Genomic DNA, 41,927 nt, shown 5'->3' on the forward strand with positions numbered 1-41,927 from the left:
GCCGTCCCCGAGGCGCCCCCCATGCACGACGCCCACGCCTTCCTCCAAGCTCTCGCCACCGTCCTCTGTGTCGCGGCGGTCACCACGGTCCTCTTCCAGCGTCTGCGCCAACCGGTGGTGCTGGGCTACATCCTCGCGGGCGTCATCATCGGGCCGCACGTGCCCATCCCGCTGGTGGCGGATCCGAACATCGTGCAGACGCTGTCGGAGCTGGGCGTCATCCTGCTGATGTTCTCGCTGGGGCTGGAGTTCAGCATCCGCCGGCTCTTCCAGGTGGGGCCCACCGCGGGGCTCACGGCCGTCATCCAGTGCAGCGTGATGGTGTGGCTGGGCTTCATCGTGGGCCGCGCGTTCGGCTGGACGATGCTGGAGAGCCTGTTCGCGGGCTGCTGCATCGCCATCTCCAGCACCACCATCATCGCGAAGGCGTTCGACGAGCAGAACATCCGGGGCGCGCTGCGCAGCATCGTCGTGGGCATCCTCATCGTGGAGGACCTCATCGGCATCCTGCTGATGGCGATGCTCACCGCCGTGTCCACCGGCTCCGGCCTGTCCGCCGGAGACCTGGCGTTGACCGTGGGCAAGCTGGCCGCGTTCCTGGTGGGGCTCGTCGGCATTGGCCTGCTGGTGGTGCCGCGGTTGATGCGCTCCATCACGAAGCTCCAGCGGCCGGAGACGACGCTCGTGACGAGCGTGGGCATCTGCTTCGCCATCGCGCTGCTCGCGCAGGCGTTCGGCTATTCGGTGGCGCTGGGCGCGTTCCTCGCGGGCTCGCTGGTGGCGGAGTCCGGCGAGGGCAAGGAGATTGAGCACCTGGTGCAGCCGGTGCGCGACCTGTTCGGCGCGGTGTTCTTCGTGTCGGTGGGCATGCTCATCGACCCGGCGCTCATCCGCGAACACTGGGCTGCCATCGCGGTGCTCACGCTGGTGGTCGTCGGCGGGAAGATCGCCAGCGTCACGCTGGGCGCGTTCTTCACCGGCAACGGCACGCGCACGTCGGTGCAGGCGGGGCTGAGCCTGTCGCAGATTGGCGAGTTCTCCTTCATCATCGCGGGGCTCGGCCTGTCGCTGAAGGCCACGGGCACGTTCCTGTACCCGGTGGCGGTCGCCGTGTCGGCCATCACCACGCTGACGACGCCGTGGCTCATCCGCGCGTCCGGGCCGTTCGCCAACTGGGTGGACCGCAAGCTGCCGGCGCCGCTGCAGACGTTCGCGTCGCTGTACGGCAGCTGGGTGGAGAACCTGCGCACGTCGCCCCGCCAGAAGACGGTGGGCGCCCGCGTGCGGCGCATGGCGCTGATGCTCCTGCTGGACGCGGCGCTCCTCACCATCATCGTCATCGGCACGTCGGTGCTGCTGCCCCGGGTGTCGGCGTACATCGAAGAGCGCCTCGCGGTCGACGTGGCGCTCACGCCGATGATCGTCATCGGCCTCGCGGTGGTGATGGCCCTGCCCTTCTGCGTGGGCATCATCCGCGTGGGACGCCGGCTGGGCGTGGTGCTGGCGGAGGGCGCGCTGCCGGCGACCACGGGGAACAAGGTGGACCTGGCGGCGGCGCCGCGCCGGATGCTGGTGGTGGCGCTGCAGCTGGCGAGCGTCTTCATGGTGGGGGTGCCGGTGGTGGCCATCACCCAGCCGTTCCTGCCCGGCTTCCCGGGCGCGGTCCTGCTGCTCATCTCGCTGGCGGTGCTGGGCGTGGCCTTCTGGCGGAGCGCCACGCACCTGCAGGGCCACATGCGCGCCGGAGCGCAGGTCATCGTGGAGGCGCTGGCGGCCCAGTCCCACGCGAAGAACGACGAAGAGCCGGCCCCGGACGTGCTGCACGGGGTGCGTCAGCTGCTGCCGGGCATCGGGGAGCCGGAGTCGGTGGCGCTCGACGCGACCAGCGCCGCGGTGGGCCGCACGCTCGCGGAGCTCAACCTGCGCGGCATGACGGGCGCCACGGTGCTGGCCATCCGCCGGGGTTCCGAGGGCGTGCTGGTGCCGTCCGCGCAGGAGGTGCTGCGCGCGGGTGACATCCTCGCGCTCGCGGGGACGCATGAAGCCATCGACGCGGCGAAGGGCGTGCTCGGCTGACGAGGGACGCCCGCGGGATGCAATGGGGGACGGGGGCCGGCCGTAGTGAGGGCATGCCGTCCCCCTTGCGTGTCCTGGAGGCTTCCACCATGCGCCGCCCACTGCTGCCCACCCTGCTCCTCGCCTGCTCGCTGGCCCTCCCCGCGCTGGCGGCGGAGCCGGCGAAGACGCCCAGGCCCGTGAAGCGCATCTGCGTCAACGTGAAGGACGGCTCGCGGTCGGTCCAGGGCACGGATCTGGTCATCGAGCCCGGGGAGAAGGTGAAGGACGCGGTCGCGGTGGACGGCAACGTCATCGTGAAGAAGGGCGCGGTCGTGGACAACGACGTGGTGGCCGTCCGGGGCCGCGTGGTCCTGGAGGCCGGTGCGCGGGTGAAGGGCGACGCGGTGGCCCTGGGTGGCGACGTGCGGGTGCCCACGGGCGCGCGCGTCGACGGGAACGCGACGGCGCTGGGCGGCAAGCTCAAGGTGGACAAGCCCGAGGACGTCGGCGGCGAGCGCGTGAACTTCTCGCTGGAGCTCAACGGCGACGACCTGGTCAAGGAGCTGCTCGGCAAGGCGCTCGAGGACGATCAGAAGTGCCACATCCTCGACGACGAGGACGACAAGGACGACAAGGACGTCTGAGGCTGCGTCACTTCCACTCGGGCGGGGGCCGCGCGTTCCCGCGGCGGGTGCGGCGGGCCATCTTCACCTCGTCGCCCCGGCAGACGCGCACGCGCAGGAAGCGCTGGAGCTGATCCAGCGCGAGGTCGTGGTCGGTGTCGCTCTCCGCGCAGCAGCAGTCGCTGAGCACGGTGATTTGATACTCGTGCATGTGCGCGTCGTGGGCGCTGAAGAAGACGCACAGGTTGGTGGCGATGCCCGCGAGCAGCAGCTTCTTCGTGCCCAGGTGCTCCAGCAGGGGCACCAGCGACGTGGCGAAGAAGGCCGAGTGCTTGGGCTTGAGGATGAAGTAGTCCTCCGGCAGCGGCTTGAGGGCCCGGGCGACGTGCCGTCCCCGGCTGCCCTTCCGGGTGCAGTGCTTGTAGACGTCCCCGAAGTTGCTGCGCCACAGGTCGAAGTTGTCGTTGACGTAGATGACCGGCACGTCCGCCTTGCGCATCCGCTGGGCGAACGGCTCCAGGCGTTCCACCATGCGCTCGGCCCAGGGCAGGACGTTCTCCCCGCCCGGGAAGTCCAGGTCATTGATGACGTCGATGATGAGCAGCGCGGTGTCGGACCGTCGCTCGTGCGTCGAGCGGGGAAGCTTCGGAGCTGCCTTGCGTGGCTTCGTCACGTCCACCTCCTGGAGCGTGGACGCTAATCACGATGCAACCCTCTCCCAAGTGCCGCGCCCGGCACCCGGAGCGGATCATCCGGGGCCCCTGCGCGCGTTGACGACGCCCCAGATCCCCACCCGGCTCTCGTCCAGGCCCCAGCTCACGAAGCGTCCATCAGGAGAGAAGGCCACGGTGCTCAGCTGCATGTCGTCCAGGTCCGAGTCGGAGTACAGCACGCGGCCGTCCTGGACGGCATGCACCTCGAAGGCGGTTGTGTCCGCGCTGACCGCCAGCAGGGAGCCCTCCCGGTTGAACTCGACGTGGATGGCGCCCGCGCCGGGCCCTTCGATGACGCGGACGACGTCGAGGTCGGGGAGGCCCAGGCAGAGGAGTTCCCCCGCGGACGTCCCGGCGACGAGCCATTCTCCGGACGGAGCGAAGGCCACGGTCCAGCTGCGGGAGGATGAGTCGAAGGAGCGGGTCGCCAGAGGCTGGCCGGTCCTCGCGTCCCAGAGACGGATCGTGGCACGGGTCCTGTCTTCCGGCTGTTCCTCTGCGGCGCCCGCGGCGGCGAACCGACCGTCGGGGGAGAGCGCGCACCCGTAGAGGTAGGCCGGGTCCTCCCGTCGCCACACGAGCCAGCTGCGTTGCAGGTCCCAGAGCAGGACGCGTCCCGCAGCGGTCAGCAGCAGCCGCGTTCCATCCACGGACAGGTGGGCACCGGTGAGCGACCTCCCGGTCTCCACCATGGACAGCAGCGAGCCGTCGGAGACCGCCCAGGTCTGCAGGGCGCCCTGGACCGTCACGGACAGGATGCGCTGCGCCCCTGGAAGGAACCACGCCGCCATCGCGCCCGGCAGGGGGAGCGTGACGAGCGGAGTGTGCTGGTCCGACTGGAGGTCCCACCAGCGAAGACACGTCCGGCCCCGTTGAAGGACCGACAGCAGGTAGCGCGACGATGCGTCCCAGCCCAGCCACTGCAATTGGTAGACGGGGGGATTCCGCTCCGGGTCGCCCAGCCGTCGCAGCAGCGCCAGGGACTTCGCGGTGTCGGGTGTCAGGAGGGCGGAAGGCATGACGGCTACCGAGCAGGAGGGATGACGGGTTGCATGAGGCCGGCCTTGGATAGCAATTCGCCCACGCGGTGGCCCAGTGCGACGTGCTCGGGGTTGCTCGCCGTCAAGCGCTCCGGGGTGAGAATGACGAGCGTGCCCCGGTCCTCGACGGGCTCGATGCGGACCGGTGCCGGTAGCGGGGGGACGGTTCCACGACGTCGAGACTGGTACATGACCCAACCCGCGAATGTGCCCGCGCTTCCTACTTCGGACATGAGGTCGCGATGATCCGACGAGGTGGCCACGGCCCAGTCCGGTTCCCACGCGAGCACCATGCTTCGCACCACGCGTGTCAGCACCGGCACGGTGAACAACCGGGTGGGCATCTTCAGCACGCAGACATTGGAAACAGCCTCGGAATAACATCCGCAGAGGACTTGCAGATCCGCGCTGTCATTGCCCCGACCGCCATTGCCGAACCAGAAGGTGAAGCCCAGGTCTTCAATCGGAGGGCCTCCCCGCTCGCGGTTGACACCTTTGCGGAACAAACCGGCGAGGGTTGCAACGTCGGGCGGCATCAACGGGTGCTTGCGCGCATCCTTGAGTGACCGAGCCGGCTTGTACCACTGGGCCAGGAAGGGGTCGCATTCGGCCAGAAGCCCCAGGAAGACCGCCGTGCGCCCGGCGCACTCCTCCGGCGTCTCCTTGCGAGGGCCCCAATAGGCACCCGCGTAGTAGGTCTCAGGATAGGGCTGGGAATCCGGCATGATGGGTCCGTTCTACTCGCCTCAGTGCGCCGGGGTGTGGATGACGGTGATCCCTGAAATGTTGTTCTCCCTGAACAGCTTTCGGATGGCATCAGCGGTTCTCTTTTCCGCGACATGCCACTCGATGGGAACGTTCAATCCTCGCACCCGATCAACTTGCCGATTGGCCTGCTTGACCATGTCGGCGGCTCCCGAACTCTTGAACCAAGCTTTGGGATCAAGGCTGTCGAGGAACTTGTTCGCATAGCCCGGCCCCTTGGCCTCCAGCAACAGCCCGTCCCTGAAGCCGTCGAACTTCACGCCTCCCTCCTTCGTGCTCTGGCCTCCGACCCAGTAGGCGTCATCCGCGGAGTGTCCCGAAATCTGCTCCTGGTAGCGCCGGGCTCGCGCGGACATCGACTCCTCGGCGGGTCCCCACTGTCCAGGCTCCTCCGCCGGAGAGGACGCGTTCGCATCAACACGCTGCAGGATGATGGCCGCGCCCGGCCCTCCGCTCAACACCGCCGCCGTGCGCCCGATGGGCACCGCGATGCGCTCCACCGCCAGCGCTCCCTCGGCGGACAGTGACAGCACCGGCACGGTGGCCTCCGCGCCCGCCATGGCGCCCCTCACCGTGCGCGTCGCGGCGGAGGCCGCGCCCCACGTGACGACCATGCCCGTCGTCAGCCGGGCGGCCTCCCGGATCTGCTCCCCCTCCGTCATGGACTGGAAGCGCTCCCAGTACGCGGGCGACGACGTGATGAGGGCCACGAGCCCCGCCGGCAGGTTCCGCAACCCCGCCAGCGTGCTCGTGGGCTGCGAGAGGAGCTGCCCCATCGCGTGGTACAGCTCCACGAAGGCGTCCTCGGCACCATCCAGCGAGCGATTGATGACATCCGCGTCGTCGTACACCTCGGCCAGCGGCGGCCCATCCACCGACCGCAGCTGCGCATCCGCGTGACGGAAGACGCCGCTCCGGCCGCTGTAGAAGCGCCCCAGCTCGAAGCGGTGCGCGCGGAAGGCTCCGTCCTTCCACTCGACGGCCGCCACCTTCTGCTGCGTGCTCCCATCCAGGGCCCACGCGAGGTAGCCGTCCGGACGCAGCACCGCCACCTGCTCCTGGGCGAAGCGCGCCACCCTGCGCACCAGCTCCTCGCGGGAGACTTCGCCGCGCTCCAGCACCTCGCGCAGCAGGAAGCCCGCGGCCATCCGGGGTGGGAAGGCGTCCAGCGTCACCGGCTTCTCCATCAGCCGCCCCAGCACCTCGACGGCGTCCTCGGGCGTGAAGGGATTGCGGCGCAGGGGCAGCTCGTCCAGGTCCTCCAGCCCGGCGCGGAACAGCAACTTCTCGAAAGCATCCACGTCCAGCAGGCCCAGCTCCACCGCCTGCCGCACCTGCTCGCCCGGACTGGAAGTGATGAGGGCCGTGCCCGTCGGCAAGCGACGTTGCCGGAGCGTCCTGGCGCCGCCTCGCCCCGAGTGCGTCTCCACCCCGGCGCAGCCCGCGACCAGGAGCAGGCACCCCACCGCGACAGCCGCGCGCATCGGGAGCAGGAGGGGGTAGGGATTGACCATGGGGCTGCAAGATACGTGGCGCGTTGCCGACCGCCTACACCCCCGCCAAGAGGGGGGCTTGAGCGGAGCGGGACGCTGAGCCTAAGACGCTCCTGGCCCCTTCCAGGGGTTCCGTTCCGAGGACACCCATGTTCAAGAAGATTGCCATTGGCCTTGCCGCCGCGCTCCTGCTGTTGCTCGGCGTCATCGCCACCCGCCCCAACACCTTCACCCTGTCGCGCACCGCCACGGTGCCGGGCACGCCCGACATCGCCTTCGCGCTGGTGAATGACTTCCACCGCTGGGGTGAGTGGTCCCCCTGGGACAAGCTGGACCCGAACATGAAGCGCGTCTACGGCGGCGCGGAGTCGGGCACCGGCGCCACCTACGCGTGGGCGGGCAACTCCGAGGCGGGCGAAGGCCGCATGACCATCGAGGAGAGCAAGGCGAACGAGTCCGTCCGCATCAAGCTGGAGTTCCTCAAGCCCTTCGCCGCCACCAACCTCACGACCTTCACGTTCAAGCCCGCGCAGGACGGCGTCGAGGTGACGTGGAGCATGTCGGGCGACAACAACTTCATCAGCAAGGCGTTCTCACTCTTCTTCGACATGGACTCGATGGTCGGCAAGGACTTCGAGAAGGGCCTCGCCAGCATGCAGACCGCCGCTACCGCGGAGGTCGCGAAGCGCGCGGAGGCCGAAGCCGCCCGGAAGCAGGCGGAAGCAAAGGCCGCCGCAGAGGCCGCCGCCGCCGCTGCTGCCGCCGCGCCCGCCGTGGCCGTGCCCACCCCCTAGTCTTCACACGCACGCCCGCGGCCCCCGGCCCCTCGTTGCCTCCGCGGCACGAGGGGCCTTCTCGTTCCACGAAGGCCCGTCTCCGCCACCCGCTGCAATTGTTTTATTCACTCGTGGTATCTGTGTCGCCTTTGCGGATGTTTCGAGGTTCGACAATGCCTGTGTCTCATGGAGCCTCGCGGCTCTCCCTGTGCCTGCTCCTGCTGCTGGTCTCCTGCGACTCCACCCCGCCCGACGAGACGCCAGGAGGAGGCAAGGACAACGACAAGGTCGTCGCGCTCCGCCTCACGCCGAACGAGGCGACGCTGCTGGTGGGCGAATCGCTGACGCTGGTCGCGCAGGCGGTCGACGACTCCGGCCAGATCCTGGAGGACGTCCAGGTGACCTGGTCGTCCTACCTGCCGCAGTACGCCACCGTCTCCAGCGGCCAGGTGGAAGGCGTGTCCGCGGGCGGCTCGGTCATCACCGCCACGGTGGGTTCGGTGAGCGCGACCCTTTCGGTGGTGGTGCTTCCCGACGACGTCTCCCGCCCGTCGAGCCACGAGGTGCTGGAGACGGCGCATGAGGCCGGCCTCATCACCGACGAGGAGCTGCTGGCCTACCAGGTGTACGCCGCCTTCAGGGATCCCCGCCTGCCCATCCAGTACAGGGCGCGCGTCGAACCCGGCTTCGACGCCACCGCGCTCGAAGCGCTGCACGCACGCTTCGACACCCTCTCCGCGCCCATGCAGGACGCGCTCGGAATGTACCTCCTGCGCCCGAACGACCCTGGCAGCTGGCTCAACGCGCCCCTCCCGTCCCCCGCGCTGCGCAGCCTGGCGCGTCCCTCCTGCCGCGCGGGCCTCAGCGGCTGGCACAGCGCGTCCAGATCCACCGCGAAGATGAAGATCTGGTTCGAGTATGGCGTCTCGGGTCAGCGCGAGAAGGCCATGCTCCTGGAAGAGGCGGTGGAGAAGGAGATCTGGCCGAAGCTGATGGCGCTGGGCCTCAAGGAGCCGCTCACCGACGAGGCCTACGCCGGCTGCAACGGGGGCAGCTCGCAGGTGGACCTCTACCTGGTCCGCAACATGACCGACCTCGGGCTGACGCTCCCAGCGGGCTACACCGACGACTCCCAGACCCCCACCTACATCATGCTGTCCGGTGGGCTCTCCATTGACGAGCTCAAGGCCGCGACCGCGCACGAGGTGATGCACGCCATCCAGTGGTCCTACAAGACGATGGCGCCGCAGCCTTCCTACGGTTGGATCCGCGATGCGACCGCGACCTGGGCCATCGACCACGTCTATGGCCAGACGTTGCAGCTCGAGCAGGACTACGCGGACTGCTTCATGAGCACCCCGGCCTACCCCCTGGAGGACCGCTCCAAGGGCAACTGCTCGTCGCCGAAGGCGGGAGATGCCAGACGCGACTACGGCGCGTATCTGTTCTTCCAATACCTGGCCAAGAAACACGGCCCCAACCTCGTGACGGCCTCGCTGGAGAAGCTGGTCACGGAGACCTCGGCCCTCAGCGCGGTGGACGCGGTCATTCCCGGCGGGTTCGAGAAGGTCTGGCCGGAGTTCGCGAAGGTGCTCTGGAATCAGGCGCCCATCGACACCCGGGCAGCGTCCTTCAAGCAGTGGGATCAGCTCTCAGAGAAGGTGCGCTCGAACGACCTCCTGGCCGACCTGGCCGGCGCGCCCGAGGCCCGGACGGACCTCCATGCCGAGCTGAACAACCTGTCGAGCCGCTACTACCACTTCACGTTCAGCGACACGGACACGCGGTCCATCCGCTTCCACAACGGCTGGTTCCAGAACATCACCCAGGCGAAGGAGCCGGTGAAGGTGTTCGCGCTCTGGAGCGACGCGAGCGGGACGTGGCACGAGGAGGACTGGAGCGACTACGAGGACGTGGGCTTCTGCCGCGACCTGAAGTCGCAGCGGGTGCAGGACCTCGTCATCATCACCACCAACGCGAAGGTCGAAGCCGGAGGCGGCGGGAAGCTCACGTCGGCGGAGGTGTCGTACCTCCAGCGCAACAACGTGGGCTGCTGGAAGTTCAAGGGCACGTCGAAGGCGGTCCAGACCGGCGGTAGCTGGACCGGCCGGGGGAAGATCCTCGACGCGAACCTGGAGTTCCAGGTGCTGGGCGCCTTCGCGGCCGCGGACTACGACCATCCGCTCCTGCCGCACACCAAGAGGCTCGGCGCCTCCCTGATCATGGCGCCCAGCGGCAAGTTCACGCTCGACATCCAGTACGTGACCGGTGGCTGCGGCTACCGGCTCGGGCCCACGGAGTACACGCTGGGGCCGGTGGGCGGTGGAGTCCTGATGGTGAATCCCTTCAAGGGCTTGAAGTCGCCGGATCCCGACGCGCACGCCTGGCTGTCGCGCGACTCGCGCTCATACACCGCCGCGCTCGCGGACGGACGCGTCGTCGACGTCATCGTCAGCGGCACGGGTTGCACGAGCCCCTTCAAGGACGCCCCCGGACACATCCTGATGACGAACGAAGATGAGGTCGTGCACTCGGGCCTACCGCCGCTCGCGAAACCGGACGGGGTGCTGTCCGAGGTGATCACCATCGAGGGCATCACCTTCAGCTGGACCCTTCAGCCCCAGCGCGAACCCTGAGTCAGGCCACTCCCGGAGGAACAGCGGGATCCGGCGGTTGACCAGCCGGTTCCCCGGATCCACCGTCACCGCCCGGACGGGCCACGGTGGAAGCGGCACGGTGGCGTGCACCGTCGCGGACGCAGGTTCGAGTCCGTAGGAGACGGTGACACGCTGCCGCTGTTCCAGCGCCTCCCCCTGGAGCTCCAGCTCCACCACGCATGGATACACACGGCCGGCGAGCGTCTGCTGCGTCACGGTCAGCACCAACGCGTCCTCCTCGCGCCACTCCACCTGGAAGTACGGCAGGTCCGGCTCCCCTGCCCCGTCCACCCAGGTCTCGAAGTAGCGCTGGAGCCCGACACCGGAAGCGCCTTCGAGCGCCGTGCGCAGGTCCTCGATGCTCCGGGCTCCCGGTTCGGCCAGGAACGTCTGGAGCGCGGAGAGCACCCGCGGCCTGCCCAACAGGGACTCCAGTTGCAGGAGGAGGATCATCGGCCCGGTGCCGTAGACATCATTCACGAAGGAGATGAACGGCGGCGCCGGCACGTCTCCCGGGCGCAGGTAGTAGGACGACGTGCGGGCCAGCCGGTCCCAGTACGCGAGCGTCCCCGCCGCCTCTCCGCTCCGGTGTTCGTCCTCATAGACATACGTGAGGTACTCCGCCACCGCCTCCTTCCACGGATAGTCCCGGGCACTGGCGAGCGTGGTCCGGTTGCCCGCCCACTGGTGCACCACCTCATGCATCAGCGTGTGCAGCGTCATGTTGGCGTAGTTCTTCGGAAGCAGCGGCAGGTTGTCACGCAGGACGATGTTGGCCGGATGCTCCATGCCCAGCCATTCGGTGGGAGCGCCCGCCACGCGCAGCTCGCGGCCGTAGGGGAGCGGACCGAAGCGGTCCGTCATCCACCGCAAGAAATCCTCCACCGCCACCGCATCGAGCGCCGGCCCCAACAGGCCCCTGGAGGAGTCGTAGAGGTCCACCCGCGCCACGTCCGAGTCCACCAGCCGCGTGCGCTTCCATCCGGGATGGGAGGCCACCATGAAGGCGGAATACGTGGGCGCGCGCGTCCCCAGGAGCTCGCAGCGCGTGTGGGTCGCATCCGGCTGCGACAGGGTGCCGGGGCACAGCACCACCTCGCCGGGAGCGTGCGTCACGTCGAACGTGAAGTACGCGAGCCGGGCGGGCGCGTCGTCACAGGGTCCGAAGTAATCGCAGGACTCCACCCAGCCCAGCAGGTAGGTGAACACGTCGCCGTGGAGGTCGGGACGCCGGGAGAGCCCCACCTGTGTGTACAGGTGCGTGGCCTCCGGGACGACGTAACGGCTGTCGATCCAGACCGGCCCCTCCAGGAGCGACCGCCCGCAGACCTCCAGCTTCCCGTCCACCGCGCGGGCGCTGGAGGCAGGCGCGCCCTGCCACCGCACGTCCGTCACCTCCGCGGGGGCCGGAATGGACACACATCCTTCGCGCGCTCCCTTCACGTCCAGCCACAACCGGGTGGTCGCCTCCCGCGTGGTCAGGTCGAAGGTGAAGTCGTAGCGGTCCACCGCGTACGCCAGCGGCGGCCCGTCCACGTTCCCGACAGGCCCTGGTGGTTCCGGAGGTGGCTCGGGAGGCAGCTCGGGGGAATCGCAGCCCATTCCCCCAAGGCCCAGCACGAGCAGGAGCGACCACAGGCGGGGAGCACGGAGCATGGACCGGATACGCACCGGGGCATGCTGTCAGGTCGTCGGAACGAAGAAAGGGGCGACCGTCTCCGGCCGCCCCTCCCCTTCAATCCCAGCCCTCCGCCACCTACTTCGTGAAGCTGATGGGACCCGTGGACAGCGTGGTGTTGTTCGCGCCGTCCACCGCGCGCACACGCCAGGTGTGCGTGCCCGCGGCCAGCCCGGTCACCGTCGTCTGCTCGGTGCCCACGCCGTACACCTCGAACTCCCACAGCGAGTAGCCGTAGGCCGTGGCACGCTGCACACCGCGCATGCGCACGTAACGGCCCACGCCCGTGAGGCCCGTCCAGTCGTCAATGCCACCGTCGCCGGTGTCCACCGTCTTCAGCGCCACCCAGTTGGTCGTCCCGTCCAGCGACGTCTCCACGACGTAGCGCCGGCCGTACGCGGCCTCCCAGTTCAGCACCACGCGCTTGAGGGAGTAGATGGCGCCCAGGTCCACCGTGATGGAGTCGGTGTCACCCGTCGTCGCCGTGCCGACGCTCGACCACCGCGTCGTCAGGCTTCCGTCCACCGCGTCGTTCGGGCTGCCGAACTCGGACGAGGTGGCCACCACGTTCTTGCCCCTCGCCAGGTTCGTCCCGGCGGGGGTCGCCGTGCTCCGCAGGATGGCCGGGCTGCGGTCCGCCCCGTCCACGATGAGCACGTACTGCGCCACGCCCGCGCCCACGTCCGTGGTCTGCTCCCAGATGAAGCGCGTGGACGTGCCCGGCACTGACTGGCCCGCCGACGGCGACAGCGCCGCGAAGGCCGCCGGAGGCGTCGTGTCGTTCAGCGTGAAGGTGAACGTGGGGGACTGCGTCACCCCGTTCGCCCAGTTGAACGCCTTGACGAACCAGGTGTGCGTCCCGTTCGCCAGCTTCAGGCTCTCCAACGGGGCCGACGGCGTCTTCGTGATCGCCACCGGAGCGGCGCCGCCGTCGATGAAGACCTCGTAGCGCTGGATGCCCGTCTGCGGATCGCTGCTCGCGTTCCAGGTGAACGCCGGACGCGTGGTGGTAATCACAACATTGTTCGCAGGCGTCAGCAGGCTGAACGCCACCGGCGCCGTCGTATCCGTGAGGCCGAAGCCCTGGATGCCCGCGCCGTACTGGTACAGCGGGTTGCCGTAGATGGGCTCGATGTGCTGACCCGTGGCGATCTTCTGGCGGATGATGGCGCGCTCCGCGTCCGTCGCGCCCAGGTCGTACGGGAGGTCCCAGCGCTCCAACTGGCCGTTCTCCACGTCCGTCCCAATCTGGCTCATGGAGCGCGGCAGCTGCCACGGCGTCTTGCCGCGCGGCAGCACGTCACCGAACAGCACGTCCGCCACCGCGTAGCCGCCCATGTCACCGGGGCGGTAGGCGATCAGCAGCGCGTTGGTGATGGGCATCACGTTCGTCAGGATGTACGGCCGCGGCATGATCATCACCGTGGTCGTGGGGATGCCCTGCGACTTGAAGCTGTTGATGACGCCGAACTGGTCGCCCCACTTCGCTTCGTGGGCCGGGCCAATCGGGTCACCGGGCAGGTACGGCTTCTCCTTGTCCCACTCCGTGCCGTGGGTGAAGTAGCTCTCGCCCACCACCACGATGGCCGCATCCGGCGTCACGCCCGCGGGGGCGTTGTCCTTGTAGACCGTGAGCCCCGCGGCCTCCGCGCGTGCCTTCAGCGCCGTGTAGATGGTCGGGTCGCCGAACTCGTAGCCGTGGAAGTCCGAGCGCCACGTCACCATGCAGGACATGTCGTCCGCGCGAGGGCCCGCGATGACGATCTTCCCGCCCGGCGGCAGCCGCACCGGCAGCGCGCCGTCGTTCTTGAGCAGCGTCATCGCCTGTTGTGAAGCGCGGCGCACCGCCGCCTTGCTGTCGGCGGTGTGCCACTCGGAGGTGCCGGCGGGGCCGCGCTTGTACGGGTCCTCGAAGATGCCCAGGCGGAACTTCAGGTCGAGGATGCGGCGCACCGAATCGTTGATGCGGGACAGCGGCACCTCGGTCTCGAAGTTGGCCATCGCGGACGGCGTCGCGCCGCCCATGACATCCGAACCCGCCGTGGCCGACCGCACCCACGCGCCCGAAGGCAGCCAGTCCGAGCAGATGACGCCGTCGTACTTCAGCTTCGTGCGCAGGTAGTTGAGGATGCCCGGGTTGTCACCCGCGCCGTACCCTTCCGGCCCCAGCAGCCAGCTGCCGGCGTAGCCCGGCATGATGCCGCTCGTGCCCGCCTCGATGGCCGCGTGCCACGGACGCATGTGGTAGTGGATCGTCGTGCCGTCGTAGGTGATGCCGGCCTCACCGCCAGCGCCCTGTCCGGGCCAGTGCTTCGTCGTCACCCAGATGGAGTTCGGGTTCACCTCCGGGCCCCCCTGGAGGCCGGCGATCAGCGCGCGGGTGATGCCCGCCGCCAGGTCGGCGTCCTCGCCGTTGCCCTCCTGGATGCGCGGATAGAGGACCTTGGTGTTCACCTCCGCCAGCGGCGACAGCGTGCCGCGGCTGCCAATGGCGATCTGCTCCTTCCGCTGGATGTCACCCATCTCGTAGATGGTGTCCAGGTCGCGCGACGCGGCGAGCGCCGGCTGCGTGGGCCAGCTCGTCTTGTAGCCGTGGATGGAGTCACCCGCGTCGATGTGCGGGATGCCCAGCCGGGTGGCCGCGGACGCCCGCTGGAACATCACGATGTCCGTGGGCGACAGGGGCCCCATCTGGAAGCCCGCCTCCGGGTAGACCTTGGCGTCGTAGAACATCTGCATCGCCTTCTCATGCAGCGTCATCCGGCCCATCAGGTCGTTCACGCGCACGGAGACGGGGTTGCGCCAGTCCTCGTACGGCTCAATGACGCCGTTCTTGTTCAGGTCGCGCGCGCCATTGATGACGTTGACGCCGTCCGCCTGCGTCTCCACCGTCGGCACGTACACGCTGAAGTTGCCGATGTCGGAGCGGGGCGTGCTGCCCGCCAGCGTGGCGACGACGTACCACTTGTACGTCCAGCGATCCGGTAGGTCCTCCGTGAACGTGAAGGACGTGCCCGCCTGCGACGCCACCTGCGTGTAGCGATCCAACAGGTTGCCCGCCGCCATCCAGTCGTAGTCGTTGCGCGTCAGGTTGACGTAGAGCGTGTAGTTCGTCGCGCCCGTGACGGGCGCCCACGTCAGCGTGGGACGGCGGGTCGCGGTCACCATCGCGTTGTTCGCCGGGGACACCAGCCGGAACGCGCCCGCCACCGGCATCGGCGCGGGGGCCACGTACGGATCCGGGATGATGGTGGGGTCCTGCGGATTCTGGGTGCCACCCGTGGCGAAGATCTCCACGTTCCAGTCCGCGCCCTGCACCGCCAGCGCGCTGACGGACTGTCCGCGCTGCTGGGTGCCGTTGTAGTCCACCACCGCCAGCCGGATGTCCGTGTTGGGCTGGGTGGGTGAGAACTGGTTCTTCGACAGCGTCACCGTCGTGTTGGGCGGGAACGTGAGCTGGTAGGTGAACGGCCCGGGCGGGTTGCGCACGGACGGCGTGGTGTTGCCCTCCTCCGGCACCGGCGTGACGCTCAGCGGCGCGGGCGACACGTTGATCTTCGCGTACGCCAGCTCCGGGAAGTTCAGCTTGATGGTCTGGTTGGTGGTCTGCGTCGGCGGCGGGTTCGTGCCGCCGGACTGGTAGACCTCGAAGGACCACAGCGAATAGCCGTAGCCGGTGCCGCGCTCGGTGCCGCGCATGCGGAGGTAACGATACGTGCCGGAGACGGGGATCTCCCTCCGGCCCACCGCGCCGTTGGTCACCGTGTTGAGCGTGGTCCACTGGACGTCGTCGTTGGAGCCGTCAATCGTGTACGTCTTGCCGTAGGCCCCTTCCCAGTCCAGCACCACCTTGCCCACCACCTGGGACGTGCCCAGGTCCACGCGGATCCACTGGGGATCCACGGCGGGGATGGAGGCCCAGCGCGTCGTCGCGAGCCCGTCGAACGCGAAGCCCGGAAGCAGGTACTCGGAGTTGCCCTCCACGCTGGACGCCGTGGCCGGCCTGTTCTTCGCCAGGTCCGCGTTGGTGGGCGGCGGCGTGCCCCCCGTCTCATAGACGGCGAACTCCCAGAGGGAATAGCCGAAAGCGCCCGCACGGGCGACGCCCTGCATGCGCACGTAGCGGCCCGTGGTCCCCGCCGGCAGCGACAGGTCGTCCACCGCGCCGTCGCCGTTGGTCACGGTGAGCGCGTCCGTGAAGGACGTGCCGTTGGTGGACACCTGGATCTTGTAGCCCGTGGCGTAGCCGGCCTCCCAGGTCAGCACCACGCGCGAGATCGTGCGCGTCTGGCCCAGGTCCACGGTGATCCATTCATTGTTCGTGAACGCACTGCCCCAGCGCGTGCCACCGTTGCCATCCACCGCGTACTGGCCCAGGAAGTTGCCCTCCGCCGAGGACGTCGTGGTGGGCTGGTTCAATGCCACATTCGTCTGCGCCTGGGCCGGCGCGGCACCCAGCACGGTCAGCAGCAGCGCCGCCGCCACGAAGGCTCGCGAAAGCCAGACACCGGGTGGTGCTTCCAGAAGAAACGGGCGCACGCCCGTGCTTGACAATGGAGCTGTAGATTCACACATTGGGGGACGACTCCTTGAATGAGACACCGTGACGCATGCGACTGGACGCACGACCAGGACGCGCGTCAGACGCAGAGGGGACTGCCGGCTGGAGGGACTGCATCCCTGCCCTTCTTGACGCCGGACACGGGGGTGTGCCGGCGACGTCAGGACAAGGCTCGGGCGTTCCGGCTGTCAGCGATGACAGCCGGCCCGCCCTCCTGGCACTGCGTCCTGCCTAGTTCGCGGTGAAGTACAAGTTGTCGAGCAGGAGGGACTGGCCCGCGGCTCCGCCTTCAGCGGCGAAGGTGAACGGGGATGAGACAGCGTTGAGCTTCAGGCCCGCCGCGATGTAGTCCGCGACCGGGATGGCCAGGTGGTGCCACTGCCCGTCATTCACCCAGCCGTACTTCGAGGCGGCGAGCTGGAAGCCCTTCTCCTCGGCCTTCACGCCGCTCGACATGCCGACCTTCACGTTCACGAACGCGGGGTCCGCGGACTTCATGCTGACGTGGAGCGTCTTCCAGGCGTCCAGGTTGCGCACCGTGGACCAGTGCACGCCGAAGCCCATCCACGGCTTGCCGTTCTGGACGATGCGGTCGGCGGACTTGCCCTCCACGCGCTCGGGATCCGACTCCACGTAGACGGTGTTGTCGTAGAGGTAGAAGTTCGTCTCCACGTTGTCGAGCACCACATCTTCCGAACGACCCGTCTCGTAGAAGATGCCCACCATCAGGCGGCGCTGGCCCGCCTCATACGGAAACGGCCCGGGCAGTAACTCCGACGCCGGGTTCGTGCCTCCGTCCGTGTCGGTGCCACCCACGGGGCCCTGGTCGGTGTAGTCCGCCGGGCCCGGATCCGGGCGGCAGGCGGCGAGCAGCAACAGCAATCCCCACACAGGCTTCTTCATGGCTTCACCGCCCGGTCCGCACCGCTCGAGGTCTTCACCATCACCCAGCCGCCGCTCACCGTTCCGCCCAGCTCCACGACGCCCTTGTACGCGGGCGTCACCAGCTCATAGGCGATGGTGCCGGACGCGTCGTACGTCACCGCGTCCGGGAAGTTGTCGAGCACGGACTGGAAGGCCTTCACCGCCATCTCCCGCGTCTGGGGCAGGCTCGCCTGATCCGCGAGGCCCCGCTGGTAGATGGCCGCGAGCTGGAGGCCCACGTAGTACTGCGCTTCACCGTACGGCCCCTGCGCCAGGATGGTGGCCCACGAGTAGTAGCCCGCCACGGGGCTCGCCCCGGACTGGATGTCCCACTTCGTCTCCGTGCCCACACCCGAAAACCGGAAGGGGTTGTTCGGGTCGTCCATCACGGACGTGTTCGGATGGATGCCCATCAGCGGGTCGGTGACCGTGAAGGTCATGTCCTCCAGCGAGCTGCCGTAGAGGATCGTCGGATCGTCGTAGCAGCCGGACAGGGCCACCACCGCGGCCAGCAGGAAACCCGTCTTCATGATGCGTCGTCCCTCAGAGAGAAAGGATGGCATACGCGCCCACCTCGTACTCGCGACCCTTCAGGCCCTCGGTGATGCCCCGGTCGTTGAGGCCTTCCGAGTACTCATTCAGCATGCGGACCAGCCCGCGCAGACCGAAGCGCGTGGACACCGCGCCCAGCACCGGCTTCTTCAACCCGTAGGACAGGTCCCCGCCCAGTTGCACCGGGTACGTGAGGTTGAAGACGCGGTGGTAGTCATAGGGGCCCCAGTCGTTGAAGCGCAGCTGGGCCGCCAGCAACAGCGTGTCCAGCAGCACGGAGCCGTCCAGGCCGAAGCGGTGGATCTGCCGGTTGTCCTCGCCGGAGGACTGGTTGCTGCCCACGAACGCCGTGCCGAACAGGCGCAGGCGCTGCATGGGATTGCCCACCAGGCGCAGCGACGTCTCCCACTCGTCCCGGGCCACCGGCGCGCTGCCGAAGGCCACGGTGCTGCCGTCCGCCAGGATGGCGATGCCGGCGTCACGCGACGTGGGCTGGTGGCGGTAGACGATGTCCAGGCCCGCGGCGAACGGCGCGTCCTCGCGCAAGTCCCGGTCCCACGCCCAGAACCACGTGCCGGGCGTCGGGTCGAAGGTGATCAGCAGCTCGCCTCCCAGCGTCTCGCGGTTGTCCAACACGGTGAACGCATCCACCAGCACGTTGCGGGGGCGCACGCCCGCGTAGTAGCGGCCGGTGTCCGGATCAAACGCGTCGGAGATGGTCGGGTTCGGTCCGACGAGGGGCTTCTGGTACAGCAGGTTCGGTGAGATCTGCAGGACGCCGAACTGCAGCGCCGCGCCCAGCTGGCCGGCGTAGTGGTTGCCTCGGCCGCTCTCGCGCAGGCTCCAGCCGGTGATGATGTTGCCCTGGTCCGGACCGCTGTCCGCGACGAGGCCGCGGATGGAGGATTGGACGAGCCAGCGCACCATGCCCATGTCGTAGGTGAGCCGCGCCTTCGCGCCCAGCGTGTCCAGGAACTGCACCTTGTCCTGGAGCACGTCGTAGCCGCTGTTGAGGTAGCTGGGCGCGTCCGTCGCCGCCTTGCGCGTATAGGTGAACGTCTCCCCGATGCGCTGGGGCGCGGAGAGCAGGCCGCCCACGTCGAGCACGAGCTTCCCGGTGGCGTACTGGAAGTTCAGCGCCGTCCTGCGCGCGATGCGCTCGCGCACCACGGAGGCCGTGTTGGACGAAGCGCCCTGGGCCAGATCCTCCTGGTGCACCAGGGTGATGTTCACCGGGCCCACGTTGTTGCGGTACTTGGCCACGGCGGACGGGTTGGCGCCCCAGTACAGCTCCGGGCCCACCGCCACCTTCAGACCCTCCATGGCGCGCTTGCCGGTGAAGACGACGCCGAAGGGCGCGTTGCCGTGGTAGATGTCCAGGTTCGGCCCGTAGTTCGCCTCGCGGTAGAGGCCGAAGAAGTCACCCTCCTCGCCCCAGTGGTAGTGGCCGGTGCGGTAGTAGCCCTCGAGCGCGAAGTCCGTCCGGTCCAGCTTGAACTCCGCCTGGTAGAGCGCGAAGCGATCCAGCGGCGAGTTGCCCTGCGGCGCGGCGCCCGGCCCCGTCGGGATGACGTTCGTGCCCGGCGCGGAGGGCGTGCCGCGGTTCTCGTAGAACAGGTTGTTGAGCCGGTTCTGCGCCACGTTGCCCACGACGTTGAACGACGCGCGGCCATAGACGCCGCTGGCCGGCTGCAACGCGAGATCAAAGAAGATGGACTCGGTGTGGTCCGCGGAGCTCCGGTTGGGCCGCACCGTGGCGATGCTGCCGCGCGACAGCGAGCTGTCCAGGAGCAGCCGCAGGTTGGACACCCGCACCGCGCTCAGCTCCTCCGTGCGCGCCAGCGCCACCGACGACGTGTAGCTGCTGGTGAGCGACGAGGGACGGATGGCCCCGAAGTGCTGGCGGATGGTGTCCGGGTTCGTGCCGGGCGCGTACGGGTCCAGGCGGAAGGCGGCCTGGAGGACGTAGTAGGCAGTGCGCGGCTGGAGGCCGCTGATGCCATTGGCGTCCGGCGGGCCCAGGGCCGCGATGCCGAACCACTCCTCGTTCATGTTGTTCTGGCCGGGGACGAAGTCCGCCGCGTAGCCCCCGTTCGGCCAGGACGCCGTGGTGTCGTGGATGGAGAGGTTGGCCTCCTGGCCCATCTTCCACCAGCCGTCCACCCACTGGAACACGAAGCCGCCAATGGCCGTGCCCGACAGCCCCTGGCCGTAGCCCTCCAGGTAGATCTGCTCCCACTGCGTGCGCAGGTACTCCGCCTGGGCGACGTGGTCCTCGCGACCCGCGCGGGCGTCGTACGCGTCCGCGCCGAACTCGGAGAAGAACACCGGCTTGTTGAGCTTCGCCTTCACCTCCGCGAACAGGTCGCGCGCGGTGGGGCCGCGGTAGACGTTCGTGCCCAGCACGTCCAGGTCCTGGCAGTGCTTCGCGATGAGGTCGATGTACTGGAGGTCGCCGTTGGCGATGGACACCGGGTGGTTCGTGTCCCGCTTCTTCACCGTGCGGGTCGCCTCGCCATAGAGCGTGTAGAGCGACTCCGCGCGCGCGGAGTCCTCCTGGCCCGGCAGCGCCTCGATTTCAAACGACGTCCAGTGCAGGCCGTAGTTGTTCTCGTTTCCGAGCAACCACATCAGGACGCCGGGCACGTCCCGGTACATCTCCACCTTCTGCGCCAGCGCGTCCAGGATGGCTTTACGGTGCGCGGGGTTCGAGTAGTCGATGTTGGGGACCATCACCCCGTTGACGGCGTGGCCGTAGCGCCCCATCAACGGGTTGAGCATCGTGTAGATGCCGTAGTTCCGGTAGATGTACTCGACCCAGACGGGCGGGATGTCGTCGAACTGGCGGATGGCATTGATGCCCGCGTCGCGCAGCAGGCCCATCTCCTTGGCCAGCACCTGCTTGATGAAGTCCTCCGGCTGGTTCCAGAGCGAGTACCGGTAGTTCTCACCAATGGGCGTGTAGCCCCAGTTGATGCCGTGGATGGCGAAGTCCTTGCCGTCCACCTGGAGCTTGAAGCCGCGCTCGTCGTGGATCACGCGCGTCACCGTCGTCCGCAGGGCGGCATCGGGCGCGGCGGGTGCCGGAGCCAGAGCGGGTGCCGGCGACGGAGCGACCTCCGGGGCCGGAGCCGGCGCCGGGGTGGCCGGGGCCGCGACCGCGGGCGCCTCGGCGGCATCCACGGGGCCCGCGCTGGGCGGCTGGCTGGTGGCCGGCGCCTGGGTGGGAGCCCCTGCCCCGGGCTGCTGGGCCAGCGCCTGCGCGCCGCACAACGCCAGACACGTCGTCAGAAAGAGCTTTTTCAAGCGGCCTGCTCCACGTCCAGCCCGTTCTGGGCCACGACGTCACGGTAGAGGTGGGCACTGTCCTTCGGGATGCGCTGCTGGGTGGCGTAGTCCACGTAGACGAGGCCGAAGCGCTTCTCGTAGCCGTACGCCCACTCGAAGTTGTCCAGGAGGGACCAGGCGAAGTAGCCCGCCAGGTTCACGCCCTGCGCGATGGCGTCACTGCACGCCTCCAGGTGGGTGCGCAGGTAGTCCACGCGCTTCACGTCGTGCACGCGCCCGTCCGCGCTGGGGCCGGTGGAGTACGCGCAGCCGTTCTCCGTGATGTAGAGGGGGCCGGGCTTGTATTCGGTCTGCAGGTGGACGAGGAGCTGCGTGAGCCCCTTCGGGTACACCTCCCAGTCCATGTCCGTCTTGTCCGGGCTCACGTGCACGGTGCGCGGCGCGTTCTTCTCCTCCGGGATGCGGTTGCTGCGCAGCACGGCGCGCGAGTAGTAGTTCACGCCCAGGAAGTCGGTGGGCTCCGCGATCGTCTTCAGGTCGCCGTCCTGGATGAAGTCCAGCGAGGCGGAAGGGATGCGGCCCGCCTTCACGTGGTCCTCCACGACGTCCAGGGGGTAGCCACGGCCGTAGAGCGGCTCCAGGAACCAGCGGTTGAAGCCGCCGTCGAAGTCGCGGCACGCGTCGGCGTCCTCGGGGCTGGGCGACGCGGGCTCGCCGGGCGTGAGGTTGAGGGTGATGCCCACCTCCGCGCGCTGCACGTTGGAGCGGATCACCTGCACCGCCTTGCCGTGCGACAGCAGCAGGGTGTGCGACGTGGCGAGCGCCTTCGTCCAGTCCTTGTGGCCCGGAGCGTGCTCGCCGTTGCCGTAGCCCAGCACGCTGATGCACCAGGGCTCGTTGTGGGTGATCCACCGCTTCACGCGGTCGCCCAGCGCGCGGCTCATCACGTCCGCGTACTCCACGAAGGCGTCACCGGTGGCGCGCACCGGCCAGCCGCCCTGGTCCTCCAACACCTGCGGCAGGTCCCAGTGGTAGAGCGTGACGAAGGGCTCGATGCCCGCGCCCAAGAGCGAGTCCACCAGCCGCGAGTAGAAGTCCACGCCCGCGACGTTCACGCGGCCCCGCCCTTCCGGGAGGATGCGCGGCCACGCGACGGAGAAGCGGTAGGACTTCAATCCCATCCAGCGCATCAGCTCGATGTCCTCCGGCCAGCGGCGGTAGTGCTCACAGGCCACCGAGCCGTCGGACTTGTCGTTGATCTTCCCGGGCGTGGCGGCGAAGCGGTCCCAGATGGACTCGCCACGGCCATCCACGCGGGTGGCACCTTCAATCTGATACGCGGAGGTGGCCACGCCCCAGAGGAAGTCAGGAGGAAACTGACGCATCGGCGGTAACTCCTTTCGAAGCTTCAAGGTGGCAGCGGACCAGGTGGTTCGCGGCCGGCAGGATGTTGGGAGGGGGAACGGTGGAGCAGCGCGCCTCGGACACCGGGCAGCGCGGGGCGAAGGGGCAGCCCACGAGCGGAGGCAGGCCCGTGGCGGGGCGCACCGGCAGCGCGGCCTGGAGGAAGTCCGCGCCATCCGGCACGGCCGACAGCAGGAGCTTCGTGTACGGGTGGCGGGGCTGGCCCAGCACCTGTTCGGCGCGGCCCGCCTCCACCACCGTGCCCGCGTAGAGCACGAGGATGCGGTCGGCCAGGTGCCGCGCGCTCGCCAGGTCGTGGGTGATGAACAGGATGCCGATGCCGCGCTCCTGCGTGAGGCCGCGCAAGAGCTGCAACACGCCCTTGCGCGTGGACACGTCCAGCATCGACGTGGGCTCGTCCGCGATGATGACCTGCGGCTCCACCGCCAGGGCGCGCGCCACCGCCACGCGCTGGCGCTGGCCGCCGGACAGCTCATGCGGGTAGCGCTTCGCGAACGCGTCCGCGGGCGTCAGGCCCACCGACTCCAGCAGCGACAGCACCTTGGTGCGCAGCCCGGACTTCGGCACCCGGCCATGGCGCACGAGCGGCCGCTCCAGGTGATAGGCCACCGTGTGCACGGGGTTGAGCGAGGCGAACGGATCCTGGAACACCATCTGCACGCGCCCGCGGTAGTCGAGCGACGCCTGGGCGCTGTCATCCGCCAGCACGTCGCGGCCAGCGAGGCGCAGGTGGCCCGCGTCCGGCATGTCCAGCCGGGCCAGCAGCCGCGCCAGGGTGCTCTTGCCGCTGCCGGACTCGCCCACCAGCGCGACGATCTCCCCCGGCTGCAGGGAGAAGGACACGCCCTTGAGGATGGGCCGGCGCTCGCGGGAGAAGAAGCCGCCCACGGAGAAGCTGCGGGTGAGCCCTTCGGCCTCCAGGAGGGGCGCGCTCATCGGTGACCTCCGGGGATGGCCGCGACGCGGAGGGACGGCCGGGCCACCGACAGCTCGGAGGCCGCCGGCGGATGCGGCGTGACGGACACGTCCCCCGCGACGAGGTGCGGGAACGACGACAGGAGCAGCTGCGTGTACGGGTGCTGCGCCCCGGCGCGCAAGCCCGCGGACGTGCCCACCTCCACCAGCTTGCCGCCCTGGAGGATGCCCACGCGGTCCGACAGCGCGAGCAGGAGCGGCAGGTCGTGCGTGATGAAGAGGATCGCGAAGCCCAGGCGCTGCTTGAGCTCCAGCATCCGCTGGAGCAGCTCCTTCTGGACCACGACGTCCAGCGCCGTGGTGGGCTCGTCCATGATGACCAGCCGGGGCTCCAGCGCCAGCGCCAGCGCGATGCCCACCCGCTGCCGCATGCCGCCGGAGAGCTGGTGGGGATACGCCGTCACGAGGTCCGGCGACAGGCCCACCATGCCCAGCAGCTCCCGCGCGCGGGCGTAGGACGTCGTGCGCGACACGCGGCCGTGCGCCGCGAGCGTGTCGTGGAACTGCTCGCCCAGCGTGAGCACCGGGTTGAGCGCGCTCATCGCGCTCTGGAACACCATGGACACCTGGCGCCAGCGGAAGGCGCGCAGGCCGGCGCCCTCCAGCGCGGTGACGTCCATGCCGTTGAAGAGGATGCGCCCCTGCGTGACGCGCGCGGAGGTCGGCAGGAGGCCCAGCAGCGCCGAGCCGATGGTGGACTTGCCGCTGCCGGACTCACCCGCGAGGCCGAACACCTCTCCAGGCGCCAGGTCGAAGGACACCGTGTCCACCACGCGGGAGGCGCCCTTCTCCGTCGCGTAGTCGATGCACAGGTCCTGCACGCTCAGGAGCACGCCCGGCGCGGGCCGGTCCACGTGCACCGGCAAGGTGGTGCCCTTGGGCAGCGGCGCGGGCTTGTGCACGCGGAGCGCGGGGTTGGTCAGCTCATCGATGGCGGAGCTCACCAGCGTCAGCGCGAAGCCGACGAGCGCGATGCACAGGCCCGTGGGGACGAAGATCCACCACGAGCGTGTGAGCAGCGCCGCGTCGTTGCCGGCCCAGTAGAGGTTCGTGCCCCACGTCACCGCGCTCACGTCGCCCAGGCCCAGGAACTCCAGGCCTACCTGCGCGCCCACGGCGTAGAGCGTGTTCCCGATGAAGGACGAGCCCAAGAGCGACGCCATGTTGGGCAGCAGCTCCCGCGACACGATGCGCGCGTGGCTCTCCCCCGTCACCACCGCGGCGGACACGAAGTCACGCCCGCGCAGGGCCAGCGACTCCGCGCGGAAGACGCGCGCGTTCCAGGCCCAGCCCGCCACCGTCAGCACCGCCACCATGCGGAAGGGGCCGGACGGCAGGTAGGCGCCCAGCACGATGGCCAGCGGCATGCCGGGGATCACGAGGAACACGTTGGTGGTGAGCGACAGCACGTCGTCCACGCGGCGGCCCAGGTAGCCCGCCGTCACGCCCACGAGCGCGCCCACCAGCGTGACGAGCGCGCCCACCGCGAAGCCCACCGCCAGCGTCTCGCGCGCGCCCACCACCGTCTGGGCGAGCACGTCCTGCCCCTGCCCCGTGGTGCCGAACCAGTGCGCGGCGGACGGCGGCTGGTGCGGCCGGCCGACGAGGTCCTTCGGGTCCATCACGAACCAGGGGCCCACCAGCGACAGCAGCAGGAAGAACAACAGCAGGCCACCGCCCACCGCGGCCTTCCGGTGGCGGAGGAGGCTTCGCAGGGAGTCATGCATGGGCGCGCGTCCTCGGATCCAACCAGAGGCAGATGAGGTCCACTGCGAAGTTCGCCGCGAGCACCGCCAGCGTGATGACCAGGAACAGCCCCTGCATCAGCGGGTAGTCCTGGTTGCGCACGGCGAGGATGAGCAGGTAGCCCGTGCCCGGATAGGAGAAGACGATCTCCGTGAGCAGCGAGCCGCTCAGCACGAAGCCCACCGCCATGCCGAAGCTGGTGACGTTGGGCAAGAGCGCGTTGCGCGCCGCGTACCGCAGCATCACCTGCCGCGGCGGAAGGCCCCGCGCGTGCGCCAGCCGGATGGAGTCCGTGCCCAGCGTGGCCACCATCGTGTTGCGCATGCCGAGCATCCACCCGCCCAGCGTCGCCACCACGATGGACGCCGCCGGCAGCACCGCGTGCCGGGCCACGTCCGCGGCGAACGCGAACGTCATCCCCGGCTCCATGTCGTGCCCGTACGCGTGGCGCAGCGGGAACCACCCCAGCACGAAGCCGAAGAGGTACAGCGCCAGCATCGCCAGCCAGAAGTATGGGAAGGCCCCCAGGAACGCGAGCGCGGGGGACAGGCCGGAGTCCAGCCACCCTCCCCGGTTCCACGCGGCGAGCACGCCCAGGAAGGAGCCCAGCGCGAAGCTGATGATGACCGCCACGCCCGCCAGCGCCACCGTCCACATCAGGCCGGTGCCAATCACCTCCGTCACCGGCGAGGGGAAGTACGCGTACGACATGCCCAGGTCGCCCTGCGCCAGGTGCTTCAGGTACGTGAAGTACTGCGAGTAGAGCGGCGCGTCGGTGAAGCCGAAGGCGGCCTTGAGCGCCTCCATCGCCTCCGGCTGCACCTTGCCCTGGAAGCGGGCGAACATGGCCGAGGCCGGATCACCGGGGGCCAGGCGCGGGATGACGAAGTTGAGCGTGAGCGAGGCCCACGCGGCGATGAGATAGAAACCCAGCCGCCGGAGGATGTAGCGACCCATGGTCAGCGCTCCCGGGGGACGAGCTCCGTCAGCACCAGCAGGCTGTCGGGCTCCGCGTGCGGCGCCAGCCGCGCATAGGGGTTCTTTTCGGTGGGGAAGCCCGTGAAGCGCCGCGAGTTGGACTCGCCCCAGGACGGGTTGGGGAACAGCGGGATGGCGGGCGCCAGGGCGGAGAAGCGCCGCTGCACCGCGGCCATCAGCGCGTGCTGTTCCTCGGGGGTGACGGCGCGCTCGAAGCGCACGAGCAGCGCGTCCGCCTCCTCATCCCCCAGCCGGTGCCAGTTGGCCGCCGCCACCTGCCCCACCGGCACCACCGTGCGCGGGGACAGCAGCCACTTGTAGAAGTTGTACGGCGTGGGCCCGTCCAGCGACCACGAGATGGCCAGCTGGAACTCGCCCTTCTGCAGGCGCGTCTGCCACGTGCCGAACTCGTACGTCTTGAGCTGCACGGAGATGCCCAGCTTGCCCAGGTCGCGGCTCACCACCTGCCCTGCCCGCACCCAGTCCGACCACCCGCTCACCACCTCCAGGTCCAACGCGAAGGGCTTGCCGTCCGGCAGCCGGCGCACGCCATCCGCGCCGCGCACGAGCCCCACTTCGTCCAGCAGCTTGTTCGCCTGGGCGAGGTCGTGGTGCGTCCACGCATCCTTCGCGACCTCCGGGTCCTTCCAGTCGGTGTACGCGTCGTTGAGGGCGGTGGCGTCCGCGGGGCGGGTGTAGCCATACATGGCCACCTCCACCAGCCGCTCGCGGTCCACCGCCATGCTCAGCGCCTTGCGCACGCGCACGTCATCCAGCGGCGGCCGCGTGGTGTTGGGGTACAGGAAGACGGTGCTGCCGTAGAGCGGGAACCAGCGATGGTGGTGCGCGGGGTCGCGGGCGACGAAGGTGCGGTCCACGGCCGGCACGAAGTTGCCCGCCCAGTCCACCTCCCCCTCCACCAGCGCCATGTTGGCCTGGTCGTTGGTGGGGAACGCGAGGAAGCGCAGCGCGGACACCGCGGGCTTGCCGGGCATCCAGTAGTGCGGGTTCCTGCCCAGCTCGTACACCTGGTTGCGGAACAGCGACACCTGGGTGAAGGGCCCGGTCGCCACCGGCTCCGGGTTGGTGAACGTCACCGGATCCGCGACGTGCTCCCAGACGTGCTTGGGCACGACGACCTGGTGCGCGAGATAGGCGAAGCCCGGCATGAACACGCGCGAGAAGGTGAAGGCCACGGTGTGCGGCCCCTCCGCCTTCACGTCGGTGATGAAGCTCCAGACGCCGCCGGAGTCCAGCGCCGCGTGCTTCTTCAGGAGGCCGAAGGTGAAGACGACGTCGTCCGCGGTGAAGGGCCTGCCGTCGGACCAGCGGACGTTCTCGCGCAGCGTGAAGCGCAGCGTCTTCTGCTCATCCGCCCACGCATGCGCGGTGGCGAGCCAGGGCACCCACTTCCCCTGCGCGGAGCTGAAGACCTCCATGCACTCGTAGATGCCCGCCTTCGTGGGCCAGCGCGCGTTGGCGCCCGCGAACAACGGGTTGAAGTTGCGCACCCACGCGCTCTGCTGCTCCACGGACACGAAGAGCACGCCGGGCGGACGCGGACGCGGCTCCGAGGAGCACGCCAGCAGCAGCACGAACGGCAGGAGCACGCGGGCGAACTTCACGGCGTCGCCTTCTCGTAGACGCGGACGTAGTCCACCTTCATCGTCTGCGGGAACACCGTCTTGGCGTCCGGAGGCCCCACGTACGAGCCGCCCACCGCGACGTTGAGGATGATGAAGAAGGGATGGTCGTAGACCCACTTCTTGCCCGCGGGCAGGGTGTCCGGCGTGGCCTCGAAGAAGACGGTGTCGTCCAGGATGAAGCGGAGGCGATTGGGCTCCCACTCCACCGCGTAGACGTGGAAGTCCGCCTGGAGCGTGCCCCCGCCGACCGCGTGCTCACGCCCCACGCTCTGTCCGCCGGAATAGCCCGGCCCGTGCAGGGTGCTGGTGACGATGGAGGGGATCTGCCCGCGGTGCTCCATGATGTCGACCTCGCCGCACTCCGGCCACCCCTTCGCGTCGATGTCCGCGCCCAGCAGCCAGAACGCAGGCCAGATGCCGCGCCCCGTGGGCAGCTTGATGCGGGCCTCGAAGCGGCCGTAGGCCTGCTGGAAGCGGCCCTTCGTGTTCAGGCGCGCGGAGGTGTAGTCGTTGTTTCCGTAGCGCTCGCGCCGCGCGGTGATGGCCAGGGCGCCCTCGCCGTCCAGCGACGCGTTCTCCGCCCGCGCGGTGTTGAACTCGTACTGGCCGTTGCCCCACCCGTCCCCGCCCACGTCCGGGGCCCACTTCTCCTTCGCGGGCAGCGTGCCTGCGGGGCCCTCGAACTCGTCCTGCCAGATGAGGGTCCAGCCGGTGCCCGGCTGCACGGTGTCGGGCGTCGGGGTCTCGGGCTTCTTGTCCGCGATGCCCGCGGCGGGATCACACGCCAGCGTGCCCAGGCCGGACAGGGCCAGGGCGAAGAGGAGACGGCGGGACGTCATGCGGTCCTCCCAACGTTCTGCTGGGGAAAGAGGGAGCGGTCGCGCAGCGCCGCCTGCAACACCAGGGTGGCCGCGCCCACGGCGATGGCACGCTCCCCCAGCGCCGAGGTGACGATGCGAGTCTCCGCCATGGACACGGACAGGGCGCGCTGGCGCACCGACGCGCGCAAGGGGTCGAGCAGCAGCTCCCCCACGGACGAAATCTCTCCGCCAAGGACGACGATGGCGGGGTTCAACAGGTTCAGCAGGCCGCCCACCGCGATGCCCAGCCAGGCGCCCATACCGTCGATGATCTGCTTCGCGGCGGGGTCGCCCGCGCGGGCGCCCTCCACGAGGTCCCGCACCGTCGGGCCCTTGCGGCCCCGCGCGCCCATCAGCTCCCGCGCGCGCTCGGTGAGCGCCGTGGAGCCGATGAGCGTCACGAGGCAGCCGCGCAGGCCGCACACGCAGAGCGGCCCGTTGGAGTCCACCGCGATGTGGCCGATCTCACCGGCCGTGCCGCCCGCGCCGCGGTACACGTCGCCGTGGATGATGTGACCGGCGCCGATACCGGTGGCCAGCTTGATGTACGTCAGGTCCTCGCCGCCGGAGCCCGCGCCCCAGAAGCACTCCGACAGCGCGCCGAGGTTCGCGTCGTTGTCCACGAACACCGGCATGTCGAAGGTGGTCTCGAACCACTCCTTCACGTCCACGTTCTTCCAGGCGGGCAGGATGAGCGGCGACATCTTCCCGGGCGAGGCCGGGTGCACGGGGCTGGGCACGGCCACCCCCATGCCGACGACGGAGCGGCGCGGGACGCGTTCAGCATCCAGGCACTCCTGGATGAGCTCCTTCGCCTTCTGGAGCGACCCTTCCGGATCGCCGCGCACCGCGTGGCTCGCCTTGCTCTGCGTGCGCACGCGGCCGCGAAGATCCGTGAGGACCACGGTGACATGGGAGGCGCCGAGTTCGACGCCCACCAGGCTGAAGGCCTCGTCGCAGAAGCCGATGAGGGTGGGACGCCGGCCGCCGCGGGAGACCCCGGCGCCAATGCTGCGCACCAGGCCCGCTAGCTCCAGGTCCGCGACAATGGCGGAGACGGTCGACGGACTGAGCTCCGTGCGCCGGGCAATCTCCGCCCGGGAGATCTGACGCTCGCGCCAGATCATGTTCAGCAGCAGGCCGCTGTTCTGCGCGCGCATGCCCGCCGCATCGACCGTCAACACCGCCATTCCCGCTCTCATCGTCCGCTCACGTTCCGTTGTGCCGCGCGGTCAGGCGCGGTGGGGAATCAATGCCACTGGATGTCGTCGAGGAACAGCACGAGCGGGGCCACGTCCAGCCCACCCGCCGACCAGCCGAAGCCCGCCGCCACTTCCGCGTAGCGGACCTTGCTGATGTCCAGGGAGTACTTCGTGGGCGTGGTCGTCAGGGTGACGTTGATCTTCTTCTCGAAGCCGTCCTTGGACGCGTCCCCGTAGCCGACGAAGAAGTCCACGACCTCGCCGCCCGTCCCGCCCCAGGCGTAGAAGGACACCGACTTGGCGCCGTCGGGCACGAGGAAGCCCTTCTCAGGCTTGTCCGCCCAGTTGCCCTCCGGGTACTGCCAGAAGATGCCCGCCCAGGCGTCCCCGCCACCCACGCGGGTCGCGGTGATCTTGTGGCAGTTGCCCAGGGCCGAGCCCGGGCGCGGCGTGTGGCACACGGCCTCGTCCACGATGCCGCCCGGCTGGCTGCCGGCGCCCATGTAGCCACTGGCCGCCCAGGTGCCATCCACGGCCAGGGGCAGCACCACCTGCGTGCCTGCGTCGGTGCCCGCGTCCGTCGTCGTGCCCGCGTCCGTCGTCGTGCCCGCATCCGTCGTCGTGCCCGCATCCGTCGTGGTGCCCGCGTCGGTGGTCGTGCCCGCGTCCACCGTCGTACCCGCGTCCACCGTGGTGCCCGCGTCCACCTTGGTGCCCGCGTCGACCGAGGGCTTGGGGTCGTTCGTCGTGTCCTCGGGGTCACAGGCGCCAATGAGCCCCGCGACCGCGAAAACTCCGGCGGCCGCCCACGTCCACGCGAAACGCTTGTTGCGATGCATGCGATCCCCTCCTGGTTGGTCTTGCTGCGATGACTTTGTTCTTACGGCGAAGAAATCAAAGGTCGTTGGAAGTCGTCGCCCGCATGTCGCAATGCGTCACCTTCGCCGCCACGCGTCAGAGGAGAACGGTTCTCCTCTGTCACGCGGGCTCCCGCAGTCTGGAGCCGTCCCGCGTCCCCGCCATCGCGAACGCATGCGAGTTCGTTCGATGGCCGAAGGAATACCAGCCCCGTTCACTGATTTGCAAGCACGTGACGGAGCCGTACACCCCGTAAACGCGGGCGCCCGGGGGTGATGCACTGCGGCGTGGGGTCGGGGCGCGGGACGTGCGCCCTTCTCCGACTTCAGCGACAGGGTTCGTCAGGAGAAGCAGGGGCGAGTCCGACCGGCTGCCCCATGAGACGGGTCGCCTCTTCGTCACCCAACCCGCCGGTCCGTTGCAGCGAATGCAGCACGCGGTTCCGCGCCTTCATCGCCAGGTCGTGACGGCAGAGGGCATCAAACGAGATGGGACCCAGCGCGCTCCCAATCAACACAGCGACTTCGGAGACTTCAAGTGTCTCCAACGGCCGGCCAAAATAGCTCAGGGAGGCGTTGCCCAGCCCTGGCGCCGCCCGAGGTAGCTTGACCGTGCTCGACCACTGGGCAAGCAGTTGCTCCGCGGAAGCATGGCGCGTGAGCCAGACAGCGAGTGCCTGGCGCCGCCAGTGCGTCGGCTGGGCCGGCAGGTCGAACCGCCGAAGCCATTCACCTGCCGCGGCATAGGCCAGCGTGAAGCCCCCGTCCGGCAGCTGTGCGTTCCGCCTCCGGGTCACTGGCAGGCTCCACGGCAGCACTGGCTGGACCTGCAGTGCGGTGCCCCCAAGGTGCGCGGTCATGACCCGCGTGACCAGCGGCAGAGACACGGGCGCGTCTCCCATGCGCGGCAACTCTGGAAGCTGGGCGAGCTGGTACCTGTAGAACGCCTCCAGGCTGGCGAACAGCAAGCCCACCGCGCCCATGGCGACGCCGCCCACCACCAGGAGCCATCGAAACCAGCGTCGCACCGCCCTACCCTTCATGGCGTGGGAACTCGCAGTTTTCCTGCGCGTCGTTCCATCGTCCGCCAGCATCCAGGCATGTGTCGACACGCCACCAACGCCCACAGTGCGAAAGCGCGAACGCAACGAGCAGGAGCAGGACGAACGCAACGGTCAGCTTGACTGAGCGGCGCATGGAACCGGACAACCGTCAGTGCTTCGGCGGCCCGCCGAGGATGTCGTGGACCGTGGCGAGCAGCTGATCGATGTCGAAGGGCTTGGGCAGGAAGGCCGCGCACGGCAGGTGCTGCCAGAACTCCGCGGGGCTGGCGCTCATCATCACCACCGGGACGTCGCGCAGCATGGGGTCGCGCAGCATCGCTTCCAGCACGCCCGGGCCGTTGAGCAGCGGCATCATGTAGTCCAGCAGCACCAGCGACGGACGCTCGAGCGCCATCCGCTCCAGGGCCTCGCGGCCGTTGAGCGCCGTGGCGGTGGAGTAGCCCTCGTCCGACAACAGATCGCGGACGGCCTCCACGATGCCGAACTCGTCGTCGACGATGAGGACGGGACCCATGATCAGGTCCCTCGGCGCTTGCGGACGGTTCGGCGTGGCTTCGGACGGGCCGTCTTCTGCGAGGCGCCCTTGCCGGCGTTGCGGCGCGGCTTCGACAGGGGGGTCGCCTCCGGGACCCGCGTGCGCGCGAGCCCCGTCATCAACATCTGTCCCTCCAGGAAGGGCTGCCCCACCCGGAGCCCCTTGCCAGTGATGTGCAGCTCGCGCAGCGACGTGTCGTAGTCGCTGTTGCGCACCTTCAGCACCGCGAGGAAGCGGTGCAGCCCGGAGTGCAGCTCCACCAGGCGCACGAAGAGGATGTTCTCCGCCACCATGGAGATGCCCTTGAGGGGGAACTTCACCTCCGGCCCGAAGGCGCTGGTGGACTCGGCGGTGTAGAGCAGCGTCACCTCGCGCACCCGGCACTCGTTCACGAGCGCCGCCAGGAAGCGCGCCACCCGGGCATTGCGCGTCGAGGCGCGGCGAAGCGCCTCGTACCCATCCAGGAAGATGCGGCGCACCCGCCCGCTCCGGATGGTGGTCAACAGCTCGATGCCCAGCTTGTCGAGGATGTTCTCCGTAGGCGGCCGGAAGCTCACCTCCAGGTCCCCGCGCTCCATCAGCGGCTGCAGGTGCAGCCCCACCCCGGCCGCCTGGGCGAGCATCCGCTCCGGCGCGTCGTAGAAGGCGAAGTAGTGGCCACGCTCGCCCCGGCGCGCCCCTTCCGCGAGGAAGCTCAGCCCCAGCAGCGTCTTGCCGCTGCCCGGGGGGCCCAGGAGGATGGTGGTGGAGCCCGCGGGCACGCCGCCCTTGAGCATCGCGTCCAGCCCCGCCACGCCGAAGGCGTCACGGTCACGCGTCCCCGCGCCAGGCACCAGGTGCCCGTCCACCAGCGACTCCAGGCGGGGATAGACGGTGAGGCCGTCGCTGGTGATTTCAAAGCCGTGCTGTCCCAGCTTGTAGGCGCTGCCCCGGAACTTGCGCACGCTGATCTCACGCAGGGTGCGCACGCCGAAGGTCCGCTGCTGGAGCAGCATCAGGCCATCCACCATGGTGTGTTCGGCGCGCAGGCCCTTCTCGCCGCCGGTGGTGAGCACCAGCGTGGTGCAGCCCATGAGGCCCGTCACGACCTGGAGGCCGTGGATGAACTTCTTGAGCGCCTGTCGCGACGGCGCCATCTCCTCGGCGGCCAGCATCCCGTCCAGCACGAGCAGCGAGGCCTTGTGCGACCGGACCTCCTTGCGCACGAGCTCCGAGAGCGCTTCCAGCCCCCCCTGCTCCAGGATGGAGAAGGCGCTCAGGTAGTTGATGGCGCCCGTGACGCAGGCCGGGTCGAAGAACGACAGCGTCTGGAGGTTGCCCACCATGTCCGTGTGCGACTCGGCCAGGAGCGTCAGGTAGAGGATCCGGCGTCCCTGCGCCGCCTGATGGAAGCAGATCTGGTTGGCGAGGATGGTCTTGCCCGCGCCCGGCAGTCCCAGGACCATGTACATCCGGCCCTTGCGCAAGCCCCCATCGAGCAGCGTGTCCAGCCCGGGTATGCCCGTGGACAGCCGTTCCTCTCCGCGTGGACCTCCCGGGATCATCAGACGGTTCCTTCCTGGGCGCCGCGCGCCGACCAGGGCCGTGGGCGACGGTCCTGATGACTCCTTAGTCCAGCCGATATTGAAAACATCAACAATCGGGGAAGCGCTCGCTGGCGGACAGCTCGCGCGGCCCTCTGGCTGCCTACCGGGCGGAACGGAGGTCCGCTTCCGGCGCCACCACCCCGCTGCCCGTCAGCGGCTTGAGGGACGCACGCAGGGCTTCAATCTGGGCGCGCGCCAGGTCCTTGAGCTTCTCCACGTCGTCCAGGGTCATCCCCTTGGTGGAGATGGGCGTGCCCACCGTCACGAGCCCCCGCGAGGTGGCGAAGCGCCAGGAGTGCTTGGGCAGCGCCAGCCGCGTGCCGCTCACCGCCAGGGGCAGCACGTCCGCCTGCACCTCGATGGCGAGCCGGAAGGCGCCGTCCTTGAAGGGCAGCAGCTCCTCCGTCTTGGAGCGCGTTCCCTCCGGGAAGATCATCACGGGCATCCCCTTGGCGAGCCACGCCTTGCAGCGCGCCATGGCGCCCGTCGCCGAGTCCCGGTCGCCGCGCTCCACCGGGATGTCGCCGGCCATGCCCATCATCCAGCCCACCACCGGGACCTTGAAGAGGCTCTTCTTGCCCAGCCACTTCATCTCCCACGGCAGGTGGGAGATGAGGAACGGATCCGCGTTGGACTCGTGGTTGCTCACAACAACGGTGTTGGGGGCCACGTCGTCCGGGATGGAGCCGTGCGTGCTGAAGCGCCAGAAGGGCGTGAGCTTCGCGGCGGTGAAGCCCACCAGGCGGAAGCAGCGCCCCGCCACGTAGCGGCGCTTGTCGAACGGGGCGGTGAAGATGAAGAGGATCAGCTGGACGAAGAAGCCCACCAGGGCCACGAGGCCCACCTCGATCCAGGTCCAGATGGAGAGCAGTGCATTCATGAGAGGGGTCCCTTGGGCACGAGGGGGGGTCAGGAGAGGACGGCGGGATCCAGGTCCACGCTCACCGGGCAATGGTCCGAGCCGTGGACCTCCGGGTGCACGGCGGCCTTGCGCACGTAGCCGAGTGCGGCGGGCGAGGCCAGCACGTAGTCAATGCGCCAGCCGATGTTCTTCTCGCGCACGCCCGCCCGCTGGCTCCACCAGGAGTAGTGGCCGCCCGCCGGTTGGAAGTGGCGGAAGGTGTCCACCCAGCCCGCGCGGATCCACCGATCAAACTCCTCGCGCTCCTCCGGGCGGAAGCCGCTCGTCTCGCGGTTCTCGCGCGGGCGCGCCAGGTCGATGTCGCGGTGCGCGGTGTTGAAGTCGCCCATCACGAGCACGCGTTCACCGTCGCGCAGCGGCTTCTCCAGGCGGGCGAAGAGGCGCTGATAGAAGTCCAGCTTGAACGGGATGCGGCTCAGGTCCCGGTCCTTCCCGTTGCCATTGGGGAAGTAGCCGTTGACCACGGTGAGCTTGCCGAAGCGGGCGAACTGGAGACGGCCTTCCGCGTCCATGGCGGGCGCACCCAGCAGGGTGTCCAGGGCGTCGGGCTCATGGCGGCTGAAGAGGCCCACGCCGCTGTAGCCGGGGCGCTCCGCGGCCACGAAGTGGGTCTTCCAACGGCGGGGGGCGCGCACCTCGGCGGGGAGCTGCTCCACGCGGGCACGGACCTCCTGCAGCCCCACGATGTCCGCCCGGGCCTTGGACAGCCACGGGAGGAACCCCTTGCGGTGGATGGAGCGCAGACCGTTGACGTTCCAGGAGACGACTCGCACGCCCCCGCTTATGGCGAAAGCGCGCGGGTATTTCCAGCCCCCACCGTCCCTGGAAGGACGATGGGGGCCGGCCCTACTCAGTGCGTCACGGCATCTCGGTGCCGCTCGCCTTGTTCTGCGGATTGCGCGTGGTGCGGAGGATGAAGTCCGTGTTGTTCACGTTCGTGTCGTACCCGTTGCCCGCCGCGCTGTCCGAGCCGCCTTCCATGGTGGAGCCCGACGAGGAGGCCTTGGCCTTGCGCTCCATGCTGCCGGCGGCGCCCGGCGTGCTGCTGATCGGCTGGCCGCCTTCCGCGGCGTCGGCGGCCTTGCCGTAGCCCACGGTGTCGACCGCATTCGCATCCGTCACGGCGGAGCCAATGCCCGGAAGGCCGATACGAACGTGTCCGACCGAGGCGCCCATGGTGATGGTCGTGCCCCAGCTTTCATCCGGGGTGACGGCGCCCACGTAGGTGCTCCGGGCCAGCAGGAAGAAGCCATGGGCCGCGATCTTCGACCCATTGGGCAGGGTGAAGCTGGACGAGAAAGTCCCACCCACATCCCTCTTGTACTGGAGCTTCCAGCCGCTCAGGTCCACTTCCGCATTCGTGGGGTTGTAGAGCTCCACGAACTCATCGTTGGTGTTCGCTCCGGCGCCCGCGAGTTCGCTGATGACGACGTGGTCCGTCGTGGGCTCGGAGGTGACCGTCACCTGGGCGGAGACCGACTGGCCGTCGAGCGTGGCGACGATCGTGCCCGTCGCGGAGGACGCGCCGGCGGTGAAGGTGAACTTCGCGGAGAGCTGGTCGGCCGGCACCGTTACGGACGTGGGCACCGTGCCCACGCCGCCCGTCACCGAGAGCGTCACGACCGTGGCCTCGGCGGGCGGCACGTCGAGCGTCACGGTGACGTCGGCCGTCTTGCCAGAGCCGAGCACCACCGTCTCCGGCGACAGGAACGCCAGCGAGGCGGCCTCGGTCTCACCGAGCACACGCACCGTGGCGTCGCGCGTATCCGCGCCCAGCGTGGCCGTCAGTGTCGCCTTGACCGAACCCGCCGCGTCGTCCGCCGTCACGATGACCGGCGCCGTGCGAGCGCCCGCGATCACCGTCACCCGGCCGTTGTTGGCCACGACGACCGAGGGGCTGGACGACGTGACCTGCACCACCACGTCCGTCACGGCCGGGGCGCTCAGCGTCACCTCCAGCGGCTCCGGAATCGTCTCACCCGTGGTGCCAGAGCGCGCGAAGACCGCCGCCGGCTCGAGCGCGGTGAGCGTCACGCTGCTAGTGCCCGCGTCGCTGCCCGTGCCGCCATCCGTCTCCGTGCCCGCATCCGGCGCGGGACCCGCGTCAATGGCGCCGCCGTCCGTCTCGGAGCCACCATCCGGCCACGTGCCGCCGTCCGTCTCGGAGCCAGCATCCGTCTCGGAGCCAGCATCCGTCTCCGTGCCGGCGTCCGTCTCCGTGCCGGCGTCCGTCTCCGTGCCGGCGTCCGTCTGGGTTCCAGCGTCGACCGGGGTACCCGCGTCCGTCTCGGTACCCGCGTCCGTCTCCGTGCCAGCGTCCGTCTCCGTGCCCGCGTCGACCGTGGTACCCGCGTCCGTCTCCGTGCCCGCATCGACCGTGGTACCGGCGTCCGTCTCCGTGCCCGCGTCGACCGTGCCCGCGTCCGTCTCCGTGCCGGCGTCATCGCCGGGGATCACGCCTCCGTCGGTGCCAGCATCGACGGTCGGGGTGGTGATCTGGCAGGTGTTGCTGCAGCGGTCGCCTTCGGTGCGGTTGCCGTCATCACACGCTTCGCCACTCTCGACGATGCCGTTGCCGCAGACCGGATCCTTCGGGTCATCACCACCGCACGCGGACAACAAGAGCAGCACCGCTGACATCGGGACCAGCAGGTGCCGGAAAGACAAGGACATGGAGACTCCGTGTTGGGTACAGAGCCTCATCCAAACCACAAAATTACAGGCAGACGCAAACTGGCCCCCGTCACTTTCAGGCCATTTCCCTCCCCCTTTTGGGCGCGTCGGGTTCCAACAAACCGAGAACCCTGACAGGGCGGATCCGCGGACGCGGGCTCAGCCAGGAATGCCGGGGGGTTGCACCGGGGCCGGGGCTTCCAGGCCATGGACCAGCAGGAAGCGCCGGACGGCCTCGGCGATCTCCGTCCCCGCCTCCAGCAGCCCCGCGTGGCCGGCGTCGTCCACCTGGAGCCACTCGGCCTGGGGCAGCGCGCGGTGCAGCCGCTGGACCTCGCTCAGGGGCACGAGCACGTCATCGCGCGCGGCGATGATCAGCACGGGCACGCGCACGGACGTCACGACGTCCCAGGCGTGGCCCTCCGCGAGTCCGCGCAGCGTGCGCCAGTAGGCCTGGGGGCTCATGCGGTAGAGGGCGTCCAGGAACTCGGCGATGTCCTCGCGCGGAGCCCGGGCCCGCAGCGCGCCCACGGCCCGGGCGAGCGGATCCGCGAACCGGCTGCCGATGACGGCCTTCACCGCGGGCGCGACCCAGGGCACCAGCGGCGTGCTGGCGCGCAATGCCTGGCGCGTGGCGGACAATGCCAACCGTGGGCCCCAGCGCGGATCCGCCGAGCCCGGAGCGCCGGGCGTCCCCGCGATGAGCGTCATGGACGGCACCAGCTCCGGACGGCGCCGGTACAGCTCCAACAGGATGCGTACGCCCATGGAGAAGGCGATGTGGTGCGGCGGCCGGCCGTTGCCGCGCGCCATCGCCCGCTCGGTGACGCGCTCCAGATCGTCCACGTGCACCTGCACGCGGTAGTCCCCGTCCCGCGACTCCTCGCTCTGGCCGTGCCCCCGGTAGTCCCAGTGCACCACCCGGTGGTCCTGCTCCAGGTTGGAGACGATGTGCCGCCAGAAGTTCTCCGACGTCCCGATGCCGTTGGTCAGCAGCACCGGCGGCCGGTTCGCGAGCGCCGAGTCCCGCTTCGGCTCCGGCAGGCCCGCGCTGTGGGTGTGGAACGCCACCCGGGTGCCGTCCGGGGCGGAGACGAAGTGCGTGGAGCGACGGTAGGGCATTCCCGCCCACCATGCGGCCGGGCAGGCGCGGGTGCAAGGGTCCACCACACGGCCCGTCGGAGGCCCGCTCGCGCAGCGGCTCCATGCGGGACCTCCACGAAGGCTGGACGCGCGCCCGCCTCCGGGAGATCGTGGCGCGGATGATCCGCGCGGAAGCCGAAGGGTTGGATGTGGCGGCCGTGCTCGCCCACTACGAAGCGCACGGCTTCGCGCGGCTGGGCCCCGTGCTGGACGACGCTGGCATCGAATCCCTGCGCGAGCGGGCGGACGACCTGATGCTGGGCCGCGTGGTGTACCCGGGGCTGTTCTTCCAGCCGGACGCCGCGAGCGGTCGCTACGAGGACGCGCCGCTGGGGCTGGGCTGGCAGGGGCCGTCCCTGGACTACCGCAAGCTGGAGAAGCTGGAGAAGGACCCGCGCTTCCTCGCGTGGCTGGAGAACCCGCTGTTTGAACGGATCGCGCGAGCGCGCATCCCGGGCGACATCGTCCTCTACCGCGCCATCCTCTTCCACAAGGGCCCGGCGGGCGGCAGCAACCTGCCCTTCCACCAGGACGGCGGGAAGCTGTGGGGGCTCACGCGAGAGCCGGACCTGCAGATCTGGACCGCGCTGGACGACGCACCGGAGGGCGGCGGCTGTCTGGAGGTCGTCCCTGGCAGCCACCGGGCGGGGCTCGTGACGGCGCTGGGGGGTGTGATTCCCCCGGACCGCGTGGCGGCGGCGGACGCGGACGCGCACGTGGTGCCCCTGCCGGTGCGGGCCGGGGAGGCGCTGCTCATCCACAACCACGTCTGGCACCGCTCCGGGCGGGGCCGGCCCGGACAGCGGCGGCGCGCGTTCTCCGCCTGCTACATGAGCGCGGACACCACCTGCGTGCGCAAGAAGAAGGCCCCCCGCGTCTTCCCGCCGGTGTTCCGTCACCCGGTGCGCGGCGGCTGAAAGGCCCTATCATCCGGGGCGTGTCCGGACACCCGGGAGTCCTTGTCGCCGAGCAGCCCCACTACCTGCCGTGGGTGGACTTCTACGAGCAGGTGGCCCGCGCCGGCACGCTGGTGGTGCTGGACGACGTGCAGTGGCTGAGGCGGGGCTGGCAGCGCCGCACGCGCGTCGCCCTGCCCCTGGGCGTGCCCACGCCGCCGCCCACCGAGCCGGGCTTCCAGTGGCTGTCCATCCCCCTGGAGGATCCGCACCGCGACACGCGGATCCGCGACCTCGCCGTGGACGCGCGGCAGCCCTGGGCGCGCAAGCACCTCCAGACGCTGGTGACGCTCTACGGCGGCCGCCCCTATTTCCGCGCGCAGGTGCTGCCCCTGCTGGAGCCCTTCTACGACGCGGCGGCGCGCGAGTCCGGCCCGGGGTCGCTCTTGCGCGTGCTGCTGTCCAGCATGGCGCTGTTCTACGAGCCGCTGGGCCTGGCCCCGAAGCTCGTGTGCTCCTCCACGCTGGAGCGCCGGGGCGAGGACAAGACGCAGCGGCTGGTGGAGTACTGCCTTCAGACGGGGGCGCACACGTACTACTCGGGGACGGGCTCCACGCTGTACCTGAAGCCGGAGCGCTTCCGCGCGGTGGACGTGCGCCTCTTGTGGCAGCGCTTCCGTCACCCGGACTACGCCCAGGGACGCGAGGGGCGCTTCGTGATGGGGCTGTCGGTGGTGGACGTGCTGGCCAACGTGCCGCTGGAGACAGTGCGCACGTGGCTCCAGCCGTCGCCGTGGGGGCCGTTCGCGGGGAACGGCCCCCAGCCGCTTCAGCGGGCGGAGGCGGAGGTGGCTTCGGACGCGGGCTTGTCGAAGCGCACGAAGTAGCTGCGCACGGCGGCGTCGAGCAGCGCGGGCTCCAGGCGCGGCACGCTGCCCTGGTAGTTCGCCATGTCGATGACCTGATCCAACAGGTCGCGCGGCTGACACGCGGCGAAGGGCCGGTGGTTCGGGCGGTAGTGCTCGTCGATGAGGTAGTCGATGGCGCGCGCGTCGTACGGCACGCCGCGCTTCTTGCACATCACCTGGAAGATCTCGTGGAACTGCTGCTCGTCTGGACGCTGCACCTCCAGCTTGTAGCGGACGCGGCGCAGGAAGGCGTCGTCCACGAGGGCGCTGGGGTCCAGGTTGGTGGAGAACGCGGCGAACACGTCGAAGGGGACCTGGAGCTTCTTGCCCGTGTGCAGCGTGAGCATGTCCACGTCGCTCTCCAGCGGGACGATCCACCGGTTGAGCAGGTCCTTGGGGGACACCTTCTGGCGGCCGAAGTCGTCGATGAGGAGCATGCCGTTGCTCGCCTTCATCTGGAACGGGGCCTCGTAGTACTTCACCTCCGGGGTGTAGACGAGGTCGAGCATCTCCAGCGTCAGCTCACCGCCCACCACCACGAGCGGACGGCGGCAGCGCACCCAGCGGCGGTCATACGGCTGGGAGCCGGGTTCGTCCTCCACGGGCTTGTGGATGTTCGCGTCGAACATCTTCACCACGAAGTCGTCGATGAGCAGCGCGTGGGGAACGAAGATGTCCCCCTCGTAGCAGTTCACCATGCCCTGGCAGATGGCCGTCTTGCCGTTGCCCGGAGGCCCGTAGAAGAAGATGGCGCGCCCGGAGTTCATCGCCGGGCCGATGCCGTCGAAGATGTAGTCGCGGATGATGAGGTCGCCGAACTTGTCCTGCATCCGGTTGCGGGTGATGCGGTTGCCGCGCACGGTCTGCAGCTTCACGGCGGCGGCCCACTCGTTGAACGGCACGGGCGCCGGGCCGTTGTAGCGGTTGCGGTCGAGGATCTGCCGCAGCACGTCCGTCACGAAGGTGGTGAGCTGGTAGATCATCGTGGAGCGGCCCACGCCGGATCCACCACCGCCGCGGATGTCGATGTACTTCTGCCGGCGCAGGCCCTCGATGATCTCATCCACGAGGGTGGTGGGCAGTTGCAGGCGGGCGGCCACGTCCATGCCGCGCATCTCGCCCGCGAAGAAGATGGCCTTGAGGACCAGCTCCTCCACGAACGTCGCGTTGAGCCCGCACTCCTGGAGGTTGCGAGGCTGCACGGGCCAGAACCTGGGCGTCGGCGGGGCCTCCGGGGCGTCACCGCGACGGCCCGGGCCGCGACGGTCCGGGCCGGAAAAGGACTGGGCCACCTGGGGGGGCGCGGTGCCGCGACGGTCGGGGCCGCTGTAGGACTGGGAGGGCGCGCCCCCGCGGCGGTCCGCGCCCGGGCCCGCTCCGCGA

At 69.5% G+C, this 41,927-nt stretch carries 31 protein-coding genes; 6 read left to right on the plus strand and 25 right to left on the minus strand.

The window, feature by feature from the left end:
• Positions 1-21: 21 nt before the first annotated feature.
• Both D7X12_RS11420 and D7X12_RS11425 read left to right on the plus strand, forming a co-directional pair.
• Positions 22-2,076, plus strand: a complete 2,055-nt coding sequence (locus tag D7X12_RS11420) for a monovalent cation:proton antiporter family protein (RefSeq protein ID WP_120625329.1) — start codon at positions 22-24, stop codon at positions 2,074-2,076.
• A gap of 89 nt (positions 2,077-2,165) precedes the next feature.
• Entirely contained in the window at positions 2,166-2,702 is a 537-nt protein-coding gene (locus D7X12_RS11425; protein ID WP_120625300.1) for a hypothetical protein, read from the plus strand.
• Positions 2,703-2,709: 7 nt separating this feature from the next.
• Here D7X12_RS11425 and D7X12_RS11430 read toward each other — a convergent pair whose 3' ends face one another.
• The 4 genes from D7X12_RS11430 to D7X12_RS44985 form a co-directional block, all read right to left on the minus strand.
• The gene (locus tag D7X12_RS11430; protein ID WP_120625301.1) at positions 2,710-3,354 is read right to left on the minus strand and encodes a cysteine hydrolase family protein; all 645 of its coding nucleotides are present in this window, start codon (positions 3,352-3,354) and stop codon (positions 2,710-2,712) included.
• Between the two features lie 75 nt (positions 3,355-3,429).
• Positions 3,430-4,413: a WD40 repeat domain-containing protein gene (locus D7X12_RS11435; protein ID WP_120625302.1), complete on the minus strand. Its 984-nt coding sequence runs from the start codon at positions 4,411-4,413 to the stop codon at positions 3,430-3,432.
• Positions 4,414-4,418: 5 nt separating this feature from the next.
• A complete protein-coding gene (locus D7X12_RS11440) occupies positions 4,419-5,159 on the minus strand; it encodes an immunity 52 family protein (RefSeq protein ID WP_120625303.1) in 741 nt (246 codons plus the stop codon).
• Between the two features lie 21 nt (positions 5,160-5,180).
• Positions 5,181-6,713, minus strand: a complete 1,533-nt coding sequence (locus tag D7X12_RS44985) for a Tox-REase-5 domain-containing protein (RefSeq protein ID WP_120625304.1) — start codon at positions 6,711-6,713, stop codon at positions 5,181-5,183.
• A 128-nt stretch (positions 6,714-6,841) separates the two neighbouring features.
• Between D7X12_RS44985 and D7X12_RS11450 the strand changes: the two genes are divergently transcribed.
• Both D7X12_RS11450 and D7X12_RS11455 read left to right on the plus strand, forming a co-directional pair.
• Positions 6,842-7,486, plus strand: a complete 645-nt coding sequence (locus D7X12_RS11450) for an SRPBCC family protein (RefSeq protein WP_120625305.1) — start codon at positions 6,842-6,844, stop codon at positions 7,484-7,486.
• Between the two features lie 155 nt (positions 7,487-7,641).
• The gene (locus D7X12_RS11455; protein ID WP_158620029.1) at positions 7,642-10,104 is read left to right on the plus strand and encodes an Ig-like domain-containing protein; all 2,463 of its coding nucleotides are present in this window, start codon (positions 7,642-7,644) and stop codon (positions 10,102-10,104) included.
• On the opposite strand, the gene D7X12_RS11460 is transcribed toward D7X12_RS11455, so the two are convergent.
• From D7X12_RS11460 to D7X12_RS11555, 20 genes are all read right to left on the minus strand, one after another.
• Positions 10,006-11,781 (minus strand): M1 family aminopeptidase, encoded by a 1,776-nt coding sequence (locus D7X12_RS11460; RefSeq protein ID WP_120625307.1) that lies wholly within the window; start codon positions 11,779-11,781, stop codon positions 10,006-10,008. The two genes, D7X12_RS11455 and D7X12_RS11460, sit on opposite strands and share 99 nt — an antisense overlap.
• Positions 11,782-11,881: 100 nt before the next feature.
• Positions 11,882-16,342, minus strand: coding sequence for a discoidin domain-containing protein (locus D7X12_RS11465; RefSeq protein WP_341868216.1), 4,461 nt, complete (start codon positions 16,340-16,342; stop codon positions 11,882-11,884).
• Between the two features lie 253 nt (positions 16,343-16,595).
• On the minus strand, positions 16,596-17,267 hold the full coding sequence (locus tag D7X12_RS11470; RefSeq protein WP_120625309.1) for a hypothetical protein: 672 nt from the start codon (positions 17,265-17,267) through the stop codon (positions 16,596-16,598).
• A complete protein-coding gene (locus tag D7X12_RS11475; RefSeq protein ID WP_208718955.1) occupies positions 17,264-17,818 on the minus strand; it encodes a hypothetical protein in 555 nt (184 codons plus the stop codon). Before D7X12_RS11475 ends, D7X12_RS11470 begins: the two co-directional genes overlap by 4 nt.
• A 13-nt stretch (positions 17,819-17,831) precedes the next feature.
• Complete coding sequence (locus D7X12_RS11480; protein WP_120625311.1) at positions 17,832-21,146, minus strand: glycoside hydrolase family 2 TIM barrel-domain containing protein; 3,315 nt, start codon at positions 21,144-21,146, stop codon at positions 17,832-17,834.
• Positions 21,143-22,513: a GH1 family beta-glucosidase gene (locus D7X12_RS11485; protein ID WP_120625312.1), complete on the minus strand. Its 1,371-nt coding sequence runs from the start codon at positions 22,511-22,513 to the stop codon at positions 21,143-21,145. The genes D7X12_RS11480 and D7X12_RS11485 overlap by 4 nt, the downstream gene beginning before the upstream one ends.
• Positions 22,494-23,489 carry an ABC transporter ATP-binding protein gene (locus tag D7X12_RS11490; protein ID WP_120625313.1) on the minus strand — a complete coding sequence of 332 codons (996 nt, stop codon included), beginning with the start codon at positions 23,487-23,489 and terminating at the stop codon, positions 22,494-22,496. Before D7X12_RS11490 ends, D7X12_RS11485 begins: the two co-directional genes overlap by 20 nt.
• Positions 23,486-25,255: a dipeptide/oligopeptide/nickel ABC transporter permease/ATP-binding protein gene (locus D7X12_RS11495; RefSeq protein ID WP_120625314.1), complete on the minus strand. Its 1,770-nt coding sequence runs from the start codon at positions 25,253-25,255 to the stop codon at positions 23,486-23,488. Before D7X12_RS11495 ends, D7X12_RS11490 begins: the two co-directional genes overlap by 4 nt.
• Positions 25,248-26,231 carry an ABC transporter permease gene (locus D7X12_RS11500; protein WP_120625315.1) on the minus strand — a complete coding sequence of 328 codons (984 nt, stop codon included), beginning with the start codon at positions 26,229-26,231 and terminating at the stop codon, positions 25,248-25,250. The genes D7X12_RS11495 and D7X12_RS11500 overlap by 8 nt, the downstream gene beginning before the upstream one ends.
• Before the next feature lie 2 nt (positions 26,232-26,233).
• The gene (locus D7X12_RS11505; RefSeq protein WP_120625316.1) at positions 26,234-27,877 is read right to left on the minus strand and encodes an ABC transporter substrate-binding protein; all 1,644 of its coding nucleotides are present in this window, start codon (positions 27,875-27,877) and stop codon (positions 26,234-26,236) included.
• Positions 27,874-28,737: a glycoside hydrolase family 16 protein gene (locus D7X12_RS11510; RefSeq protein ID WP_120625317.1), complete on the minus strand. Its 864-nt coding sequence runs from the start codon at positions 28,735-28,737 to the stop codon at positions 27,874-27,876. The genes D7X12_RS11505 and D7X12_RS11510 overlap by 4 nt, the downstream gene beginning before the upstream one ends.
• The gene (locus D7X12_RS11515; RefSeq protein WP_244224493.1) at positions 28,734-29,948 is read right to left on the minus strand and encodes an ROK family transcriptional regulator; all 1,215 of its coding nucleotides are present in this window, start codon (positions 29,946-29,948) and stop codon (positions 28,734-28,736) included. The genes D7X12_RS11510 and D7X12_RS11515 overlap by 4 nt, the downstream gene beginning before the upstream one ends.
• A gap of 59 nt (positions 29,949-30,007) precedes the next feature.
• A complete protein-coding gene (locus tag D7X12_RS11520) occupies positions 30,008-30,799 on the minus strand; it encodes a hypothetical protein (RefSeq protein WP_120625319.1) in 792 nt (263 codons plus the stop codon).
• 344 nt (positions 30,800-31,143) lie between these two features.
• The gene (locus tag D7X12_RS11525; protein ID WP_158620030.1) at positions 31,144-31,845 is read right to left on the minus strand and encodes a transglycosylase domain-containing protein; all 702 of its coding nucleotides are present in this window, start codon (positions 31,843-31,845) and stop codon (positions 31,144-31,146) included.
• Positions 31,846-32,029: 184 nt separating this feature from the next.
• A complete protein-coding gene (locus D7X12_RS11530) occupies positions 32,030-32,395 on the minus strand; it encodes a response regulator (RefSeq protein ID WP_120625321.1) in 366 nt (121 codons plus the stop codon).
• A gap of 2 nt (positions 32,396-32,397) precedes the next feature.
• Positions 32,398-33,960: a DUF7125 family protein gene (locus D7X12_RS11535; protein WP_120625322.1), complete on the minus strand. Its 1,563-nt coding sequence runs from the start codon at positions 33,958-33,960 to the stop codon at positions 32,398-32,400.
• Positions 33,961-34,102: 142 nt separating this feature from the next.
• Positions 34,103-34,882: a lysophospholipid acyltransferase family protein gene (locus D7X12_RS11540; RefSeq protein WP_120625323.1), complete on the minus strand. Its 780-nt coding sequence runs from the start codon at positions 34,880-34,882 to the stop codon at positions 34,103-34,105.
• 29 nt (positions 34,883-34,911) lie between these two features.
• A complete protein-coding gene (locus D7X12_RS11545; protein WP_120625324.1) occupies positions 34,912-35,697 on the minus strand; it encodes an exodeoxyribonuclease III in 786 nt (261 codons plus the stop codon).
• 85 nt (positions 35,698-35,782) lie between these two features.
• A complete protein-coding gene (locus D7X12_RS11550) occupies positions 35,783-37,597 on the minus strand; it encodes a lamin tail domain-containing protein (protein WP_120625325.1) in 1,815 nt (604 codons plus the stop codon).
• Between the two features lie 159 nt (positions 37,598-37,756).
• On the minus strand, positions 37,757-38,719 hold the full coding sequence (locus tag D7X12_RS11555) for an alpha/beta fold hydrolase (protein WP_120625326.1): 963 nt from the start codon (positions 38,717-38,719) through the stop codon (positions 37,757-37,759).
• 140 nt (positions 38,720-38,859) lie between these two features.
• On the opposite strand from D7X12_RS11555, the gene D7X12_RS11560 reads away from it, so the two are divergent.
• Positions 38,860-39,657 carry a phytanoyl-CoA dioxygenase family protein gene (locus D7X12_RS11560; protein ID WP_120625330.1) on the plus strand — a complete coding sequence of 266 codons (798 nt, stop codon included), beginning with the start codon at positions 38,860-38,862 and terminating at the stop codon, positions 39,655-39,657.
• Positions 39,658-39,677: 20 nt separating this feature from the next.
• Positions 39,678-40,523 carry a WbqC family protein gene (locus D7X12_RS11565; protein WP_120625327.1) on the plus strand — a complete coding sequence of 282 codons (846 nt, stop codon included), beginning with the start codon at positions 39,678-39,680 and terminating at the stop codon, positions 40,521-40,523.
• Here the strand turns inward: D7X12_RS11565 and D7X12_RS11570 are convergent.
• A partial coding sequence (locus D7X12_RS11570; RefSeq protein WP_120625328.1) for a DUF8689 domain-containing protein occupies positions 40,466-41,927 on the minus strand: 1,462 nt, incomplete at its 5' end. The genes D7X12_RS11565 and D7X12_RS11570 overlap by 58 nt on opposite strands.

This window comes from Corallococcus sicarius, from assembly GCF_003611735.1.
Lineage (GTDB): Bacteria > Myxococcota > Myxococcia > Myxococcales > Myxococcaceae > Corallococcus > Corallococcus sicarius.

Bases quoted from the DNA above. Each gene is read 5' to 3' on its own strand.
- D7X12_RS11420 (WP_120625329.1), top strand. From the start codon at position 22: ATGCACGACGCCCACGCCTTCCTCCAAGCTCTCGCCACCGTCCTCTGT.
- D7X12_RS11425 (WP_120625300.1), top strand. From the start codon at position 2,166: ATGCGCCGCCCACTGCTGCCCACCCTGCTCCTCGCCTGCTCGCTGGCC.
- D7X12_RS11435 (WP_120625302.1), bottom strand. From the start codon at position 4,413: ATGCCTTCCGCCCTCCTGACACCCGACACCGCGAAGTCCCTGGCGCTG.
- D7X12_RS11440 (WP_120625303.1), bottom strand. From the start codon at position 5,159: ATGCCGGATTCCCAGCCCTATCCTGAGACCTACTACGCGGGTGCCTAT.
- D7X12_RS44985 (WP_120625304.1), bottom strand. From the start codon at position 6,713: ATGGTCAATCCCTACCCCCTCCTGCTCCCGATGCGCGCGGCTGTCGCG.
- D7X12_RS11450 (WP_120625305.1), top strand. From the start codon at position 6,842: ATGTTCAAGAAGATTGCCATTGGCCTTGCCGCCGCGCTCCTGCTGTTG.
- D7X12_RS11455 (WP_158620029.1), top strand. From the start codon at position 7,642: ATGCCTGTGTCTCATGGAGCCTCGCGGCTCTCCCTGTGCCTGCTCCTG.
- D7X12_RS11460 (WP_120625307.1), bottom strand. From the start codon at position 11,781: ATGCTCCGTGCTCCCCGCCTGTGGTCGCTCCTGCTCGTGCTGGGCCTT.
- D7X12_RS11470 (WP_120625309.1), bottom strand. From the start codon at position 17,267: ATGAAGAAGCCTGTGTGGGGATTGCTGTTGCTGCTCGCCGCCTGCCGC.
- D7X12_RS11475 (WP_208718955.1), bottom strand. From the start codon at position 17,818: ATGAAGACGGGTTTCCTGCTGGCCGCGGTGGTGGCCCTGTCCGGCTGC.
- D7X12_RS11485 (WP_120625312.1), bottom strand. From the start codon at position 22,513: ATGCGTCAGTTTCCTCCTGACTTCCTCTGGGGCGTGGCCACCTCCGCG.
- D7X12_RS11490 (WP_120625313.1), bottom strand. From the start codon at position 23,489: ATGAGCGCGCCCCTCCTGGAGGCCGAAGGGCTCACCCGCAGCTTCTCC.
- D7X12_RS11495 (WP_120625314.1), bottom strand. From the start codon at position 25,255: ATGCATGACTCCCTGCGAAGCCTCCTCCGCCACCGGAAGGCCGCGGTG.
- D7X12_RS11500 (WP_120625315.1), bottom strand. From the start codon at position 26,231: ATGGGTCGCTACATCCTCCGGCGGCTGGGTTTCTATCTCATCGCCGCG.
- D7X12_RS11510 (WP_120625317.1), bottom strand. From the start codon at position 28,737: ATGACGTCCCGCCGTCTCCTCTTCGCCCTGGCCCTGTCCGGCCTGGGC.
- D7X12_RS11515 (WP_244224493.1), bottom strand. From the start codon at position 29,948: ATGGCGGTGTTGACGGTCGATGCGGCGGGCATGCGCGCGCAGAACAGC.
- D7X12_RS11520 (WP_120625319.1), bottom strand. From the start codon at position 30,799: ATGCATCGCAACAAGCGTTTCGCGTGGACGTGGGCGGCCGCCGGAGTT.
- D7X12_RS11530 (WP_120625321.1), bottom strand. From the start codon at position 32,395: ATGGGTCCCGTCCTCATCGTCGACGACGAGTTCGGCATCGTGGAGGCC.
- D7X12_RS11535 (WP_120625322.1), bottom strand. From the start codon at position 33,960: ATGATCCCGGGAGGTCCACGCGGAGAGGAACGGCTGTCCACGGGCATA.
- D7X12_RS11540 (WP_120625323.1), bottom strand. From the start codon at position 34,882: ATGAATGCACTGCTCTCCATCTGGACCTGGATCGAGGTGGGCCTCGTG.
- D7X12_RS11550 (WP_120625325.1), bottom strand. From the start codon at position 37,597: ATGTCCTTGTCTTTCCGGCACCTGCTGGTCCCGATGTCAGCGGTGCTG.
- D7X12_RS11555 (WP_120625326.1), bottom strand. From the start codon at position 38,719: ATGCCCTACCGTCGCTCCACGCACTTCGTCTCCGCCCCGGACGGCACC.
- D7X12_RS11560 (WP_120625330.1), top strand. From the start codon at position 38,860: ATGATCCGCGCGGAAGCCGAAGGGTTGGATGTGGCGGCCGTGCTCGCC.